At 57.7% G+C, this 57,671-nt stretch carries 53 protein-coding genes, 1 tRNA gene and 2 pseudogenes (2 of these 56 cut by a window edge); 16 read left to right on the forward strand and 40 right to left on the reverse strand.

Annotated elements, in window-relative coordinates; translation table 11 throughout:
• The 4 genes in view from BMZ01_RS06085 to BMZ01_RS06100 are tightly spaced (at most 10 nt apart) and all read right to left on the reverse strand, a layout consistent with a single transcriptional unit that may run on beyond the window.
• Positions 1–403 carry the 5' portion of a polyprenol monophosphomannose synthase gene (locus BMZ01_RS06085; protein WP_092285509.1) on the reverse strand. Its footprint begins 395 nt before the window's first position, so only the first 403 of its 798 coding nucleotides appear in the window; its start codon is at positions 401–403; its stop codon lies off the left edge, out of view.
• 9 nt (positions 404–412) lie between these two features.
• On the reverse strand, positions 413–1,930 hold the full coding sequence (gene lnt / locus BMZ01_RS06090) for an apolipoprotein N-acyltransferase (RefSeq protein WP_223845801.1): 1,518 nt from the start codon (positions 1,928–1,930) through the stop codon (positions 413–415).
• Positions 1,931–1,935: 5 nt separating this feature from the next.
• The gene (locus BMZ01_RS06095; protein WP_092285511.1) at positions 1,936–2,421 is read right to left on the reverse strand and encodes an FxsA family protein; all 486 of its coding nucleotides are present in this window, start codon (positions 2,419–2,421) and stop codon (positions 1,936–1,938) included.
• A gap of 10 nt (positions 2,422–2,431) precedes the next feature.
• A complete protein-coding gene (locus tag BMZ01_RS06100) occupies positions 2,432–3,592 on the reverse strand; it encodes a lipase family protein (RefSeq protein ID WP_092285513.1) in 1,161 nt (386 codons plus the stop codon).
• Between the two features lie 39 nt (positions 3,593–3,631).
• Between BMZ01_RS06100 and BMZ01_RS06105 the strand changes: the two genes are divergently transcribed.
• A complete protein-coding gene (locus BMZ01_RS06105) occupies positions 3,632–4,114 on the forward strand; it encodes a hypothetical protein (protein ID WP_092285515.1) in 483 nt (160 codons plus the stop codon).
• A gap of 3 nt (positions 4,115–4,117) precedes the next feature.
• On the opposite strand, the gene BMZ01_RS06110 is transcribed toward BMZ01_RS06105, so the two are convergent.
• From BMZ01_RS06110 to BMZ01_RS06120, 3 genes are read right to left on the reverse strand one after another with little or no spacing between them, the layout of a single operon-like run.
• On the reverse strand, positions 4,118–4,909 hold the full coding sequence (locus BMZ01_RS06110; protein ID WP_092285517.1) for a precorrin-6A/cobalt-precorrin-6A reductase: 792 nt from the start codon (positions 4,907–4,909) through the stop codon (positions 4,118–4,120).
• A gap of 12 nt (positions 4,910–4,921) precedes the next feature.
• Complete coding sequence (locus BMZ01_RS06115) at positions 4,922–5,668, reverse strand: SDR family oxidoreductase (RefSeq protein ID WP_092285519.1); 747 nt, start codon at positions 5,666–5,668, stop codon at positions 4,922–4,924.
• On the reverse strand, positions 5,661–6,785 hold the full coding sequence (locus BMZ01_RS06120) for a M24 family metallopeptidase (RefSeq protein ID WP_395890412.1): 1,125 nt from the start codon (positions 6,783–6,785) through the stop codon (positions 5,661–5,663). The genes BMZ01_RS06115 and BMZ01_RS06120 overlap by 8 nt, the downstream gene beginning before the upstream one ends.
• Positions 6,786–6,826: 41 nt before the next feature.
• Here BMZ01_RS06120 and BMZ01_RS06125 point away from each other — a divergent pair, with 41 nt between their 5' ends.
• Entirely contained in the window at positions 6,827–7,459 is a 633-nt protein-coding gene (locus BMZ01_RS06125; RefSeq protein WP_143067454.1) for a trypsin-like peptidase domain-containing protein, read from the forward strand.
• 7 nt (positions 7,460–7,466) lie between these two features.
• Here BMZ01_RS06125 and BMZ01_RS06130 read toward each other — a convergent pair whose 3' ends face one another.
• From BMZ01_RS06130 to BMZ01_RS06180, 11 genes are all read right to left on the reverse strand, one after another.
• Positions 7,467–10,310 carry a DEAD/DEAH box helicase gene (locus BMZ01_RS06130; RefSeq protein WP_177180088.1) on the reverse strand — a complete coding sequence of 948 codons (2,844 nt, stop codon included), beginning with the start codon at positions 10,308–10,310 and terminating at the stop codon, positions 7,467–7,469.
• A 27-nt stretch (positions 10,311–10,337) separates the two neighbouring features.
• Positions 10,338–11,378, reverse strand: a complete 1,041-nt coding sequence (gene tatC / locus BMZ01_RS06135) for a twin-arginine translocase subunit TatC (protein ID WP_092285622.1) — start codon at positions 11,376–11,378, stop codon at positions 10,338–10,340.
• 200 nt (positions 11,379–11,578) lie between these two features.
• On the reverse strand, positions 11,579–12,004 hold the full coding sequence (gene tatA, locus BMZ01_RS06140) for a Sec-independent protein translocase subunit TatA (protein ID WP_092285525.1): 426 nt from the start codon (positions 12,002–12,004) through the stop codon (positions 11,579–11,581).
• Positions 12,005–12,083: 79 nt separating this feature from the next.
• Positions 12,084–13,124 carry a helix-turn-helix transcriptional regulator gene (locus BMZ01_RS06145; RefSeq protein ID WP_092285527.1) on the reverse strand — a complete coding sequence of 347 codons (1,041 nt, stop codon included), beginning with the start codon at positions 13,122–13,124 and terminating at the stop codon, positions 12,084–12,086.
• A complete protein-coding gene (locus tag BMZ01_RS06150) occupies positions 13,124–14,098 on the reverse strand; it encodes a helix-turn-helix transcriptional regulator (protein WP_092285529.1) in 975 nt (324 codons plus the stop codon). Before BMZ01_RS06150 ends, BMZ01_RS06145 begins: the two co-directional genes overlap by 1 nt.
• A 36-nt stretch (positions 14,099–14,134) precedes the next feature.
• Positions 14,135–15,610 carry a Pup--protein ligase gene (gene pafA / locus BMZ01_RS06155; RefSeq protein ID WP_092285531.1) on the reverse strand — a complete coding sequence of 492 codons (1,476 nt, stop codon included), beginning with the start codon at positions 15,608–15,610 and terminating at the stop codon, positions 14,135–14,137.
• 5 nt (positions 15,611–15,615) lie between these two features.
• Positions 15,616–15,810, reverse strand: a complete 195-nt coding sequence (locus BMZ01_RS06160; RefSeq protein WP_092285533.1) for a ubiquitin-like protein Pup — start codon at positions 15,808–15,810, stop codon at positions 15,616–15,618.
• 82 nt (positions 15,811–15,892) lie between these two features.
• Positions 15,893–17,401: a depupylase/deamidase Dop gene (gene dop, locus BMZ01_RS06165; RefSeq protein ID WP_092285624.1), complete on the reverse strand. Its 1,509-nt coding sequence runs from the start codon at positions 17,399–17,401 to the stop codon at positions 15,893–15,895.
• Positions 17,402–17,442: 41 nt separating this feature from the next.
• On the reverse strand, positions 17,443–18,975 hold the full coding sequence (gene arc / locus BMZ01_RS06170) for a proteasome ATPase (RefSeq protein ID WP_092285535.1): 1,533 nt from the start codon (positions 18,973–18,975) through the stop codon (positions 17,443–17,445).
• Positions 18,976–19,106: 131 nt separating this feature from the next.
• Positions 19,107–19,943 (reverse strand): tRNA (adenine-N1)-methyltransferase, encoded by an 837-nt coding sequence (locus BMZ01_RS06175; protein ID WP_092285537.1) that lies wholly within the window; start codon positions 19,941–19,943, stop codon positions 19,107–19,109.
• Between the two features lie 79 nt (positions 19,944–20,022).
• Entirely contained in the window at positions 20,023–21,285 is a 1,263-nt protein-coding gene (locus BMZ01_RS06180; protein ID WP_092285626.1) for a M18 family aminopeptidase, read from the reverse strand.
• Positions 21,286–21,531: 246 nt separating this feature from the next.
• Between BMZ01_RS06180 and BMZ01_RS06185 the strand changes: the two genes are divergently transcribed.
• The 4 genes from BMZ01_RS06185 (at position 21,532) to BMZ01_RS06200 (ending at position 23,916) form a co-directional block, all read left to right on the forward strand.
• Positions 21,532–22,344 carry a RecB family exonuclease gene (locus BMZ01_RS06185; RefSeq protein WP_092285628.1) on the forward strand — a complete coding sequence of 271 codons (813 nt, stop codon included), beginning with the start codon at positions 21,532–21,534 and terminating at the stop codon, positions 22,342–22,344.
• Between the two features lie 173 nt (positions 22,345–22,517).
• Entirely contained in the window at positions 22,518–22,862 is a 345-nt protein-coding gene (locus BMZ01_RS06190) for a HigA family addiction module antitoxin (protein WP_092285539.1), read from the forward strand.
• A 456-nt stretch (positions 22,863–23,318) separates the two neighbouring features.
• A complete protein-coding gene (locus tag BMZ01_RS06195) occupies positions 23,319–23,681 on the forward strand; it encodes a hypothetical protein (RefSeq protein ID WP_092285541.1) in 363 nt (120 codons plus the stop codon).
• A gap of 28 nt (positions 23,682–23,709) precedes the next feature.
• Positions 23,710–23,916 (forward strand): hypothetical protein, encoded by a 207-nt coding sequence (locus BMZ01_RS06200; protein WP_092285543.1) that lies wholly within the window; start codon positions 23,710–23,712, stop codon positions 23,914–23,916.
• A gap of 128 nt (positions 23,917–24,044) precedes the next feature.
• On the opposite strand, the gene BMZ01_RS06205 is transcribed toward BMZ01_RS06200, so the two are convergent.
• The 9 genes from BMZ01_RS06205 to BMZ01_RS06245 form a co-directional block, all read right to left on the reverse strand.
• A complete protein-coding gene (locus BMZ01_RS06205) occupies positions 24,045–25,733 on the reverse strand; it encodes a formate--tetrahydrofolate ligase (protein ID WP_092285545.1) in 1,689 nt (562 codons plus the stop codon).
• Positions 25,734–25,754: 21 nt separating this feature from the next.
• The gene (locus BMZ01_RS06210; protein ID WP_092285547.1) at positions 25,755–27,065 is read right to left on the reverse strand and encodes an anaerobic C4-dicarboxylate transporter; all 1,311 of its coding nucleotides are present in this window, start codon (positions 27,063–27,065) and stop codon (positions 25,755–25,757) included.
• A 136-nt stretch (positions 27,066–27,201) separates the two neighbouring features.
• The gene (aspA, locus tag BMZ01_RS06215) at positions 27,202–28,692 is read right to left on the reverse strand and encodes an aspartate ammonia-lyase (RefSeq protein ID WP_092285549.1); all 1,491 of its coding nucleotides are present in this window, start codon (positions 28,690–28,692) and stop codon (positions 27,202–27,204) included.
• A gap of 206 nt (positions 28,693–28,898) precedes the next feature.
• Positions 28,899–29,747 (reverse strand): ATP phosphoribosyltransferase, encoded by an 849-nt coding sequence (gene hisG, locus BMZ01_RS06220; RefSeq protein WP_092285551.1) that lies wholly within the window; start codon positions 29,745–29,747, stop codon positions 28,899–28,901.
• A gap of 13 nt (positions 29,748–29,760) precedes the next feature.
• A complete protein-coding gene (locus BMZ01_RS06225; protein ID WP_177180092.1) occupies positions 29,761–30,036 on the reverse strand; it encodes a phosphoribosyl-ATP diphosphatase in 276 nt (91 codons plus the stop codon).
• A 34-nt stretch (positions 30,037–30,070) separates the two neighbouring features.
• Positions 30,071–30,769 (reverse strand): HAD family hydrolase, encoded by a 699-nt coding sequence (locus tag BMZ01_RS06230; protein ID WP_223845802.1) that lies wholly within the window; start codon positions 30,767–30,769, stop codon positions 30,071–30,073.
• Positions 30,770–30,799: 30 nt separating this feature from the next.
• On the reverse strand, positions 30,800–31,222 hold the full coding sequence (locus tag BMZ01_RS06235; RefSeq protein ID WP_092285553.1) for a hypothetical protein: 423 nt from the start codon (positions 31,220–31,222) through the stop codon (positions 30,800–30,802).
• Entirely contained in the window at positions 31,219–32,466 is a 1,248-nt protein-coding gene (gene mshC, locus BMZ01_RS06240; protein ID WP_092285554.1) for a cysteine--1-D-myo-inosityl 2-amino-2-deoxy-alpha-D-glucopyranoside ligase, read from the reverse strand. Before mshC ends, BMZ01_RS06235 begins: the two co-directional genes overlap by 4 nt.
• Before the next feature lie 162 nt (positions 32,467–32,628).
• On the reverse strand, positions 32,629–33,456 hold the full coding sequence (locus BMZ01_RS06245; RefSeq protein ID WP_092285634.1) for an undecaprenyl-diphosphate phosphatase: 828 nt from the start codon (positions 33,454–33,456) through the stop codon (positions 32,629–32,631).
• Positions 33,457–33,673: 217 nt separating this feature from the next.
• Here BMZ01_RS06245 and BMZ01_RS06250 point away from each other — a divergent pair, with 217 nt between their 5' ends.
• The 4 genes from BMZ01_RS06250 (at position 33,674) to BMZ01_RS06265 (ending at position 37,631) form a co-directional block, all read left to right on the forward strand.
• On the forward strand, positions 33,674–34,591 hold the full coding sequence (locus BMZ01_RS06250) for an aldo/keto reductase (protein ID WP_092285556.1): 918 nt from the start codon (positions 33,674–33,676) through the stop codon (positions 34,589–34,591).
• 97 nt (positions 34,592–34,688) lie between these two features.
• A complete protein-coding gene (locus tag BMZ01_RS06255; RefSeq protein ID WP_177180089.1) occupies positions 34,689–35,720 on the forward strand; it encodes a hypothetical protein in 1,032 nt (343 codons plus the stop codon).
• A gap of 48 nt (positions 35,721–35,768) precedes the next feature.
• Positions 35,769–36,872, forward strand: coding sequence for a quinone-dependent dihydroorotate dehydrogenase (locus BMZ01_RS06260; protein WP_092285560.1), 1,104 nt, complete (start codon positions 35,769–35,771; stop codon positions 36,870–36,872).
• A 195-nt stretch (positions 36,873–37,067) separates the two neighbouring features.
• Complete coding sequence (locus tag BMZ01_RS06265; protein WP_092285562.1) at positions 37,068–37,631, forward strand: TetR/AcrR family transcriptional regulator; 564 nt, start codon at positions 37,068–37,070, stop codon at positions 37,629–37,631.
• On the opposite strand, the gene BMZ01_RS06270 is transcribed toward BMZ01_RS06265, so the two are convergent.
• From BMZ01_RS06270 to BMZ01_RS06285, 5 genes and pseudogenes are all read right to left on the reverse strand, one after another.
• Complete coding sequence (locus BMZ01_RS06270) at positions 37,628–38,035, reverse strand: hypothetical protein (protein ID WP_092285564.1); 408 nt, start codon at positions 38,033–38,035, stop codon at positions 37,628–37,630. The genes BMZ01_RS06265 and BMZ01_RS06270 overlap by 4 nt on opposite strands.
• A gap of 21 nt (positions 38,036–38,056) precedes the next feature.
• Positions 38,057–38,596 carry a YbhB/YbcL family Raf kinase inhibitor-like protein gene (locus BMZ01_RS06275; RefSeq protein WP_092285566.1) on the reverse strand — a complete coding sequence of 180 codons (540 nt, stop codon included), beginning with the start codon at positions 38,594–38,596 and terminating at the stop codon, positions 38,057–38,059.
• Positions 38,597–38,638: 42 nt separating this feature from the next.
• A pseudogene (locus BMZ01_RS11585) lies at positions 38,639–39,412 on the reverse strand (ATP-binding cassette domain-containing protein); the annotation flags it as partial.
• 129 nt (positions 39,413–39,541) lie between these two features.
• A pseudogene (locus tag BMZ01_RS11590) lies at positions 39,542–40,420 on the reverse strand (ABC transporter transmembrane domain-containing protein); the annotation flags it as partial.
• Entirely contained in the window at positions 40,417–42,039 is a 1,623-nt protein-coding gene (locus BMZ01_RS06285) for an ABC transporter transmembrane domain-containing protein (RefSeq protein ID WP_092285570.1), read from the reverse strand. The pseudogene BMZ01_RS11590 and the gene BMZ01_RS06285, both read right to left, overlap by 4 nt.
• 149 nt (positions 42,040–42,188) lie before the next feature.
• On the opposite strand from BMZ01_RS06285, the gene BMZ01_RS06290 reads away from it, so the two are divergent.
• The 3 genes from BMZ01_RS06290 to BMZ01_RS06300 all read left to right on the forward strand — a co-directional run bounded on the left by BMZ01_RS06290 (position 42,189) and on the right by BMZ01_RS06300 (position 43,804).
• A tRNA-Leu gene (locus BMZ01_RS06290) sits at positions 42,189–42,274 on the forward strand.
• Positions 42,275–42,433: 159 nt separating this feature from the next.
• On the forward strand, positions 42,434–43,108 hold the full coding sequence (locus BMZ01_RS06295; RefSeq protein ID WP_223845803.1) for a TVP38/TMEM64 family protein: 675 nt from the start codon (positions 42,434–42,436) through the stop codon (positions 43,106–43,108).
• A 132-nt stretch (positions 43,109–43,240) separates the two neighbouring features.
• Positions 43,241–43,804: a MarR family transcriptional regulator gene (locus tag BMZ01_RS06300; RefSeq protein WP_092285572.1), complete on the forward strand. Its 564-nt coding sequence runs from the start codon at positions 43,241–43,243 to the stop codon at positions 43,802–43,804.
• 42 nt (positions 43,805–43,846) lie between these two features.
• On the opposite strand, the gene BMZ01_RS06305 is transcribed toward BMZ01_RS06300, so the two are convergent.
• The 5 genes from BMZ01_RS06305 to BMZ01_RS06325 form a co-directional block, all read right to left on the reverse strand.
• Complete coding sequence (locus tag BMZ01_RS06305; protein ID WP_395890468.1) at positions 43,847–44,947, reverse strand: SPFH domain-containing protein; 1,101 nt, start codon at positions 44,945–44,947, stop codon at positions 43,847–43,849.
• Between the two features lie 69 nt (positions 44,948–45,016).
• On the reverse strand, positions 45,017–45,451 hold the full coding sequence (locus tag BMZ01_RS06310) for an NfeD family protein (RefSeq protein WP_092285576.1): 435 nt from the start codon (positions 45,449–45,451) through the stop codon (positions 45,017–45,019).
• A 136-nt stretch (positions 45,452–45,587) separates the two neighbouring features.
• The gene (locus BMZ01_RS11540; RefSeq protein ID WP_177180090.1) at positions 45,588–45,740 is read right to left on the reverse strand and encodes an LPXTG cell wall anchor domain-containing protein; all 153 of its coding nucleotides are present in this window, start codon (positions 45,738–45,740) and stop codon (positions 45,588–45,590) included.
• A complete protein-coding gene (locus BMZ01_RS06320) occupies positions 45,724–48,417 on the reverse strand; it encodes a Cna B-type domain-containing protein (RefSeq protein WP_092285580.1) in 2,694 nt (897 codons plus the stop codon). Before BMZ01_RS06320 ends, BMZ01_RS11540 begins: the two co-directional genes overlap by 17 nt.
• 297 nt (positions 48,418–48,714) lie before the next feature.
• The gene (locus tag BMZ01_RS06325; RefSeq protein WP_092285581.1) at positions 48,715–49,557 is read right to left on the reverse strand and encodes a DUF3097 domain-containing protein; all 843 of its coding nucleotides are present in this window, start codon (positions 49,555–49,557) and stop codon (positions 48,715–48,717) included.
• A 41-nt stretch (positions 49,558–49,598) separates the two neighbouring features.
• Between BMZ01_RS06325 and BMZ01_RS06330 the strand changes: the two genes are divergently transcribed.
• Positions 49,599–50,264 carry a hypothetical protein gene (locus BMZ01_RS06330; RefSeq protein ID WP_342341893.1) on the forward strand — a complete coding sequence of 222 codons (666 nt, stop codon included), beginning with the start codon at positions 49,599–49,601 and terminating at the stop codon, positions 50,262–50,264.
• Here BMZ01_RS06330 and BMZ01_RS06335 read toward each other — a convergent pair.
• The 3 genes from BMZ01_RS06335 to BMZ01_RS06345 form a co-directional block, all read right to left on the reverse strand.
• Positions 50,261–51,391, reverse strand: a complete 1,131-nt coding sequence (locus BMZ01_RS06335; RefSeq protein WP_092285585.1) for a ferrochelatase — start codon at positions 51,389–51,391, stop codon at positions 50,261–50,263. The two genes, BMZ01_RS06330 and BMZ01_RS06335, sit on opposite strands and share 4 nt — an antisense overlap.
• An 18-nt stretch (positions 51,392–51,409) precedes the next feature.
• Entirely contained in the window at positions 51,410–53,011 is a 1,602-nt protein-coding gene (locus BMZ01_RS06340; protein WP_092285638.1) for a DIP1281 family NlpC/P60 protein, read from the reverse strand.
• Between the two features lie 378 nt (positions 53,012–53,389).
• Positions 53,390–53,857 (reverse strand): Rv1476 family membrane protein, encoded by a 468-nt coding sequence (locus tag BMZ01_RS06345; RefSeq protein ID WP_092285587.1) that lies wholly within the window; start codon positions 53,855–53,857, stop codon positions 53,390–53,392.
• Positions 53,858–54,320: 463 nt separating this feature from the next.
• Between BMZ01_RS06345 and can the strand changes: the two genes are divergently transcribed.
• Entirely contained in the window at positions 54,321–57,134 is a 2,814-nt protein-coding gene (can, locus tag BMZ01_RS06350) for an aconitate hydratase (protein WP_092285589.1), read from the forward strand.
• Positions 57,135–57,217: 83 nt separating this feature from the next.
• A protein-coding gene (locus BMZ01_RS06355; RefSeq protein ID WP_092285591.1) for a TetR/AcrR family transcriptional regulator crosses the window boundary here: on the forward strand, positions 57,218–57,671 show its 5' portion. The gene runs 113 nt beyond the window's last position; 454 of the gene's 567 nt are visible here — the first part of the coding sequence; it begins with the start codon at positions 57,218–57,220; the stop codon falls past the right edge of the window.

The raw sequence follows: 57,671 nt of genomic DNA on the forward strand, positions 1-57,671 counted from the left end.
GCCAATTCTTGACCTTGCCGCCCGGGATATAACGCGAACCGATAACCAGGTCAGCACCATCATCAATGGCAGCTAAAAGCAGGTGCAGTTGCTCCGGGGCATGCGAGCCATCGGCATCCATTTCGCAGAGCACGGTGTAGTCGCGCTCTAATCCCCATTGGAAACCCGCCACATAGGCGCCGCACAAACCGCCTTTTCCTTCGCGGTGCAGCACATGGACTTGGGGGTGTTCTGCGGCGAGCTTATCGGCGCGATCACCGGTGCCGTCGGGGGAATTATCGTCCACCACCAGCACATCCACCTGCGGTTGGGCTTTGATCACTCGGCCCACGATCAGCGGAAGGTTTTCCAGCTCATTGTAGGTGGGGATAATAACCAGGGTCTTGTCACTAGGTGCACTCATGGTTGAGGCTTACTCCTTGGGTGAGGTAGAGGCAGCGTTAGACCGCCGGGAAACAAGGATGCTTCCTAGAAGGCATAACGCGCCCATAATAACGAAGGCTAATTCAAGGTAGAAACCCCACCGTGCTGCTGGGGTGAGATTCTTATGCAATGGCAAGTCTTCTATCAGCGTGGCAGCTTCAAAAATCCCGGATGATTGGCTGACTTTTCCATCAGGATGCACCATCGCTGACACCCCACTGGTGGCCGCCACCACAACGGCGCGATCAAGTTCAATCGCTCGCATCCGGCTCATCGCCAGCTGCTGATAGCTCATATTCGTGAAACCAAAGGTGGCGTTATTAGTGGGTGTCGCCAATATTTCTGCGCCATTGAGTACCGCATCCCGATAAGCCGCATCCTCAATCACCTCATAACAGGTGGCCACCCCCACCGGGATCTCCGCTAACTGCACTACCCCATTGTCATCACCTGGCTGGAAATTACCGGCCTGATCCACCCAATGCGAAAAGTGGCGCAAGAAATCCCGCATGGGCATATATTCCCCAAAGGGCTGCAAATACTTCTTATCGTGCTGGGAGCTAATCCGGCCAGGATCATCCGGGGACACCACCACCATGGAGTTTCGTGGCCCCTCGTCAGTATGGGTAATGGTGCCCACCAGAATGGGGGCTTGGACATCTGCTAAGGCACCTGCCAACATCGCCCCGGCGCGCAGATCCTCAAAGGGATTCACATCGGCGGCATTCTCGGGCCAAATAATCGCATCTACTGGTTGGTCCAGCTGCTGGGTTTGACGCACATGGTTCGCTAAGACCGCGCGACGTTGGGCATTGAAATCCAAACCCAAGCGCGGCACGTTGCCTTGGATCGCCGCAAAGCGAGCGTGTGCCACATTCTCATCATCATGACGATGCTCAGCCACCAAACCGGTGCCGATCCCGGTGAGCATGGTTGCGGCAACAATCAGCACTGCCGGAACCATGGATTTATTGTTCACCAAGGCATGCGCCACGCTGCTGGCTACCAATACTACCGCCAGGGTGACCAGTGCTGGCCCACCTAGCTGCGCTAAGAAAGCTAAGGGGTTATTGATCTGGCCCCAGGCCAGCCGTACCCAAGCAAAGCCACCAAAAGGCCAATGGCTGCGTGCATACTCCATGGTGATCCAGATGAAGGGAAACATCAGCCAGCCATAGCGCTGGCGCGCCACCCACACCCCAGCAATGCCAAGCGGGATGCCATAAAGCGCCAGTACGGTAGCTAACGCAATAAAAGGTGGTTTACCCACAAACTCCCCCACCCACGGCAGCATGAGGTAGAACCAGGAGAATGCTTGGAGGAAACCTAAGAGTGCCCCGAATCTTAAGGAAGGCTGCTGCGTGTTCTCGGGGCCCCTCCAGGGGCTGAGTATCGCATAGAAGAGTGCCATCCCCACAATGGCGGCTGCACCCCACCCAAGTGGTTCAAAGGAGGCATAGACCAACAGCCCGGAGACTAAGGCCCCGAGGATGCGCAGAAGGTTCACTGCGCTTAACCCTGAAAATCTTTGGGGTCGAGATTGTCACGCCACTTCTTGATCTCTTCTTCATCCACCACATTGGGGTCATCGAAACGCCCATAGGTGAATTTCCGGGTCTCGGTGATGTGATAGGAACGCATCCCCACCATCTCGAGCTTCTCCCGGAACTTACGAGCCAAGAAACGGCGAATCAGGGAACGAGTCGGCGGCAGAATAAAGAGCAAACCTAGGAAGGTGGTGACCACCCCTGGTAGCGCCAATAAGAGCGCACCGGTGCCCACCAGACCGTAGTTACCGGCGGCCCGCCCAGCATTCATATTGGGGTTGGTGCGCATAGCTCGACCAATGGAGCGCATCTCATAGGCGGCTAAGGCGAGCCCACCGAAGAAAGCGATGATGAGTACCAGGATGGCCCACCCCACCCCCAGCCAGCTGGCTAGCAGGTAGAAGGCGAGTAATTCCACCAAGATATAGGGCAAAAGAATAGCTAAAGGCACATGGCCTACCCTACCGCGTGGCTGGCGTGCTCTTCAGTTGCCCGAGCATCCACGCAATATCGCGCCGGGCATGGCGATAATAAGGCAGCATGTGATTTAAGGTGGTTCGCCCCGGAATGCGGTGTCGCCCGCGCACCTCAAAGAGCAGATCCACCCCAGCGTTTTTCCAGATTCTGCCTAGGTGCTCGATGCTGCCAAAGGGCATGAGGTCATCAAAACGAGTAGCCCATAGCTTGATCGGCACCCCGGTTGGCGGGGTGGGGCGCGCCGGGTCATCAAGGCGGAGGCGAGCAAACTCAGCGCGTAACGCTGGTGGGCCAACAAAAAGCATTTCTAGGCGTTGGCGGTTAATGGTCCAATGCGAGGTATCGAAGGTGCCATAGCGGATCACGGTGGCGGTGGCGCATTGGTGCACGCAGGCATCCACAATCTTTTTTCCTCGCCGATTCAACCCACCTAGGGCTTCGCGGCTTAAGTCTTTGGTGCGCACCGCTAGCCCTGCAATGGCGTAGGCGATTAAGCCGGTGGCGCTGGTGCCATCAATACGGTGCAGGACTTCCCTTAGATGCACTGGTGGCGCACCTACCACCCCAACCCGCACCTTCGGTGGGGCGGACATAAGTGCTGCTGCAGCTGCTCCCCCACCTTGGGAGAATCCCCAGATGCCCACTGGCGCGTTAGGATTTACCAGGTGCTGCTTAGCGGCTTCGCTGTAGGCGGCATGCAGGGCGGCCGCGGCAGCATCATGGTCGCAATAAAGCTGTACTCCGCTATCCACATCGCGTGGGTGATCCACCATGATCACATCTGCCCCGCCGCGCAGCATCATTAAAGCCACGGGATGCTCATAGGCTAAAACGGCATCAAAATGCGGCCAGAATTTTAGGTGCACCCCCACCCGGGAGCTGGAAGAAGGATCACTATCTTTAGCCATGCCTTGGGTGCAGGGGGAAAATAGCACCACCGGCCGTTGCTGCTTCGAGGGGACGCGCAGCACCAGGGCCTTGCCTTGGGCTGCGAATTCGGGGATGTGGTAGGCCACGGTGGTGGCTTCTTCGCCTTTGATCAGCCCCACAACGCTGTGATGATCGCGGCGGAACAATTTTCTTAGCATAGAGCTGCCCACCGTCCAGCCGATGCAATACCAGCTAGGAAGGGGCAACTCAGACATGTCTTGTAAGTGTAGCGGGCTCTTGTAGAATCCTCAGCCATGAACCCTCGTTTCCCCACCCACGAGCATGCCCTTGGCCTGGTGTTTTATGGTCGGGAGAAAACTTGCGCTGAGCTTTTAGAAGAGATCGCACAGCGCGCTGAAGAACGCTCCACCACCGTCATCTGCTTAGCCACCGGGGATTTCATGCTGCCCACCGTGGACGAGTGGTTGCCGGAACACCAGCAGCAAGTGGCAAAAGAGGTGCGTTTCGCTGAGGAAACTCCCGCCACCCACACCCCAGTTGGTTGGTTAGATAACGGCGAGACCGTGGATCTGGCCTTTGGGTTCCGGGAAGGCAGCGTGGAACCGCAGCTGCTGAGGTTATTAGCGGCGATCCCCTACCCAATGAGCGTTCACTGTGGGGCGCGGATGAGGTTTTATGGTTTAGCCCCACTACATGCCGAGATCGTGGTCAAAGAGCTCGCCCCCAGGAACTTCATTTTTGATGAGAACTCGCCCTTCTTATTGCCCTTAACCTAAAAACTACTGCTGGCTCGACCAGCGATAAATCTGGCCCAAGGCTTCTTCCACACTGCTGGCGTGGTGGCGTGCCACCGAGGTCAACCAGCGGCGCTTGGGCCGGGCAACCAAGATCACCGGGATCCTTAACTCCTCGGCGGCAGCTAAGGTAATCGCCCCATCGGGGCTACCATCTTCGCGCAGCACAATGCCATCGATTTGGTAGTCGCGAATAAGCTGCTTTTCGCTTTCCCTACTGCGCTTTAACTCCGTTGTTTGGTGTAAATAATCCCCGGCAATATTGTGGATTTTCTCCCTCATCACCTGGTGCCTTGGCGGTAGAACACCTTCAAACTCTAGGCCTTCTACCAGGCGAAACACATACATATTATGCTCATCAGCGGCGAACTCCCCCACCTTCGGCCCCACATCTACTAACACGTGGTGATACTTCCGGGCGGCCTCAGCTGCCGCGGCATGCAAGGTTGGCAGCACTGTGGCGGGTGTCTGAAAAGACGCGGGGCTGAGCATAAAAAGCGGCACCCCGGTAGAAAGCGCGACTTCTGCGGCATCCACGGAGAGATCCTCTTCAAAAGGATGGCTGGCATCGACAATTAATTCCACGCCGTGGTCCCTAGCCCAGGCCACTAACTCCGCTGGGCCACCTAAACCACCCGGTAGAACCTCGGTGGCTAGTGGGTAAAGTCGCGGGCTGAGATCCGCATCCACAATGCTGGTGATCTGCCAGCCGCGCATGCTGAGTTCCTCGCCCAGATCACGGGCCAGGTAGGTGCCACCTACCAACAGGGTTCGCATCTGTTCCAACTCCTAACGCGGCATATGCCGCCAGATAGCGCGCGGCACCAGGCGCATAATCCACGCCAAGATCCGCAAACGCCCAGGAATCCATAGCGTAGCCGACCCACGCTTTTTCGACATGGCCTGCACAATCGCCTCAGCCACATCACCTGGATACACCGACATCGGAGCAGGCTTCATCCCCTGGGTCATCGAGCCAATCACAAACCCCGGGCGCGCAATAATAACCCGCAGCTTCGACCCATGCAGGCGATCCGCCAACCCCTGGGCAAAAGCATCCAACCCGGCTTTGGTGGAACCATACACATAATTCGCTCGGCGCGCCCGCCACCCAGCGATGGAACTAAAACACACCAAGGTCCCAGTTTCCATAACATCCGCCAATACGGTGAGCATGCTGATCTGTGCGGTGTAATCCACGGTTGCGATCTCCGCGACATGCGCCTCATCACTTTCACTACGCGCCGTATCCCCGAGGATCCCAAACGCCACCACCGCAACCTCGATGGGAGCAAGCGTATTCGCGTGTTCCACTAGCTCGCGATGCCCAGCTAAGTCCGTGGCTTCGAAGGATAATGTGTGCACCGCGCTCGCCCCGATCTCGAGAAGCTCATTCGCTAAACCCGCGCAGGCCTGAGGCCGCCGCGCCGCGAGAATCACGGGACGACCGGCGCCGAGTTTTAAGGCGAGTTCACGCCCAATATCGCTGGTTGCGCCGATAATCAGGAGCGCTTGTCGAGATCGTGGGCTAGGCATGGTGGTTTAGTTCCCGTGGGCAGTGGTTCAGGCGACGCACCCCATCTGCAGTAACTGAGACAATGTCTTCAATCCGGGCTCCGAAACGGCCCGGGAGGTAGATGCCGGGCTCGACGGAAAAACACATGCCTTCTTGGAGTTTGAGGGAGTTACCGGCCATTATGAAGGGCTCTTCGTGCAGCGATAGACCAATGCCGTGGCCGGTGCGGTGGATGAAATAATCGCCGTAGCCGGCGGCACTAATATGATCGCGGGCAACCTGGTCGATAAACGCCGCGCTGACGCCGGGGCGGATGGCCTGAACCGCGGCCTCCTGGGCGGCGTAGAGCACCTCGTAGAGGGCGAGGAAATCCGGGTGCGGGGCGGCGCCTTCAACCAGGTAGGTGCGGGTGCAATCGGAGTGATAGCCGGGGCCGAGACTACCACCCAGATCCACCACCACCGGGTCACCGGGGCTTAAGCGGCGATCGGAAAAACTATGGTGCGGAAGCGCGCCGTTGGGGCCGGAACCGACGATGATGAAGTCCACGCCGCCGTCGTGTTCTTCGCGGATGAGGGCGTCGATATCACTGGCGACCTCAGCTTCGGTGCGGCCGGGTTGTAGGAGCGCTGGGACCTGCTGGTGTACGCGGTCGATGGCAGCGCCGGCGGCAGAAAGCTGCTCAATTTCGGCGGCATCTTTGCTCATGAATACCTCCGCTAAGGTGCGGGCGGCTAGCACCGTTGTGCGCGGCGCCAGAAGCTCCTGGAGGCGCAGCACGTGGGTAGCGGACAGATCCGAACCCAAGCCGATGGGGGTGTTGCCTATCAGCGCATCGGCGGCGAGTTGGTGTGGGTCTTCCCCATCGACCCAGCCGCGCACTTGGATATCCAACTGCGGGACCGCAGAGTGCTGCAGCTCCCCTGCATCCACCCCGGGGAGTAAGAACACCATCTGCCCGTGGGCGGGGATGATTAAGGCGGTGAGCCGCTCATGGGTGCTGGCCCAACTGCCGCATAGATACGCCAGCTCCGGGCCGGTGCCGATAATCACACCGCCTAAGCCATGGTGGGTACACAGTTCACGTACTTTCTCAAGGCGTTCGCGGTACACCGCGGTGGGGAATAAAGAAGGCATGTCCCCCATCCTATTCCGGGGCTCTATTAGGGTGGTGAGCCATGACCACGACGGTGAGAATCAGCGAACCTGGGGGCACCTTTTGTAGTGGCGTGCTTATTGCCCCGGACCTGAACGCCTACCCCAAGGCCCGCACCCGCCTGGTTTTAAGCTGCGCACATTTCCTGCGCAAACACCCCTGCCCCTTTGAGGTGCAGGCACCGGGGATGCCTAAGAACCAACTTATTGATGTGCGCTGCCAAAAATTTGGGGACCTAGCCGTAGGGCTACTAGCAACCCCTGCCCCACCGCGGAAGCTGATGGCGCTTTCGAGTCGCCGCGGCCAGTTGTGGCGCACCCGCACCTGTACCTCTGGTTATGGCGGCGGTGAAACCCAGGAGCTCAAGCATCGCTTCGGCCGCATCCTCTGGCCGATCCCCTGGGCCTTTGCGCGGGATTTTTCCACCCATGTGCGTGGTGGGGCGACCTTGTGGAATAACCCCAAGGTGGTGCGCGGGGATTCCGGGGGGCCGGTATGCCAAGGCGAGGAGATCATTGGGGTGCAATCGCTGATTATGGATCCCCTCGGGGTGGACCTGGGGTTAGCAACCACCTCCCAGGTGGCTCCTTTTAAGCAGTGGATGCACCACGCTATTAAGGAGCTCTACCTGGCCAATGAGGTGCAGGACAGCTAGCGAATGCTTAGCGACCGATGGCGACGACGCTGCGGCGGATCGCATTAATCGCCCGCCGCGCAGTCTTAGCAAGCTGCTGGGCATGCTCTTCTTCTTGTTCCCCAGCCACCGCATTGATCTGTTGAAGCACATCCACCAATTGCCGGCAGGTGCGCACAAAATCACCGGGGCTTAACTCCGCCCCACAAGCTGCGGCCGCACCAAGGCAATAATCCAACGGTGCACCAGCAGTCCACTGGTGTGCCGCCAAAGCGAAATGCGGTTGCGGTTCCGGGGTGAAAGGCAAACGAAGCTTTTCTTCCTCCCGCGCAATGCTGGCCCATAATGCGGTGGTTTCATTCATCGCCTCAGCCATCGCCTCGGTGGGTGCATTGTCATTAAAGAAACCACGATCACGGCGGTTTTCGAAGGTACAAAGGCTCACTACCCCCGCTAGCTCTGCTGGGTCCAGGCCCTCCCACACGCGATGTTCTAAGCATTCTGCGATCAGCAGATCCGCACCGGCATGGATCCGGGCGAGGGTGTGCCCAGCTTCGGTGAGCTCCACGCGCCGGGTGGGTTGGCTCTCTTCATCAACCGGTGGATCGATATGGGAGCTGACATAACCGAAGTTTTCCAACAACTCCAAAATGGCGTGGAAGCTACGGATCAGCGAACCTGAATCGCTTTCCACCTCGCGGGCGAGCTTGCGTGCCACTGCCCGGGAGCGGCTGACACTATGCGCCAAGCTGGCGAGGTGTTCGCGTACATCCTTAGGTAGGCGGTGGGCGGGATGCTGGCGCATCTCTTCTCTTAACGCGGTGACCTTCTTATTGGGTCGGAACCGCGGGGTGAGCCGCATCTTCTTGGGGCTTTGCAGGCGGGTGCGCCTAAGGATCGCCAGGGCGTGCTTGGCATCTGATTTAGGTACCAAGCGACCCTTGCCGCGGCCCAGCACGATGGGGGCTACCCCGAAGTCTTCTACCCCAAGGCGTTTAACGCTGCCATCTTTGAACACAAAAAGCGGGCGCGGATCCTGGTGATCGCGGGCCGGCTGCAAAATGATTGCCTGCATTGGGCGTTTTTGTTTCTTGGTAGGCAACGCCAGGATCTCGCCTTTTTCCAGCCGCCTTAACGTGGTGAGGATTTCCTTGCGATGAGATTCCAAGGACGCCGAGCGTGCCTCACGTTCGGCCTCGCTGATTTTCCGGCGAAGATCCACATAGCTGAGGATTTCTTCCGGGGAGATCTCAATATCCTCATGCTCATCCACAATTGCCGCGGCGGTGGCCTCGAAGGCCTCTTGGGATTCGCTGGCTTCATTGCGGGCGCGTTCGAGTTTGGCGGCCACATCAACTACGGCCGCATCGGTTTGGAATTGGGCGAAGGAGCGACTGATCAGCCTGGTTGCTGCTGTTAAGCCAATGGTGTTCACCAGGTTCACGGACATGTTGTAGCCCGGCGCGAAAGTAGAGATCAACGGGTAGGTGCGGGTACTTGCCAGGCCGGCGACTTCGCGGGGATCCATCCCTGGTGCCCATTGGACGACAGCATTGCCGATGGTGTCGATACCGCGGCGCCCGGCGCGCCCGGTGAGCTGGGTGTATTGGCCTGGGGTGAGATCCACGTGGGCTTCGCCATTGAATTTCACCAGTTTTTCTAGCAGCACGGTGCGCGCCGGCATATTAATACCCAAGGCCAGGGTTTCGGTGGCGAAGACTACTTTGAGCAGGCCTTTGACGAAGAGTTTTTCGACGATATGGCGGAAGGCAGGCAGCATGCCGGCGTGGTGTGCGGCAAAGCCGCGCATAAGTGCGCCGCGCCAACGGTGGAAGTCGAGGACCTCGAGTTCTTCTTGGGGGATGTCGGCCACGCCTTTATCAATGATGGCGGCGATCTCGGAGGCTTCTTCGTGGGTGGATAATTCCAGGCGAGCACCTAGGCATTGCATGACTGCCCCATCGCAGCCAGCGCGGGAGAAGATAAACACAATGGCCGGCAGCATGCCTTGGCCATAGAGCAGCCGGATGGCTTCGGGGCGCCCCAGTGGGCGGGGGCTGCGGCTAGGTGCGGCAGAGATTTCTAGGGGTTTGCGGCCACGGCGGCTCCGGGAGCGAAACCCTGGACGGTCGACGTATTCGAAGGGGGCATCATCATTGGGGTCGAAGCTTCGCCCATCGCGGAAGGCGGGATGGGTTTTTTCGATTCTTTCCACCAGGTTGGGGTTCACCGGGGTGGCGGAATCCCCTGCTTTAAAGAGCGGGTGGAGTTCTTTTCCGAAGAGCATCCACTGATCTAGTGGCACGGGGCGGTGCTCAGAAACAATGACTTTGGTGTCGCCGCGTACGGAGCTTAACCAGCGGCCGAATTCTTCGGAGTTAGAAACAGTGGCGGATAACCCAATGATGCTGATGTAATCAGGCAGGTTGAGGATCACTTCTTCCCACACCGCACCGCGAGAGGCATCAGCGAGGAAGTGGATTTCATCCATGACGACGTGGCTGAGTCGCTCGAGGGTACTGGAGCCGGCGTAGATCATATTGCGCAGCACTTCGGTGGTCATGACCACCACATCAGCGCTGCCGTTAATGGATACATCGCCGGTGAGTAGGCCGACGCGTTCTTCCCCGTAGGTGTCTACGAGGTCGTGGTATTTCTGGTTGCTGAGTGCCTTAATGGGTGTGGTGTAGAAGCATTTGGTGCCGCGGCTTAGAGCGAGTGAGACTGCGAATTCACCGACTACGGTTTTTCCGGCACCGGTGGGTGCGCAGACTAAAACCCCATGGCCTTCCTCAACGGCTTGGCAGCCTTCTTCTTGGAAAGGATCCATGGGGAATCCGAGGTGTGTAGCGAATTCCTCAAGGTGACTCATGCTCACCACGCTACGTGAGGTTAAGAGCTAGAGCACGTCGGAAAAGTCTGGGCCTTGTGGCCCACCGAAAGCACCTGGTGCCGGCGGGGTCTGTGGGTTCACCGGTTGGTTCCTCGGAGCTGGGCTTGGCGATGGAGGCGCCGTTGGTATCGGGCGGGTGGGCATCACCGGAGCGGCACTGGGGTTAATAGGTTCCGGGCGCGGAATCGGCGCGCTTGCTGCAGCTACCTCATCGGGACCAAGGGTGGAGGCCTGATCATCATCAAGATCCAGCCAGTCCGGGCGTTGACGTTTACGGCGCTTATCGTTGAGGCGGCAGAACTGCATGGCGATCTCCACCAAAGCGGTGAGCGCGCAGGCCAGCACCGTCATACTGAAGGGGTCACCGCCGGGGGTCATAAAGGCGGCGAAGATGAAAAGCACCACGATGATCATGCGGCGTTTTTCTTTAATGTTCTCGTATTCGATGATGCCCACAATATTGAGCATCGCGATGATCAACGGCACTTCGAAGCTCACGCCGAAAATCACCAACAGGGCAAGCAGGAAGCCGAAGTAGGCGTGACCAGTCAGCGCGGTGGTTTGAACCTGGTCACCGATGGTGAGTAGGAAGGCCAGACCGAAGTGCACCACGGTGTAGGCCAAGGCAGCACCGATGAGGAAGAGGATCACCGCAATGGTGACGAAAGAGAACGTCCACTTGCGTTCATTCTTGTGCAAGCCCGGGGTAATAAACGCCCAGATTTGGTAAAGCCACACAGGTGAGGAAATAACGCTACCGGCGAGCGCGCCAACCTTTAGGCGCAGCATGAACATTTCAAAAGGTCCGGTGGCCAGCAGGCGGCACTCCCCATCGAAGGAGAAATCCGCGCGGCTTGCCGGTGGCAGCGCGCAATAGGGTTCGCGCAGAATATCGCCGAGTGAAGGGATGGACCTAAACCCCAGGGCGGGGATTCCCGGCAGGGTGGTTTGGTACCAGATGAATCCCAGAATGGTGCCGCCGATAAAAGCGAGCAGGGAGATAATCACGCGGCGGCGTAATTCGCGCAGGTGCTCCACCAAAGACATGGAACCGTCAGTATTTTTCCGACGTTTCGCGGCCCGCCAGCGGGATGCATTGCTGGCTTTCTTGGGCGCAGGCTGGGAAGTCACGGGGGTTATCTCACCTTCTAACCTATCGGTGATAGCGCATAAATAAGGGAGTCATTAACGCCTGCGGGCAAGTGTCAACGCTCCCTTAAATACTGTGTGGGTAAGCAGTCAGAGCTTTATTGTGGCTGCTGCGGCGGATACCCAGGGTTCTGGTTGGGGTGCGGTTGCTGCGGATACTCCGGCTGCGGATACGCCTGCTGTTGCGGCTGATAACCCGGGGCGGGTTGTTGGGGTTGCTGCTGTTGCGGGTAAGCCTGCGGCGGCACCGGCTCATGTGGCTGCTGATAATGCGGCTGCGGGGCCGCATAATTTTGAGCATCAACCTGCGGCTGCTGCACCTGCGGATAGGTGGGCTGCGGCTGCTGGGTTAGTTGAGGTGTTTGTTGCTGAGCATCATCATTGCTCATTTCCTTCACCTCGGATTTGAAGATGCGCATGGAGCGACCCAAGGAACGGGCTGCTTCCGGAAGCTTCTTCGCACCAAAGAGCAGGATAATAACGCCTGCGATGATGATGATCTCGAGTGGACCTAAATTAGGCATGGTCACCTTTTCTACATTTCGTGAGTACAACTCTGCGGAAAAGAGGGCTGGTTATAAGTGAAGGTGGCGCCATGCACCCTTAGGGTGCGGGTTTTTCCGCTGCTGTGGGTTGATCATACGCCCCGAGCCCAGTGAGTGCTCGTTCCCGCACCTGCGCGCGTAGATTCGCCGATAATTTCGTGGCCTTCGATACCTCAAAACGATCAGCGTTGCCCAAAGCGAAGCGAATAAACCACGCTTCGGAACCAATCGGCATCCGCGCGGCAATCCGCCCATCTTCTTCAGCCTCACCCAAGGTCAGCGGATAGTAGTCCGCTAACCACACCGCATCCGGGTGAATGAGGATATCCACGATCTGCTCAATATCCCCGAAGTTGAAGGGATCATCCGCATCGAATTTCAGGCGCTGTTTATCCTTATCCGCCGGCTCATCCAGGATCTCAATATCTTCAATGCGATCCGTGCGGAAATGTCGATAACCTTCACGAAGATGGTCATAGGCGGTGATATAGGAGTGTCCATCATGAGTGAAAAGATGCACCGGGCTGAGGATCCTTTCACTTAGGGACTGCGCTGAGGCCCCGTAGTACTGGATCCGTAGCTTCCGTGACTCATCTACTGCTTGGCGTACCACCGAGAGGGTTTTTTCTACCTGCCGTTGGGCGAGGTCTTCTTCTTGAAGGGAACTCAGCCCATCAACGATGGCATCTAAGGATTTCCCGGTCAGCGCCCGAAGCTTCGCCGCCGCGGAGCTCACGGCTTGGTAGTCAATAAGCCCGGGGCTTTGCTCTAACACTTCCAGGGTCAACAATAAGGTTGCTGCCTCGGTTCGGGTGAGCCGAAGGGGGCGATCCATCCCCTGATTATTACTAATCCGCACCTCGGTGTAGCTGGGCTGTAAGTCCACCAAGTTATCCGGCATAAGCCCCGGTAAACCACAGCACCATAGGCGGTTGAGGTCCGCCATGATTTCTGCGGGCTTGCGGCCTAAATCTTGGGCGGCTTCCATCACGGAGCGTTCCGGGTGCGACTCGAAGTAGGGAATCAGGTTGAGCATCCGCACCAAAGATTCGATGCTTTCTGGGCTGCTTCCAGCTAAGGAACGAGTTTCTTTGCTCATCACTTATCCCCTTGAGCTGCGGCTAGCTTTAATAAGGCAATAATGTCATCCACCACGGCCTGAGGTTCAAGCGCCCTCACCTGCGGGGCTAGGCCGGCGAGAGTGCGCACTATTTCTTCATGCTCCACATCTTTCATCCGCCAAGTATCGCGATCGAGTTCCTCACAGCGGGGATCACGCACTAACTCCATGGCCGCTAAACGAGGCCCGGTGAAAACTACGGTGGTGCGGCGATAGCGCTGCGCTAAGGACTCCTCCACCGCATCATTAAGGTCAAGGTCTGCCGGTTTATGGTGCGTGGCGTCCTCCCCCACCACTACGTTGTGGATGCGGCGGATACGGAAGGTGCGCACAGCTTCTTTATCTAAGTCAAAGCCCACTAAGTAAATGCGGGAGCGTAGACTCACCAGCCCCCAGGGGTCCATGCGGCGTTCCACTGCCTCAGCGGTAGCACTCGGCAAGTATTGGAAGCTAATGGATTTTTGGTAGCGCACCGCTTTCAGACAATTATCCAGCACCGCCGGTTCAAGCAGGGCTAGATCATCCCCACCTCTGGCGAGCTTCGATGGTGCTAGATCACGGTTTAACCCAGTGGCAGCAAGCTTGGTCCACCCGGAGCGATTAAAAGCAGCTAAGGCACCTTTTCCGCCTAGATCCCCAGCTAATCCCAGTACGGCGGCTTCCGCTTCAGTGAAGGTGATTTCTGGGAGCGCATAGTGCTCATTTTGGATGCGATAAGCAGAGCGCCCACCGGGGTCAGAGATATGTTCCAGCGGCACCCCGGCGCGGCGAAGGGCTTGACGGTCCCGCCGGAAGGTGGTGCGGAAACCGTCATAGGTCATGTCCTTATAGGCATCAATGCGTTCATGCAGCTCCTCTAAGGTCAACCCCTCATGGTTGGGGTCATGTGCTGCATCGAGGAACGCGAAGGTGAGGTTCACCAGGCGTTCTACATGTGGGTCTGGACTTGTCATCTGCCTTGCCCCTTCCTAAACCATCACCGGATGCTGCTATGAGGATGTCGCCCAGCGCTGCGCGTGCGCATCCATAAGTGCCAAGAGCTCTTCCACCTCGGTGCTGTGGGCACTAAGCGGATCACCCAATTCCACCATCCGGGGTTCTGGGTCATTGAGTTTAAGACGCAACCAATCCACCGTCACTGGTGCGTGGAGTTCTTCAGCGCAGCGGAGGAATCGACCACGCAGATGCGCGCGGGTGGTTTCTGGGGCCAGGTCACGGGCCTGGGCGATAGCGGCATCGCTACTCCACCGCTCCACCGCTCCACGGGCTTCTAGCACCAGGAATAACCCACGGCCGGGGCGGATATCGTGGTAGGTCAAATCAATCTGGGCAAGCCGTGGATCATCCAAAGCGCAATCAAATTTTTCCTGGTAGCGCTTCAAAAGATTCCACTTAATCACCCAGTCGATCTCCCGATCCACCGCGGAAAGATCCCCGCTTTCTAGGGCGCCTAAGGCGCGCTCCCATAAATCCACCACCTTGACCATCTGGGCGTTAGTCGTGCCGGTGCCTTCTTCTTGGCGATAATCCAACCAGCGCTTGGCGGCAGCGCAATAGCCTTGTTGGATCTCCAGGGCGCTGATGTTCTTCTCCCCCACGCACTCCAAGGGCGGGCGGGCACTAAGATCGCGGCTGACTTGGCGGATCTGGGTGATGGGGTCGCGAAGTTCCACTTCTGGAAGCTCAAAACCAGCTTCGATCATTTCGAGCATGAGCAACATGGAGCCCACTTTGAGGGCGAAGGAAGGTTCCGACATATTGGAATCCCCCACAATCACATGCATCCTGCGGAAGCGAGAAGAATCCGCGTGCGGTTCATCGCGGGTATTGATCATGGGCCGCGAACGCGTGGTTGCTGAAGACACGCCCTCCCACACGTGGTCAGCGCGTTGAGAGATACTCCACTGTGCTGGTTGATCACCCTGGGCGGGAATAATGCAGCCCGCCCCGCAGATTAACTGCCTGGTCACTAGGAAAGGCACCAGCCTGGAACCAAGCTTCTTCAGCGAGGTTTCGCGACTGATCAAATAGTTTTCATGGCAGCCATAGGAGTTGCCGACGGAGTCAATATTGTTCTTAAAAAGATAGACGCGCCCCTCCCCTTTGCGTGGTGGGGTGCTGCTGCTGGGGAGTTCTTCGCGTAAAATCTGCTCGGCTTTTTGGGCGAGTTCATCGACAATGAGGTCCCCGGCGCGCTCGTGGTTCATTGCCTGGATTAAGCTATCGCATTCCCCGGTGGCGATTTCTGGGTGTGCCCCCACATCTAGGTAGAGGCGGGCAGCATTAGGCATGAAGATATTAGAGCTGGAGTATTTCGCCACAATGGGGCGGAAAAGGTAGCGCGCAATATCATCCGGGGCGAGCTCGCGGCTGCCAGCCGGATGGCGATAGCTAATGCCATATTCGGTTTCAATGCCAATGACGCGGCGGGTCAGGGCGCGTCCTGCTGCTTCCGGGGATCCCATGGGGCCTACTGGCCGCCCTTCTGGACATAGGAGCGCACGAATTCTTCGGCGTCTTCTTCTAAAAGTTCGTCGATCTCATCGAGGAGGTCATCCACCCCGGTGGTGTTGATCTGTACGGCGGCGCTTTCCGGGGATACGTTCTCGGCGTCATCCTCGCCGGGGCCGCCACCGTGGGTGGTGTGGAGATGTTCGGTGGACACTGTGCGTTCACTGTCCTTTCAAGACCAAAATGAGGTTTGGGGGTATGTGTTTATTGATTACCACGTCTAGCGCAGGCCTGCCTTAGTCAATCACTTCGGCGCGTCGCAGATTGTGGATAAAATCCTCAACTGTCTCAGCTGAATCAATGAGCTCAGCGCTATGTTCCTCGGTCCACCCATCTACCTCAACAATGGGGATACGAATGCTGTGTTCCCCTAATGCGAGGGAGATATTCTGCCAACTCGCGGCGGTGACATGGTCGCCGAATTTTTCCAACACTCTCCCTCGGAAATACGCCCGTGAATTCTTCGGTGGGGTGCACGCTGCCGCCTCAATCTCAGCATGGCTAAATAGAGTGCGCATCCGGCCTTTCTTAACCAACGCATGATAAAGCGAGCGGGCTGGATCAATATCGGAATATTGCAAATCTATGAGCTTGAGTTTCGCAGAACTCCAAGGCACCCCGCGTTGCACATAGCTAGACACGAGGGCGTATTTCGCTGTCCAATCCAGAATCCCGGCTGTTAGTAACGGATCCGCGCCAAGCAAAGAAGTCACCTCGTCCCAGCGTTCCAGCACCTCCCTTTCGCTGTCTGTGGTGGCCCGCACCCGATCTCGATAAGCGCCCAAGATCTCTAAAGCAGTGAGCTTTCGTCCATCTTTGAGCTGAACCTGATGGGTGCAGGTGGGGTCATGGGAGATGCGCTGGAACTCCGCAACCGCATCCGTGAGCGCAAGGTCACTAAAGTCCACGCCCGCCTCGATGGCGTCGATGACCAGGGCGGTCATGCCCAGCTTCAAGAACGTGGAGGTATGCGACATGGTGGCATCACCATTGATCACATGCAGGCGGCCGAAGCGATTGGGATCCGCGTGCGGTTCATCGCGGGTATTAATGATGCCGCGGTTAAGAGTGGTTTCCAGCGAGATTTCCTGTTGGAAATAGTCGGCACGCTGGGAGATTTGGAAACCATCGCGCTCCCCGGTTTCCCCAATGCCCACGCGGCCAGCACCTACGACAACCTGGCGGCACACAAAATAGGGGATGAGGGCTTGGGCGAGGGTATCGAAGTCAATATCGCGGGAATATTGGTAGTTTTCGTGGAACCCATAGGCAGCGCCTTTGCCATCAACATTGTTCTTATAAATCTTGATCTCTGGGCAAGGATCATGGGCTTCTAGCACGCTGACCTGCTGGGAGGTATAGAAGGCTACGTCTTCGACCGCGAGGTTTAAGATGATATCCCCAGCGGCATCATAAAGTGCTGCTTCGCGGGCACAATTAACCTCCGGGGAGGAATACTCCGGGTGCGCGTGGTCAACATAAAAGCGTGCCCCATTGCGCAGCACCACATTAGCTACCCCCAAAGCATCCGGGGCGATCACCGGCACGGTGTGGTAGCGGCGTAAATCAAAACCGCGGGAATCACGCAGCGGGTATTCCTCTTGGAAATCCCAATGCGTGCGGGCATAGGTGCGTCGTGCCGCATAAGCCACCACCACATGTGTGGAGCTGACAATGGGGCTAAGCTCCGGGCGGGAGGGAGTTGCAATGCCATATTCGGTTTCGGTGCCCATGAATCGTGCCATGAGCACCAGCCTAACCTGTGCGCTGCTTTGTGGCCCGAGGTTTAGTTCACCACCCGCGCGTGGCACACGCGCATCCCCTGGCGCCCAGTAATGCGCGCCCACTCATCCGGGTTGGAGGTATCCGGAAGATCCTCTGATTCGCGTTGCTCCTCCAACACCGCCGCAATCAGGTGCTTGCGGGCCACACCACAATGTCCCGCGGTACCGGGAGTGGTAGAACAGGCCGCCAAATGTTCCTTAATGGCCAGCTTCTTGGCGCGGTCCACAATATTGGCGATCATCGCGCCGGATACAAAGTCATGGTAGAAGAGCATCCGCGTGGTGCCATCAGTAAGCGTTAACTCCACATAAGGCCGCGGGGTATACAGCGCTTCTACTGCGGCATCAATCAAATCCGCGGCGGGTTCTGCCACCGGCACCGAATCATCCAAATAGCGGGTAAAGATATCGCGGGCACCAGCCTTATCCGGGCGGGAAACCCGAATTTTCACGTCCAACCGCCCGGGGCGAAGCAAGGCCGGATCAATTAATTCCTCACGGTTAGTGGCGCCAATAATAATGACATTGCTCAGCCCCTCTACCCCATCCATTTCGGTAAGCAGCTGCGGAACCACCGTGGTTTCCATATCTGAAGACACCCCAGAACCGCGGGTGCGGAAGAGAGACTCCATCTCATCAAAGAAAATCACCACCGGGCGGCCCTCGCTGGCCAGCTCACGGGCATTTTCAAAGATCATGCGAATGCGGCGTTCGGTTTCACCCACATACTTATTCAAAAGCTCCGGGCCCTTCACGCTTAAGAAATAAGAGCGCTGCCCGCTACCCACCCGCTTAGCTAGAGAATTCGCCACCGCCTTAGCGATTAAGGTTTTACCGCAGCCAGGGGGCCCATAAAGCAACACCCCGCGCGGCGGGTCGAGCTTATAGGTCTTATAGAGCTCCGGCTGGGTAAAGGGCAGCTCCACCGCGTCATGGATGATCTCAATTTGTTCATCCAAGCCGCCAATATCCTCATAGGAGACATCCGGGACTTCCTCCAAGCATAAGCTGGTGGCCTCGGTCTTGGGGATACGCTCCACCGCAATCTCCGCGCGATCATTCACCAAGAGGTGATCGCCTGCGCGGGTCACCCCCTTAAGCGGATGCGCCAGCATCACCACTTTTTCTTCCCCGGTATGCCCCGCCACCAGCGCACGATCTGCCCCAATATGTTCAATCAGCACCGCTAAGGAGCCGGTCTCCGGGTAGCCGCACACCTCAACAATAATCGCGCCCTCCCCTAGGCGAACCCGCGCGCCGGGACGCAATTGTGCGCGGGAAAGATCCGGGGAGATCTTCACCCGCATGCGACGCCCCGCGGTAAACACCTCGGCATCACGCCCGCGCGCATCCAAGGTGAGGAACACCCCGAAGGTGCTGGCCGGTTCAGCTAATTCAGCGACCTGCGCGTTGAGCTCGTCGAGGCGCTCGCGGGCAGCTTTAAGTAGCTGCGCGAGCTTCGCGTTGCGCACCCCAAGGGTTTGGAGTTCACGCTTTAAAGTACGGACATCATCGACGGTCTCTGCTAAGGACATGCTTACTAGGTTAGCGCGGAGGTCTAGCTCACAGTTGCGACAGGGCTGACCAACCCGCAGCCTAGTCCTACTATCTACCCCTAAACCGCAGCTAGGGGCATATATTCACCAAGGGGGAAGAAAAGTAATATTTAGCGGCGGGCACGGCGTTGCGGGCGTGGCGGGGTGACGCCATCCGCTAAGCGCCTAGCCCAAATCAAAAAGGCGGTATGCGCATTCATGCGGTGCTCCGGCCGGGTGGCAAGACCTTCCACCTTCCACTCGCGCACTAAAGACTCCCAGGCCCGCGGTTCGGTAAAAGATTGGGTTTCCCTAATCCCTTCCATCACCTTCATGAGCTGCGGCACGGTAGCCACATAGGTCATGAATACCCCACCGGGGATCAGCACATCGCGCACCACATTAAGGCACTCCCAGGGCTCCAACATGTCTAGGATCACGCGATCAACTGGGCCACCTAAATCTTCCTGGGTGACCTTTTTTAAATCCCCGAGCCGCGGCGACCAATTCTTCGGCATCCCGGAGAAATACTCTTCAACATTGTCCTTGGCGAAAGCCAAATGATCCTCCCGGATCTCATAGGAGATCACCTGTCCATGCTCCCCCACCGCACGCAATAAGCTCATGGACAACGCACCGGAACCAGCCCCTGCTTCCAGCACCTTCGCGCCGGGGAAGATATCGCCTTCCACCAGGATCTGGGCGGAGTCTTTGGGGTAGATCACCGCTGCTCCGCGCGGCATGGAGAGCACGTGGTCAACCATGAGGTGCCTAAAGCAGAGATAATCCGCACCGTGGGTGGATTGCACCACGGAGCCTTCATCTTTGCCGATGATCTCATCATGGTTGATGGCGCCTTTGTGGGTGAAGTATTGGCCACCTGCTTCCAAAATGATGGTGAAGTGGCGGCGTTTGGCGTCCGTTAATTGGACGCGGTCACCAGGTTGGAAGGGGCCCGAATAAGCCATGGGGGTGAGTTCTTCAGCTTTCTATTAAGAAACGGAAAAAGAAATGGAGGCGGCAAGCCGCAAGGGGCGCGCCAGGTTTTTAAGAAACTAAGTATGCCTCAAGCGCTTGGCTAAACCACAGCTGATCACTGACCCCCACCAACTCGCGGGCAGAGTGCATAGAAAGCAAAGGCACACCCACATCCACCGTGGAAATCCCCCAGCGCGTGGCACTAATCGGCCCAATGGTGGAACCACAGGGCACATTATTATTATTCACCGTCAATTGGCCTGGCACCCCGGCGATCTGCAGGACGCGTTGCCACATGCCCAAACTATCGGCATCGGTGGCATAGCGATGGTTCGCATTTACCTTCGCTACCGGGCCGGCATTAATCATCGGGTGATGCCCTGGATCGGATTTGGCCACAAAATTCGGGTGCACCGCATGCGCTGCATCCGCTGAGACACAAGAAGAACGCGCCAACATCTGATCAAAGGCTTCATCATCAGCCCCCAAAGAACGCGCGGTGCGCCTAAGCACCTCCCCTAAGAGCGGCCCGCCGGCACCTTGCGGGGTGGAGGAACCAATTTCTTCATGGTCAAAACAAGCAATAACCGCAATATCATCCCCAAGATCCCCGGATTCCACGGCGCGCAAAAGCGCAGTCACCGCAGCATGAACCGAGGTCAAGTTATCGCAGCGACCAGCAGCAATCAGGTCCCCTTCGGAACCAAACACAGTGGGGGCTTGGGTATCGCAGGTAATCAGATCAGTGCCGACAATATCCTTCGGTGCCACATCCGGCCCGGCGGCTTCGGCAATGATCTCCAGGATCGGCCGCCCATTCTCACTGAGCGCATGAATCGGCTGGGTATGCTCTTGACGCGCAATTTTACGGTCATCGCTGCGATCTAAGTGGATCGCCAAATTCGGGATCCTTAATACCGCACCGGTATTCACCAGCCGCGTGGAACCATCGGTTAAATGCACCTGGCCAGCCAAGGTGAGCTCACGGTCAAACCAGGAACCTAAAATCGGGCCACCATATACCTCCACCGCTGCCTGTTGCCACCCCGCTGATTGGATATCGGCATGCGGTTTGAGCTTAAAACCAGGGGAATCCGTGTGCGCCCCAATAATCCGGAAGGCACTATCTGGTCCCGCATTTTCCGGGATATACCAGGCCAGCACTGCCCCACCGTCGACCAACACATGCCCACCGAGGGTTCCGCGCCACGCATGCGTGCGCAGCTGCTCGCTAAACCCCGCATCCTCTAGCCGCTGCGCAACATTGCGGGCGGCATGAAAAGAACTCGGGGAGGCGCCAATAAATTCCAGGAAATCGGTGGTGTGATTCATGGGTTTAAGCCTAACCTGCTTCACCCACGAAAGTTCCCAACCACCAGCCCGCACCTGTGGATAACCTCCACTGCCGCCAGAGTTATCCACAATGCACCGCACACTAAGGTTGTCCTGACCTCTGTTTTTAGCGGGGTGGGGTTAGGCTACTAGGTGATGAGCGAAGCAAATTCTTCTACCCCAGGGGCTTTATTCGAGACCCGCGGCGCGGGTGCGCAGGCAGCTGCACCAAGCACAGCTAAAGCTATGCCGCGCCCCTTAGCTCTTTCGGCCTCCCGGATCAATGACTATAAGCGTTGTCCTTTGCAATACCGCCTGCGGGCAATTGATCGCATCCCGGAGCCGGCAACCTGGGCGCAGGTTAAAGGCACCTTGGTGCACGCCGTCTTAGAAGAAATGTTTAGCTGGCCACGTGAACAGCGGCTCTTTCCAGCTGCAGTGAAACAACTCAAACCCAGCTGGGCGCAATTATGCGAAAAGCACCCGGAGTATGAAGAGGTAGTAGCCGAAGAAGTCTTCCTCAACTTCCTGGTGGAGTGCCGGGACCTTCTGCGCAACTACTTTTTAATGGAAAACCCCATGGGGTTTGACCCGGCGGCCTGCGAAGAATATGTCAATAGCGTGCTGGATAATGGTGTGCCGGTGCGTGGCTTTATTGACCGCGTGGATATTAATGACACCGGCATGGTTCGGGTGGTGGACTATAAGACCGGGAAGATGCCGAAACCCTGGTATTCCCAGGACGCGGATTTCCAGATGCTCTTTTATGGGTTGCTCTATTGGCGTACCCGCGGGGTGATTCCCGCGCAATTGCGCCTCATCTACCTCAAAGACCAAGGCAATAAGGTGGTAAGCCCCAATGCCACGCAGCTGGAGTATCTGGAGAAGGATCTAGCGGAGCTGTGGGGGAAAATTAAGTCCGATGGCTTAAGTGGGGATTTTCGGCCGAAGGAAAATAAGTTGTGTCGCTGGTGTCCCTTCCATGAGTATTGCCCGGTTCAAGGCGGTACCCCGCCGGAGTATCCGGGCTGGCCGGGTGCCTTGGGAGAAAAGTCTTAGTCACGCGCACCTCGTTGAAAGTACTTAATTTGTAGCGTGCTTCACACCGCAGCAGGCACTTTAGTGAGGAAAATATGTATAGGCACGCCTTATTGAGGCCTAGCTAGCTTGAAGGGTTCCAAAAGGACGTTTATGTTCAATGGGTAGTTAATGGCAGAGAAAAGAAAGGGGCGATGGCCGGAATGCATGGCGGCAAATACGGCAGGGGGGTTATCGACCCCACCGACGGCGCGCCCCACCCCGGCCACGTGCTGCGCGATTCAGTACTCCGGCGCCGCAAGCTACGCGCCTATGACCTGGCGAAGGCCATGCATGTTACCGAGGCTGATCTGCAAAAATTTCTCGAGGGCAAGACCCCGGTAACCCCCTGGTGGGCGGAGCAATTAGGGCGCGCTTTAGGTGATGGCGCGGAGCTCTGGCTTTCCCGTCAAGCTCGCTATGATGAATTTCTCGCCCGTGAAGCCAAAGAAGCCAAAGCGGAAGAAAACGCCCCCGCCGCCGCAGCGCCAGAGAATTAATTCTTCTGCTGCCCATAGGCGCAAGGTGTCCTATCCCTCACTTCAGCCCAAATGAGAGCCACCGCTCCTTGGTATCGCACTGATTCTAGTCTGCTCCCTTGGCGCCCAAAAGCGTGTGCCAACAGCAAGAACCTACCCTCCGGCAAGCCTTCCGATACACCTTCGCACCGGATCTCGGGAAAGCCACCTCCCCTACTTTCTTGCCGCGCACCTCAACTCCCTGGGCGCTGAATTGCCTGCATAGGCGCGCATGGGGGCTAGGGTTAGTGAAATTAGCTTGTGCGTCTTCGTCCTTTGAGCTCGTAGTCTCTAAGCTCTAGGTGCTTTGCCTCTTAGTTTTTGGCGCACCGTATCTACTCCCTGCACGTTTTTCTCAACAGCAAAATCTGCTGCTCAAACGTTCAACGCACGCTAGATCACCCCCGGGGGCATTTCTCCAGGCACTTCAGGAATTGCGTGATTGCGAGGCTAAATAAATTCGCGGAAGAACACTCCAACACTTTGTTATTTTTTCTCCAGAACCACGCTCCAGCCCTCCTGATTGCGGCAGGCGTGATGCTCGCCGGCGCCCTCATGGCACTCCTTTCGCACTGCCACGACTGGCTGCGCCGGACCCTCAGGGTTGCCTATTTAGTAGCCGCCGTGATCTACCTGGCGTGGCGCCCGCTCTATTCCATCCCCTGGCATGCCGAGAATCTCTGGGCCACCATAGTCGGTGTTGCTTTCTGTGCGGTAGAGATCTGGGGATTCACCCAAATCTTCAACTTCATCATGATGTTTTGGACCCGCCCGGCTAGCCACCAAGCCCGCCCACGATGAGGTCTACGTTTTCGCCCCCTTTAGCACCGTGACCCGCAATAACTTCCAGCACCTGTGCATGATGCTCAATGATCTCAACACTGAGTGTTTCACGCAGCGCTCCTCGCGCAAGTGCCTGGTCGCCTACGACGCCACCCTGGGCATGATGATGCGCCGCCGCCCGCACCGCCGCGAGGCCTACCTCACCGGCGGCAGCCCCAAGTACAAGGAGTTGAGCGTCTCGGTGGTGGAATAAAGCTTCCCCCGAGATCGAAGATTTCAGCTCCGGCAAGGCTCTGCAGGTGTGCTTCCGCGAAGCTATGCCACACGCAGCAGCAAGGCCCTACCTGAGTAGTTCACGGTAGGGCCTTGGTGTTGTATTAGCTAGAACACGCCGCTGATCTTGCCAGCATCATCAATATCAATGCGTTCAGCAGCGGGGCGTTTGGGTAGCCCGGGCATGGTCATCACAGCCCCGGTGAGCACCACAATAAAGCCCGCACCGGTACGCGGCAGCAATTCGCGCACATGCAGCGTGTGTCCTTCTGGGGCACCTAGCTGGGTGGCATCATCGCTAAAGGAATATTGGTTCTTCGAGATGCATACCGGCAGCTGATCCCACCCATTGGCCTTAATCACCGCCAAGTCTTTGAGCGCCTTGGGTGCATATTCCACATCCTTAGCGCGATAAATCCTGGTAGCGATCTTTTCAATAGAGGCCTCTACCCCATCTGCAGGATCATAAAGCTGCTGTTCATCCTCAGCATTCTTCGTTCCAAGGATGTCCAGTACCTCTTCGGCCAACTGCGCGGCTCCAGCACCACCTTCTGCCCACACGCGGGTTTCTGCAATGCGCACCCCCTTGGTGCTTGCCCACTGCGCCAACACCTCACGTTCGGCATCGGTGTCACTAATAAACATATTCAGCGCCACCACCGGCTCCACCCCAAAGCTGCGGATATTATCCACATGGCGATCCAGGTTCACCAGCCCTTGTTGCAGTGCTGCGGTATCTTCCTTGGTCAGCTCATCGCGAGCCACCCCGCCGTTGTACTTCAAGGATCGGATGGTCGCCACAATCACCACCGCATCCACCTGTAAGCCACCAGCGCGGGCCTTAATATCAAAGAACTTTTCTGCACCTAGATCCGAACCAAACCCCGCTTCGGTCACCACCACATCTGCGCTTCGCAGCGCCGCCCTGGTGGCGGCCAAGGTATTACAGCCATGGGCAATATTGGCAAAGGGCCCACCATGTACAAACGCGGGGGTGCCACCAAGGGTTTGCACCAGGTTCGGGTTCATGGCGTCTTTCATCAGCGCCGTTAAGGCACCTTCGGCCTTCAAATCCTTAGCGGTGATAGGCGTGCCCTCATAGCTAAACCCAATGGTGATATTGCCTAGGCGTTCTTTCAGATCATGCAGGTCCGTAGCCAACCCCAAGATCGCCATAATTTCACTAGCCGCCGTAATGGTGAAACCAGATTCCCGCGGCATCCCATGGGCTGGGCCACCAAGACCCAACACCACATTGCGCAGCGCACGATCATTGACATCCAAGCAGCGCTGCCAGGTAATCCGCCGCGGATCAATAGTGAGCTCATTGCCTTGTTGGATGTGATTATCCACCATCGCTGCCAGCGTATTATTCGCCGCGGTAATGGCATGGAAGTCACCGGTGAAGTGCAGGTTAATATCCTCCATGGGCACTACCTGCGCATAGCCGCCACCAGCAGCCCCACCTTTAATACCCATCACAGGGCCCTGGGAGGGTTCCCGCAAGGCCACCGCGGTGCGCTTACCCGCGGCATTCAGGGCATCAGCTAGCCCAATAAGGACCGTGGATTTGCCCTCTCCTGCTGGGGTGGGTGACATGCCGGTGACCAGCACCAGCTGAGAGTTTTCCTCCTGCTTGGGATCAAGCTTGTCGAGTTCTACCTTGGCTTTGGTGTTGCCAAAAGGAATGATTGCTTCGGCTGGGATGCCAGCGCGCTTAGCAATCTCGGTGATCGGCTCAAGGGTGTGTGCTTGGGCGATCTCCACATCCGAAGGTTGTGTGTGAGTTTGGGTCATGCCCACCACACTAACCCCTATTTAGAGAATCAGCCCACCAATAAAGAAGCCCAATCCGACCGAGATCGCAATGCACACCACACCCGGAATTAAGAAGGGGTGATTAAACACCGCTTTACCAATCCGGGTAGAGCCGGTGTCATCCATTTCCACCGCCGCCAACAAGGTCGGATAGGTGGGCAACACAAAGAGCGCAGAGACAGCCGGGAAGGCCGCAATCGCACTTAAGGGGCTCACCCCCAATGCCAGGGCCGCAGGCATCAGGGCCTTCGTGGTAGCAGCTTGGGAGTAAAGCAAGGCGGCAGCTAAGAAGAGCACAATCGCCAGCATCCACGGATGCGCGCGCACAATATGCCCGGAGAATTCCTGGATCTCATCAATATGGGCATTAATGATGGTGGTGCCTAACCAGGCCACACCTAAAACACAGACGCACGCCGACATCCCGGAGCGAAATACCTGGGTTTTGAGCACCTCATCCGCGGGGATTTTCGCCGCCATCACAATCACGGTGGCGGCCGCCAACATAATGGACATAATTGCCTCATTACGCGGCAAGGTGGGGTTGGCGATTAACCCAACCTGCTCAGAAATGGCGGTGGCATAGACCATCACCGCAACAATCGCGACCAGGAAGATCCCTACCGAGAGCTTCGCAGCTTTCGGGGGTTGGTAGTCGCTATGCCCTGCTGGTGCTTTGACCAAGCCCTTGGCCATGCGCTCTTGGTAGATGGGATCATCTTCTAGATTCTTGCCCAAGTAGTTGCATAAAAACGCGGTGGGGAAAATAGCTAAGAAGGTAGCGGGGATCACCACTGCAAGGAGCTGCAAGTACCCCACCCCCAAGGGTTCGAGGATGGAGGCCATAAATACCACTGCCGCGGAAATTGGGGAGGCAGTAATCGCCATTTGGGAGGCCACCACCGCTACCGATAGTGGCCGGGAGGGCCGTACTTTGCCTTCTTTGGCGACTTCTACAATCACCGGCATGGTGGAAAAGGCGGTGTGCCCGGTGCCGGCGAAAAGCGTCATCAGATAGGTGATGATAGGGGCTAGGAAGGTCACCCGCTTGGGGTGTTGCCTCAGAATCTTTTCCGCTAGATACACCAGGTAATCCAGGCCACCGGCGCGCTGCATGGCAGCGATGGCGGCAATGACCGCCATGATGATGCCGATGACATCAAAAGGAATATCGGCGCGGTTAACCGGCAGGCCACTTAAGCCTAAAAGCAGTACGCCGAAACCACCGGCGAAACCAATGGCAATGGAGCCTAGCCGGGCACCTAGAACAATGGCGCCAAGGACGATGATGATTTGAATAATGCTGAGCATGAAACCTTCAACACAGTGTGTGGGTGTTGCCATCATTATCGATAAGCCGGTGGCCGCTATGCAAGATAGTTTTCACTTAGTTGGCGCAAGAAAACAGGGCACCTCCCTAAGGAAGTGCCCTGCAAAGTTCCTGGACCTAGTTCTCTAGGTAGAGCTTGCCCCTAAACATTGGGTGCATCAGGTTCTCGGTGGATAAAACCTCATCCAAGGTCTTTTCATCCATCAAGCCTTTTTCCAATACCAGCTCACGCACCGACTTCCCCGTCGCGGCAGCCTCACGGCCAATCACATCACCCATGTGGTGACCAATAAAGGGGTTCAAGTAGGTGACAATGCCAATGGAGTTATCCACATAGGCTCGGCAGACCTCGGCATTAGCGGTAATACCCACAACGCACTTCTCGCGCAGGGTATCAGCAGCATTACCAAGGATGCGGATGGATTGGAAGAGTGCTTCACCTAGGACTGGTTCCATTACATTGAGCTGCAGCTGCCCGGCTTCGGCGGCCATGGTGACAGTCAGGTCATTACCGAAGACCTTGAAGCACACCTGGTTGCAGACCTCCGGGATAACGGGGTTGACCTTGGCGGGCATGATCGAGGAACCAGCGGCACGCGCCGGCAGGTTGATTTCATTAAGACCAGCGCGCGGACCGGAGCTTAAAAGACGCAGATCATTGCAGATCTTAGAAAGCTTCATGGCGGCACGCTTGACTGCGGAGTGTGCCAACACATAGGCACCGGTATCGCTGGTGGCTTCGATGAGGTCCTTGGCGCCGCGGACTTCCAGGCCGGTGACCTCGGCGAGTGCGGCAATGACCTGGTGACGGTAGCCGGCTGGGGTGTTCACGCCGGTACCGATGGCGGTGGCGCCGAGGTTGACCTCGAGGAGGCGTTCGGCGGCCATGCGCAAAATATTTTGTTCTTCGGCCAGGTTATGGGCGAAGCCGCGGAATTCTTCACCCAAGGTCATGGGCACTGCATCTTGGAGTTGGGTGCGGCCCATTTTGAGGATGTCGACGAATTCTTCGCTCTTGGCTTGGAAGGCGGATTGGAGCGCATCGAATTGTTCGATGAGTTTGAGCATCGCCGCATGCACACCCAGGCGGAAGCCGGTGGGGTACGCATCATTGGTGGATTGGCTCATATTGACATCATCATTGGGGTTGATGGCCTCATAGTCGCCTTTTTCTTTGCCGAGGTACTCCAACGCCAGGTTCGCAACCACCTCATTGGCGTTCATATTGGTGGAGGTACCTGCCCCACCTTGGAAGACATCGATGGGGAATTGGTCGCGGCAGCGGCCCTCCGAGATGATCTGGTCACACGCCCAGGCAATGGCTTCAGCTTTTTCTGCCGGCAGAGTATGCAGGCGGCGATTAGCCATAGCTGCGGCTTTTTTGACTTGGGCCATACCCACAATCAATTCGGGCACATCATTGATGGTGGTGCGCGAAATATTGTAGTTATCGATAGCGCGCATGGTGTGGATCCCGTAGTAGGCGGAATTGGGGATCTCCATGGTGCCTAGGAGGTCTTCTTCTAGGCGATAGCCTTTACGCGCAGTGGGCTTGGCCGGTTCTTTTTTCTCTGGTTTCTTTTCCTGAGGGCCAGTGGATTTCGACATGAAATGCCTCTTCCTTAAAGCATGGTTGACCTGAAGCAATTGCGTTCAAGTGTAGCCACGCCGATTAGTTTGTGAGACCAATAGGTAGGATGAAGGGCTATCCGCGTAGATAAAATATTTTTGGCGCGGCATAGCTGAACCCCGTGGAGTACGGTGAGAAATATTTCTCAACCGCAACCCACGGGGCTCGGGTGAAGCAAAAATCTTTAGATGCGGGCGATGCGTAGCTCGGAGGCCAAGATGGCTTCGGCGCCGAGGTCAGCGAGGGCATCCATGATGTTATTTGCTTGCTTGCGGGGCACCATGGCGCGTACGGCAACCCAGTCTTCGCGAGCCAGCGGGGAGACCGTGGGACCGGAAAGCCCGGGGGTGATCTCGCTGGCTTGATCAAGCAGGTCGCGGCGGACGTTGTAGTCCAACATGAGGTAATTGTGGGCGTGCAAAATACCCTGGATGCGGCGGATGAGCACCCGCTGGGCGTGATCGACCTCGCGGCCCTTGCGGCCCACGATCACCGCCTCGGAGGTGCAGATCGGCGCACCGAAGGGCGCGAGCCCCTGTTGGCGCAGGGTGCGGCCGGTGGAGACAACATCGGCGATCGCATCGGCAACGCCTAGGCGAATGGAAATCTCCACTGCCCCATCCAGCCGGATGACCTCGGCTTCTAAACCGCGGGTAGCAAGATCATCGCGCACCAGGTTGGGATAGGAGGTGGCGATGCGTTTGCCGGCTAAGTCTTCGACCTTCCATTCTTGGTCCGCGGGGGCGGCGTAGCGGAAGGTGGAGGCCCCGAAACCCAGCGGGAGGACTTCGCTTACCTCGGCGCGGGAATCGCGGGCGAGGTCGCGGCCGGTGATACCTAGATCGAGTTGGCCATTGGCGACATAGATGGCGATGTCTTTGGGGCGGAGGAAGAAGAACTCCACATCATTGGCGGTATCGCAGACATTGAGTGCTTTGGTGTCATCGCCGCGGCTGGCATAGCCGGCTTCCTTGAGGATGTGGACGGCGCGTTCGGATAAGGAGCCTTTATTCGGGACGGCTACTTTAAGCAAGATCTCTCCAGAGTTAGAGGTAGCGGTAGATATCTTCGGGCTTGAGGCCGCGGGCGACCATGATGGTTTGGGCCCAATAGATGAGTTGGGAGATTTCTTCGGCGAGCTCTTCATCTGATTGGTACTCGGCTGCCATCCACACTTCGCCGGCTTCCTCGATGACCTTCTTGCCTAGATGGTGGATACCGGCCTGAAGAGCGGCGGCGGTACCAGATTCGGCGGGGTCGGCAGAAGCCTTGGTGGTGAGTTCGGCATAAAGCGAGTCAAAGTTCTTCACGCGCGCCATTATTCCACGTAGCAGTTCGGCCTAGCGTTTTGGGGGCTTAAGCCTGCCGAAACCAGGTGTAGACATCTGCGGCACTAACCCCTTCAAACTCGATGGAACCATCACCGCGAAGATCACCTAAATAGGTGGTGCCGGGCACCTGGTCGCGGGCTTGGTTTTCGGGCAAGGAAATCACCCGGCAACCTGCCTTAACCGCGGCGGTTTGTCCGGCAACGGAATCCTCAAAGACCAGGCAGTCCCCAGGCTTTGCGCCGGCAAGTTCGGCGGCTTTGAGGTACATCTCTGGGTTGGGCTTAGAGCAGGTGACATCATCGCCGGTGACAGAGCCACAGAAGAAGTGCTCCCCTACTGCCTCAATGGCGGGATCCGCCAAGCTGCGAATGGTGTTGGTGGTAACAAACATGGGGATCTGGTCAGCAGCAAGTTCAGTTAATAGCTGCCGAACCCCAGGGCGTGGGTGTAGGTTGCCGTGGAAAATTTCGGCCACCCGAGCAAAGAACTCTTCGGCAATGGCATCGGCATCTAAGGTGGCGGGATCAATGCCGGCGTGGCGCGCGCAGATCTCCAAGGTGTTGGGGAAACTGCCGCCCACGGTTTTATCGCGTTCTTTTTCGCTCAGGCGGCGGCCGAGTTTTTCGCTGAGCTCATAGGTGGCGATCCCCCACAGTGGTTCGGAATCAACCATGGTTCCATCCATATCCCAAAAGATGGCGGCGGGTTGATAAGGAGTGCTCATGGCTACTGTGCGGGAACCTTTCACTTGGGGTTAGGTGTCTTCTGGGTCTTCGGGCAGATAGATCATCGGTGCTGCTGGGGGAATATTATTTTCTTCATCTTCTTCCATGAGCAGCGGGATCTGGGAGTTATCTAACCCATGCAGGTGACCTAGTTGTTGGAAGAATTCCTGCAGGTCACCATATTCTTCTTCCTCTAAAACCGCATCTTGGTGCTGCGCATTGAACTCTTGGAGCTTCGTGCGGGCATCGATGAGGGTTTCCGCCACCGGCACGGTGGCCATATCAGCAATTAAGGTGCGCAGGATCTGCTCTAACTCCGCTAGGCAGGCGGGATCATAGAAGCCTTCCCAATGCTCAGTTTCGCCTTCACCGAGGTAGCTGCCGGTGGCGAAGGTGCGCAGATCAGCGATGAATTCCTCAACCCAGGCGCCCGGGTGAAAAGAACTACTCATAGCTGCACCCCTAAGAGTGCATCAATGGCGGTGCGCGCAAGATCTGCGGCTTCCTTCGTGCCTTCCCCGGTTTGGGTTGTAGCCCAAGAATCTACTGCCGCTAAGGCAGCTGGGGTATCAAGATCATTGGCCAGGTGCTTGCGCAGTTCCTGCACCATGGTGATGGTTTCTTCTCGTTGCGCATGCTCGAGGGCGCCGCGCCAGGAGGCTAGGCGCTTTTCGGCGGTGGCCAGCACCTCATCTGACCAATTGCGGGGCTTGCGATAATGCCCGGCGAAGGCGCCTAGGCGAATAGCGGAAGGCTCATGTCCGGCCTCTGTGAGCTTATGGACAAACACTAGGTTGCCTAAGGACTTCGACATCTTCACCCCATCAAGGGCGATCATGCCGGTGTGCACATAGTGCTGCGCCATCCGCGGTTGGGCTTCGGCGGCTTCTGCATGCGCTGCGGAGAACTCATGGTGCGGGAAGATGAGGTCACTTCCGCCACCTTGGATAGCAAAGGGGGTGCCGAGGCGATTATTAGCAATCGCGGAACACTCAATATGCCACCCTGGGCGCCCCGCTCCAAAGGGTGCCTCCCAGGAGGGTTCGCCTTTACGGTGAGCGCGCCACAAGAGCGCATCGAGGGGATCTTTCTTTCCAGGGCGGGTGGGGTCGCCGCCGCGTTCGGCGAAGAATTCTTCCATCTCCTGCCGCGAATAATTCGACTCATAACCAAAGTGTGAGGTGGCCCTAATGGAGGCATAAATATCCGGGTATTCCGGATCATCCACCACATAGGCTGCCCCATTATCCAGCAGCGTTTGGACCATCTCAATGACCTCTTCGATGGCTTCCATGGCGCCAATATAGTGCTGTGGGGGCAGCACCTTTAAGGTCTCCATATCGGAGCGGAAAAGATCGATTTGGCTGGTACCTAATTCGCGCCAATCCACGCCATCGCGTTCTGCGCGTTCAAAGAGGGGGTCATCAACATCCGTAATATTTTGGACATAATGAACTTTGTGCCCATTATCTAGGAGCTGGCGGTACACCAGATCGAAAGCTAAATAGGTGGCAGCGTGCCCTAAATGCGTGGAATCATAAGGGGTAATTCCACACACATACATTCCTACTTCCGCATTCGGATCATCCGGAATTGCGACGGGTTTGATGCGCTGATCAGCAGTGTCATAAAGATTGAGGGGAATCGGGGATTCCAGGTTAAGGGTGGGTACTTGTGGAATTGGCCAACTATGCATGCGCTCTACCTTAATGCCCGCCGTTTAAGGCCCCGCTTTTCAGGCCGGCCTCAGTAATAAGGTGATGCCACACCCCAGCCGAAGTACCCCTAGCCCAGTGATGACTAACCCCGCGCCACCAGCCGATCTCGACGACAGCCCAGGTGCGCGGGGAAGAAGTTTTTAATAAGCGGCGAGCACTCCGCTGGCGAGCAAAATGGCCACCAGGATGCCAACCGGGATGCGGTAGGCAGCGAACCAGCTAAAGGAGTGGTGCGAGACGAACTTCAGCAACCACGCAATCGAGGCATAGCCCACTACGAAGGCAATGAGTGTGCCGACTGCCAGCTGGGAGGCGCTGGCAGCCTGGCCGGCTTGGGGGTCGAAAGCATCGGGTAGGGAGAATAACCCGGAAGCCAAGACGGCGGGGATGGCTAGAAGGAAACTAAAACGCGCGGCGACTTCGCGTTCCAGGCCAACAAAAAGGCCTGCGGAAATGGTGCCGCCGGAGCGTGACACACCGGGGATCAGCGCCAAGCATTGGGCGCAGCCCATAATGATGGCGTCTTTCATGGTGAGGGATTCATAGCTGCGGCGCTTGGAACCCATTTTCTCCGCCAGGATAAAGACGAAGGAGAAAGCCACCAACACAAATGCGGTGATCCAGAGGTTGCGGAGGGATTCGCGGATAATGTCTTTGCCGAGGAACCCGAGGATGCCCACCGGCAGGGTGCCGACAATAACCATCCAGCCCATCCGATAATTGAAGCCGCGCTCGGCTTTATTAAAGAGGCCTTTAAACCAGCCCGTGAGAATATCCCAAATATCGCGGGCGAAATACACCAGCACGGCAGCTTCGGTACCTAATTGCACCACCGCGGTGAAAGAGGCGCCGGCGTCTTGGCCGAAGAATAATTCGGAAACGATCCTTAAATGCCCGGAGGAACTCACGGGCAGGAATTCGGTTAAGCCTTGCACCAAGGACAGCACAATGGTTTGTGCCCAGGAGATGGGTTCAGGGTGTGCGCCGGAGGCGAGGGTCTGGGCGGTATCAAGATCCGCTGCCCCGCTGTCTATCCAGGAGCGCAGGTGTGCGCCGAGCTCATGTAATCCAATCACGTCGGACACCGTACTCGATTGATCGCGGCGGTGTGCGGGTTGGGAGGTACATTCTCAGGTTCTTGACAGCTTCGAAGATTTTCAGGATAGGTGCTCTAGGCTGGGTTGGGTGGAAGAAAGAGCACTCGGCAAATCGGGCCTGAAGGTATCCCCCCTGGGCTTAGGCACCGCCACCTGGGGTGAGAGCGTGGATATTGCTGCCGCCTGTGAACTACTAGGGCTTTTTGTTGATGCCGGCGGCAACCTGGTGGATACCTCCCCCGCGCTTAATGGTGGTGGCGCTGAGGAAGTCCTGGGTGCTGTATTAGCCACCGGCATCCCACGTGATGAAGTGGTGCTTTCCACCGCGGCTGGGGTGGATCCCTTACGCCCGGTTGGTTCACGGGTGGATTGTTCCCGCCGCGGACTACTACGCCAATTAGACCGCAGCTTGAAGACCTTGAGCGTGGACCATATTGACCTTTGGAATGTGGAGTATTGGGATGACTCCACCCCAGTAGAAGAAGTAGCCGACACCTTGGATTATGCGATCCAAGTAGGCAAGGTGCGCTATGTGGGGGTGCGAGGTTATCGCGGCTGGCAACTAGCACTAAGCAGCACATATCTTCCCCGCGGGCGGGCTTTGGTGGCCGCGCAGGAGGAATATCACCTGCTGCGCCGCGAAGCAGAAGATGAGCTTATTCCTGCCGCCGCACATGTGGGCGTGGGCTTTATTGCTGCTGCACCACTGGCCTATGGGGCGCTATGTGGGGTGGAACGCCATGGGGTGCGCTCACCTTTTATGAACTATGTGGGTACTAAACGCGACACCATTGTGGAAGCTTTAGCTACGGCCGGCAAAGGTTTGGGGCTTTCCCCCGCGGCGGTGGCATTGTCCTGGGTATTAGGGCTTAATCGCGCGCCGGGGAAGGTGGCGGCCGCGGTGGTGGGTGCTAGGACTACTAGCCAGCTTTCGGATGCGCTGATGGCGGTGCGCCACCCCCTACCGGAGCAAATCATTCGCGCTTTGGATGAGGTTTCCGGCTAAGTGCCACCCGGATGCGCTAGGCTTCGTACCTGTGAAAACGCGTGCACCTTGGTCCCCTGTTCATAGTGGTCGTTCTTTAGGTCCCATCAGCTCATCGGTGCTGTTGGCAGCGGTTTTAAGCGCCGGGCTGGGATTAAGTGCTTGTTCTCAGAGCACAGATCAAGAAGGCGACGAAGCCACCGTCGGCATGGGTAATGCCACCCCGGCGGTCTCCCCGGCATTAAGCGGCACCCCCGCTGGAGACGCCCTAGCAGTACCTAGTGCGATCACCAGGATTGATGACGTGGTCGGACTTGGGGAGATCATTGCGGTACGCGGGGAAAAGACCCTAGCAATGGGTACGCTGGCGGACTTCCAAGGCGATAGCGCCAAAGTAGTGGAGCTACCTTCAGCTGAATGCGGAGACATCACGATCACCGAGGACACCGTGGTGATTCCCTGTGGCACGCAGGTGCTGCTGATCAACGATGGTGAGATCACCCGCAGCATTGATACCGAGATGCAGGTACGTGCCGCAGCATTAACCTCCACCGGTGAAGTGGTGGTGGCCAACCACGAAGACAATAAGGTGTGGGTGCATCACCCCGAGGCTGATGCCAAGGTTGATGAAATTATTGCCGATCGCCCTTCCACGCAGATCCTGGCACTGCCCCAACCTGAAGGCCCCGATGCGGTGGTGCGCACCTGGAATGAAACCACCACCATCCAAGATATTCAGTGGACCAAGGGCAAACCCGGCGGCACCCTGCGCGTGGGTCTAGGCATTGGGCGAATGAGCCCCGGTGAAGATGGCACCCTGGTGGTCTCAGATACCACCGGTGATCAAATCGCCATCTATACCGCGGATCGCATTATCCGCCTGCACCAAACCGCCCCCATTGATGATTCCCCCTGGGCGGTTGCCTGGGATAAACACAACCACTTGGCGTGGGCGGCCTCCACTGGCACGAACTCTTTGGTGGGCTATGACATCTCCCAAGGTGTGCCTGAAGAACGCCAGCGGCTGAGCATCCCGGAAAACACCATCTTCTTATCTGTTCTCGATGATGGCAGCTTGATTACGGCCACCAAGGATGCCACGGAGTTGCGCCTGATCCCCAACCCCGGTGCTGGCTCCTCCGCAAAATAATCACTCCCCTGTCTCACACCTTTAGCTGAAAGGCTGACTTCTAGCCCTATGGTTCCGATCCGCGAAGAACTCTATTCCCTTGCCCTTAAAGGCATGTTCAAGCTCCGCCCGGAGCGCATCCACGGGATCATTAACGACGGGCTTTCCCTCGTCCAGCACACTGCGCCGCTACACCGCGGCCTAGCGAAGATCCTGCCAGTTAAAGACGAAGTATTAGCCCAAGAAGTTTTTGGTGTCACCTTCCCCCGCCCACTGGGGCTGGCTGCAGGATTTGATAAGAACGCGAACTCCCCGGATGCCTGGGCACCCCTAGGGTTTGGCTACGCGGAACTTGGTACCGTGACCGCCTCCCCGCAGCCTGGTAACCCCACTCCGCGGCTTTTCCGCCTGCCGGAAGATAAAGCCATCCTCAACCGCATGGGCTTTAATAATGTGGGTGCCGCTGAGGTGGCGCGCAACCTTAAAAAGCGTGCCTCTGATGATGTGATCGGCATTAATATCGGCAAAACCAAGGTGGTGCCCGCCGAAGAAGCCGTAGATGACTACCGGCGCTCCGCCAAACTACTTGGCAACCTCGCCGATTATTTAGTGGTTAATGTCAGCTCCCCCAACACCCCAGGGTTGCGGGACCTACAGGCAGTGGAATCTCTCCGCCCCATCTTGGCGGCTGTTATGGAAGAAACCAGCTCCCCAGTACTGGTGAAAATCGCGCCGGATCTTTCCGATGAGGACGTCGATGCGGTAGCGGACTTGGCCGTGGAATTAGGCCTTGCCGGCATTGTGGCCACCAACACCACCATTTCCCGCGAGGGGCTATGCACCCCAGCTTCAGAAGTAGAAGCCATGGGAGCCGGCGGGATCTCTGGCCCGCCGGTAGCTGATCGCGCCCTGGAGGTACTTACCCGCCTCTACCAGCGCGTGGGTAAGCAACTGGTGCTTATTGGGGTAGGTGGCATCTCCACCCCGCAACAAGCCTGGGAGCGCATTGCTGCTGGGGCGAGCTTATTGCAGGGCTATACCGGGTTGATTTATGGCGGCCCGGATTGGATCCGCAATATTCACCTAGGTATCGCGCAGCAGATCCGCTTGCATGGGATGAAGAATATTTCTGAAGCAGTAGGCTGCGGCCTGCCCTGGATCGAAGAGAACTAAGAGACACCAACTCCCTCGCTTACATCGAGGGGGTTTTCTGCTGCCTACTCGCGCCGGGAAGCATCCAGCGCCGTCTACCTCAGCCCCCGAGCTCCCCGGCAGCTCAGCACCGCTTCACCACGATCTCGAACACAGCCCCTCTACAAAAATAGAGCCACGCCCAGTAACCCTCTATTGATGTAGAGTTTTAGGGATATGAGCGAACTTTCTGACCGCCGCAGCCGCATCGCTGACGCGGGCATCTACCTAATTGCGCACCGCGGAGTGCGCGCGCTGACGCACCGCAGCGTTGATGAGCTGTTGGGACTCCCGGCTGGATCGACCTCGTATTATGCGCGTTCGCGGCGGGATTTATTGGGCCTGATCGCCCAGCGCCTAGCCGAACAGGTAGATACCGACTTCGCTGCGGTCACAGTGCCCGCGACACTTAGCCCAGCGGGGGCCGCCGAGTTTTGCTGCGGGCTTTTGGACCGCATACTCGCTTCCCCGGAGCGTTATCGCACGCGCTTGGCGCTACTTTTGGAATGCCGGGAGGACCCCGAGTTAAGCGCTGCGCTATGTCAACGCCCGGAGCCGCGCCGCAGCCTAGAAACTTTGGCTACGGAGGTACTCCGGGCGTTGGATGCGCCGGCGGCCGACACGCATGCGGCGGACCTGGTGGCGCTGATGGATAGTTTTATGATGCAGCGAGTGATTCGTGGGGCGCAGTTAGATGAACGCCGCGTGCTGCGTGGATATTTAGCGGGGTTATGTGTCTAGGCTTTGGCTGCTGAGCGCCGCAATACCAGCGCGCAGAGACCACAGACAATGGCATAAAGCACCAACCACCATTGCGGCATCACCATGAGCACCGTGTGCGCAATGGCCTTCGAGGCGAAAGCGAGGAGCACCACCGCTAGGACCACCAGGTAAATCCTTTTCGCCACCGGATCGATCCGTGGGTTCGGGAAAGCCCCGAAGATTGCCGCGGCAACCAGGATGAGCAGGTGCTTGGCGGTGAACTCGATGCTGCCGCCTAGCCCATTGGTGATCACTGAGATGGTCTCGAAGATCAAGAAAGCCAGGGCCAGGATGAGGAAGGCACCGCCGAGGCGGATCGCCAGGGGTACCTTCGGCAGCTCCTGTGGCGTAGTCGGTTGGTTGGTGCGTCGTTTTTTGCTCACTGTTGAAGTTTCAGGCCTGTCCTAGTGGTTTTCGTACCAGCCCCAGAGGATCGCACGTCCTAGGGAATGGAAGTAGAGATTGAAGCCTAGCACCGTGGGGGTGGCATCTGGGTCAATATCGAGCTTTTCCACATCCACCGCGTGTACCGCGAAGAGATAGCGGTGCGGGGCATGCCCGGCCGGAGGTTGGGCGCCATAGAAGCCGCGCTTGCCGGAGTCACCCTTCAAGGTGATCACACCATCGATGCCGAGGTCCTCCTTGGAACCGGCGCCGGTGGGCAGTTCTGTGACATCAGCGGGGATATTGAAGGCAGCCCAGTGCCAAAAACCGGAGGCGGTGGGGGCATCCGGGTCGAAGCAGGTGATGGCCAAGGACTTAGTGCCTTCGGGCAGATCAGACCAAGAAAGCTGCGGGGAGATATCTACCCCACCGGTTTGGTCTTCGCTGAGCTTCGCACCATTTTCTAGGTCCGTGGAGCTCAGCGGGAAGCTGGGGAGATCTTTGAGCGGGGCGTAGGGGTCGGGGCCAGGGAAACGAGAATCTTGTGCGTAGTCACTCATGTGCTCAGTTTTACCGGAAAATCCGTAAGAGTGTCGTGGCTCTCATACCAGGGGTTGATTCCACTTGGCCCACAGCTGCGCATAGCGCCCACCTTCAATGGCAATGAGCTCTTCATGCGGGCCATCTTCAATAATCTGCCCATCTTCCATTAAGAGCACGCGATCTGCGGCCACGGCTTGATCTAAGCGGTGCGCCACCACCAAAGAGGTGCGCCCCTTAGCCGCGGCGGTGGCTGCTTGTTCGAGTAGGCGGGCATAGTCAGAGCCGGCCTCACTAGTAGCTTCATCCATCACCAAAACCGGTGGGTCGCGCAGGATCACCCGGGCAAGGGAAATAATTTGCATGACCTCTGGGGAGAGCTCCTGGGCCTGTGCTCCTACTAAGGTATCTAAACCTTGGGGTAACCAGCGCTGCCATAACACCCCGCCGGTTGCTAGGCCGGCTGCCGCTAGTGCCGCTAAGAGTTCTTCATCGCTGGCTTCCGGGGCGGCCATGGTGAGGTCTTCTCTTAAGGTGCCGGCAAAAAGGTGCACCTCTTGGTTGAGCAAGGTCACCTGCCGGGCGGTCCACACATCGGAGACGGTGGCGGTATCGTGGCCGGCCACCAGCACCTGCCCGGCGGTGGGGTGTTGGAGCCCCGCAATAAGTGCTGCGAGGGTGGATTTACCTGCCCCGGAGGTCCCCACCAACGCGGTGGTGGTCCCGGCTGCGAGGGTGAGGTTCAACCCATCAAGCACGCTCACCCCATTGGGATAATGGAAGCTCAAGTTACGCACCTCCACTTCCGGCGGGCCACTGACATCAGCGGGGATGGGCAGACTCTGGGCCTTATCCCCCATCCTCACCAGCGCTACCGCACGGGATAATGCCACCGCACCGGTTTGAATATTGTAGGCAAAATGCAGGGCATCGAAGAGGAAGAATTGCAGCTTGGCAATCAACCCCAAGGCGGCGGTAATCTGCCCCAAACTCACCTGCCCATTAACCAGCATCCACGCGGAAATAAGCATGGTTCCGGCAATGAGCAAGAAGTGCATAATCCGGGATTCGCCATAGATCAGCCCCAGCAAGGTCACCTTATCGCCGGTGCGCTGCAGCGCCTGCCAGGATGATTCGCGGGTGCGCCCCAAAGACCACTTCTCTAAGCCATAGGCGCGTACCGTGTTAATCCCGCGAATAGAATCCAATAAGCGCGCATTACGCCGCGCATCAGCCTCAGATTCGCGGTCTGCCACATAATTCGATAGCGGTACTAGGCGTTTAATCCAGGGCACCAGCAAGAAGCTGACCAACAACCCCGGGATCAAATACATGGGGTGAATAAACGCCAGTGACACCAAGGTCGCCGGGATCATAAAGATCAGCAACATAATGCGGCTACCGAAGATCCCAAATACATCACTAGCGCGGGTGACATCGCGGGTAAGCCGCGTAATCATCGCCCCAGTACCTAGCCGCAAAAGTTCTGGCACCGGTGCCTGCAAGGCGCTTTTTAATCCGGCTTCGCGCAGGTCCACCGCATAGCGTTGGGAAATATCGCGCATCACCCAAGGCACAATCACCCCGCGGAAGAAGGCCTCGCACAATAAGAAGCCAATAAAGATCCACAGCAGCCGCATAAACGCCGAGTGATCCCCCAGAGCATCAATGAGCCTGCCCAATAACAGCGGGCTGCCGGCGGTGGCGGCCACCATAATGCCCATGTTGCCTAGGGCCATTACCCACCACAGTGGTGTGGGGTTGGCCGGTAGTGCCTTTAAGGTGGCCATGACCTCCCGGAAGCTCGCTAATTGCAGGGCGGGTTTGTCCGCGTGGGGACTCATGCGAACTCCTTCACGCGATCGGCACTATTAATCCACGCCCGCGATGAGCTAATCACAATGGTGCTGCGTCCGCGGCGTAGTTCTTTAATGCGCCCGACCACCTGATCCAAGGTGATCGCATCCAACCCGGTGGTGGGATCTTCTAAAACCAAGAGCTCGCTATTAGGTGCCAAGGCCCTAGCTAAGGCCACGCGTTGGCGCTGCCCACCGGATAAATTAAACCCAGCTTCGCGCAGCGCAATCGCGGTGGGATCCCCACCTAATCGCGCAATAATATCCCCACAGGCTGCGGCCTCGAGGGCCTCATCCACCATGGATTCCTTCCCTGTGGGTGCGACATTTTCCGCCAGGGTGCCTTCAAAAATATGGGCACCGTGCGGGGCATATAAGGCTTTGCGGATATCCCTGCGCCCAGCACCTTCTACCAGCGCAGCAGCCTCCACCAGCGCAGTGGCGGCAGCCACCGCATCAGCATGCCCTTGGGGGCTACGCGGATGCCACACTTCCAGGCCCACCTGCGGCTGTTCCACCTGCTTCACCGCAGTAGGTTCCTCCGGGTGGAAAGACGCCTTCAGCGCATTAATGCGATTGGCTGAGGCCACCGAGCGCGTCCACACCTGCGTTAAATAAGAAAAGGAATAGCCCGTAACCACCAGCGTGGAAGGCGCAATCAAATAGATGGACATAAACTCACCGGGGCTGAGCTGCCCATTAACCGTAAGCCGCGCCGCCCACAGCATGATCCACACACTAAACCCAGCCGGCACTGCCTGCTGAATAAACGCACACCAGGTAGAGACCCATACCTCGCGCATCGCCAGCACCCGAGATTTCTCCAAGGCCACTTCCGCACGCGCATAGGCTCTTTCCACCGCGCCGAGGCCCTTCACCACGCGCACCCCTTGGGCAATATCGGTAATCAAAGCCACCGCCGATGATTGACTTACTCGCTTATTTTCAATCGCCGTGCCCATGGGTTTAGCCACCACCAGCGCCGCCACCCCGGTTGCCACTGCCCCACCCAAGGTCGCCCAGCTAATCCCAGCATGAATTGGGAAAAGCGCAATCGCCGCGCCAATAAGCGAACCCATCATATAAACAGGGAAGCCAAAACCTTCCTTGATCACGCAGGCGCCTTGACCATCCTCATCCGCGATATTCAGCACCTCACCGGGCGACATCTCCATCACTGGGTGCGTTAACACATCGTGGGCAATATTCAGCCGCAACGCATGCACTGAGCGCGGTGTGCCCACAAAAATCATGGCATCGGCGGCGGTCTCAAAAATCCAGCTGATAAAGAGCATCAGCGCGATGACCCCCAGGACGCTCCAGAGCGCCACTGCAGAAAAATCCGCGAAGACCGCATCCGCGGAGTGCCCTACCAGGCGTTCCACCAGGATCGTTAACACCGACCCCACGAGCGAGGCGATGACGGCGAAGAAGATGACTTTGGGGAAGTTCCAGGCCAGCTTCCAGCTCGCTTTAAAACCACTGATGGGCTGATGCTTCACCCATTCCTCGGGCACTTGCTTGAGGTCATCATCAGCTGGGTAGTGCTTCGGGGCAACCCATGACCAGGTGCGGTGCCGCGGCGGCAGCTTAATGGGCGAATCCATAGAGCAAAGATTAGCAGTCTGACGGAGATGAATGTCACTAATGCAATTTCACTGTCTTAAAAACCACCCGTGTGCTGCGGATTTGTTCACCTCGGGAGCGTCGGATACAGTATTGCAGGTGCCCAGCCGCAAGGCTGACTCGCAACCTTGCCCGGGTGGCGGAATGGCAGACGCGCTAGCTTGAGGTGCTAGTGTCCTATTAACGGACGTGGGGGTTCAAGTCCCCCTCCGGGCACAAGTAGGCGGTTATCTGAAAAAGATAGCCGCCTTTTGCTTTTGCTTTCCCCGAGCCCCGCCTCCCGCAAGGGGCTCAGGAATCGCACCTCCGCCCGGCACGCAGGAACGCTTGCCACGCCTTGCTCCCCTCATACGCGAAGTGCCAAGATCATCAACCGTGACTGTTTTCAACAACACTCTCCGCATCTTCACCTGGCGGCGGGCCTTCCTGGCGCTGCTGTGCCTATGCGGCATCATCGCAGTCACCTACTTCGATCTTCCGAGCCTGGCGACCCTACGGCAATGGTCCGAACACCTCGGCCCCACTTTCCCCTGGGTGTTTTGGGTGTTCTATGTGCTCATTACCCAATTCCCCATCCCCAGAACCATTTTCACCTTAAGTTCTGGAGTTTTGTTCGGCCCATGGTTGGGCATTTTTATTGCTCTTAGCGCCACCGCGGTATCCGCAGCCATTTCTCTTTCGGTCGTCCGAGAACTCCTAGGCGACTGGATTCGCCCACGACTCACCCACCCCGCAATCACCAAAATCAATCAGCGTTTGGCGCAACGCGGCTGGCTCGCGGTATTAAGCCTGCGCATGATCGCCGGGGTGCCCTTTTCCATCCTCAATTACGCCGCCGCTTTTACCGCCGTGCCGCTCCTCCCCTTCGTCTTCGCCACTTTCTTAGGTTCCGCCCCCGGCACCATCGCCACCGTGGTTTTCGGCGATACCCTTGCTGGTTCCATGAACCCGAAGGTGATGCTGGTCAGCGGCATCTTATTGGTGCTCGGTATTTTTGGGTTGTGGTTAGATACCCGGCTACCACTTCCTGAGAAAAACGAATCAGAGTAATAGTTTTCAACCCAATATTGTGGGTAGTGCCACCAGCGCCTTTAGAAAAACTGCACAAAGATGGCACGATGGTAAGTATTAGTACCTAACCTGGTTAATAGCTACTGATCACCAATAGAAGGTGCGCTGACATTGTTTTCCCTTCAGGCCCGCTACCGCGGACGCGCTGTACGCCGGGCAGAATTAGTCCGCCGTAGTGCTGAAGCCTTGGCCACCTTGCCCGGCGTCGGCGAGTTTGAGCTGCTCGGCGTCGAAGATATCCGCGCCATCGTCGACACCCCAGAAGCCCTCTGCGATACCGTCATGGCGTTGCTCTCTGATGGCGAATGGGCGGTGGGCATCGTTGTTGCACCCACCATTAGCGAGGCCTGTGATGTACCACTGGTGCGCTCCACCAGGGCCGGTAGTGTTCAAGCCACCGTACTTCCCCTCGGCGGCACCTTCGCCCAAGATATTTCTGCTGCCTTTGCACTCATCGCCCACGTATTAGCTAAGCGCACCTTCGAAGGCCGCGAAGCCACCTCCCTAATGCGAAGCGGGTTGAATCAAAATGAGGCTGCCGCGGAGCTGGGTATCTCCAAGCAAGCGATGTCGCAGCGCCTCCAAGCCGCTGGATGGCAAGCAGAAACGGCGGGCTGGCGATTAGCAGTCAATCTTTTAATCCAAGCTAACCAGCACGCGCATAACTCCATCTAAACCAAAAAACTTGCCCCTAGTTCAACACTAGGGGCAAAATTGTTAGACCTCGGGGGATTCTGCAATTTCTTTCTTGCGGGCCGGTACCGGTTCTTTATCCACCGGCTTATTCGCCACCGCAGTGGCAGCAGCCAACGCCGCGGCGATCTCCGGGTTGGATTCGGTAGAGAACCAATCCTCAGTGTTCTCCGGTTCCGCCATTTCCTTCGTCTCTTCATCAACTGTGGCCGGCTCATAGCGGAAGACACCATCGTCATCGCGCTTGCCGAGCGCACGAGCAAATTGCTCCAAGGAATCCCCGAATTGGCTGGGGATCATCCACAGCGTGGAGGCCTTACCTTCTGCCATCTTCGGCAGCTTCTCCAGGTACTGGTACGCCAACACTTCGGGTGTGAGCTTGGAAGAACGGATCGCAGCATTGACCTTCTGGATGGAGCGTGCTTCACCCTGGGCCTTCAGATACTGTGCGGCGCGTTCACCTTCAGCCCGCAGAATCATGGCCTGGCGTTCTGCTTCCGCAGCCAAAATTGCGGCGTGCTTCTCACCTTCAGCCGACAAGATGCGTGCCTGCTTCTCACCTTCAGCGGTCTTAATATCGGCTTCGCGTTGACCTTCAGCAGCCAAGATGGTGGCGCGCTTTTCGCGGTCCGCCTTCATCTGCTTTTCCATGGACTGCTGAATAGAAGGCGGCGGATCAATAGCCTTCAGCTCAACGCGGCTAATGCGCAGACCCCACTTGGTGGTAGCCGCATCCAGCTCGCCACGCAGGCGTCGGTTGATCACCTCACGGGAGGTAAGGGTTTCTTCCAAGGTCATGCCGCCGACCACGTCACGCAAGGTGGCCACCGAGATTTGTTCCACGCCGACGATATAGTCATCGACACCATAGATGGCCTTGGCGGGGTCATTAATTTGGAAGGTCACCACAATATCGATGGCGACGGTGAGGTTGTCTTGGGTAATAACCGCTTGTGGTGGGAAGGAGACCACGCGTTCACGCACGTCAACCTTGGCGCGTACGCGGTCAATAAAGGGCACCAGCAGGGTAATTCCACCGGAGACGGTGCGGGTGTATCGGCCCAGACGCTCAATCACAGCGGCTTCGCCTTGGGGGATCAGCGCAATCGCTTTGAGAACCACCATGGCGATGAGGGCGACAATGAGCACGAGGGCCAGGAATCCACCTGACCCAAAAATGGCATCGATCATCTCTTAACTTTCTTTCCAGACGACGGCCGTGGTGCCATCCGCGATGCGAACAACGGTTACACGATCGCCGGGGCGGAAATCCGTGGATGGGTCCATGGATTCTGCGGTCCAGATTTCGCCATTGACGCGAATCTGACCGGTATGCGAACCAGGTTCAATAGCTTCTAAAACCGTGGCTGAGCGCCCCACCAGTGCGGTGGGGGTGGTGTCTAGAAGATCTGGGTGAGTTAGCCGCTTCCTTAAGAATGGCCTGAGGAAAAGCAGCAAACCGATGGAGGCAATGGCGAAGGCAGCAACGCTGGCGGCCGGTGGTGCAAATAACGCCACCCCAGAGGCGGCGAGCGCGCCGCCGGCCAACATGAGCAGGGTGAATTCGCCAGCTGCTAATTCCAACCCTGCTAAGACCAGGGCGATAATGAACCAAACAAGTGCGGACACGCCCTCGATCCTACCTACTGTGCGACAGGTTCGCTGTGGCCGTTGTTCAGGGATTTTTATGCCTAACTAATGCATCAACACAAAGACGGGAGAGCACTAGGCTCTCCCGTCTTAGGGCGTTGGGGTTCGCGTGTTTTTAGCGGGTCCTACGTAGTACTAGGAATCCGCCTGCGACCAGGGCTAGCAGTCCCAGTCCCGCGAGCCATCCCACATTCGCACCAGTCAGCGCGAGCGGACCAGTAGGCCGCGGCGGCGTGGTGGTTGCCGGGGGATCACTCGGAGGCGTCACCGGAATAGTCGTTACCGGAGTGATCGTCGTTCTCCGGAGTGGTCACCGGGGTGCTGGTTTCCGGAGTGGTCACCGGCGTACTCGTTTCCGGCGTGGTCACGGGCGTGGTGACCGGCGTACTCGTTTCCGGCGTGGTCACGGGCGTACTCGTTTCCGGCGTGGTCACGGGCGTGGTGACCGGCGTACTCGTTTCTGGAGTAGTGACCGGGGTGCTGGTTTCCGGAGTAGTGACCGGGGTACTCGTTTCCGGCGTGGTCACGGGCGTACTCGTTTCCGGCGTACTCGTAGGAGAGTTGGTGATGGTTAGGCCATCATCCGAGGTGGTTTTCTCATAACCTTCTGGAGTCGCCACTTCCTCTACGAAGTAGGTGTAGAGATTGCCCTCTGCGTCTCCCACGGGAAGATTCGACCAGGTGTAGGTGGTGGCACCATTGTCCAGGAGTTGCGGCTCCCCTACTGGTTCAGCTTCGCCATCGTCGATTTTGCGGAAGAGCTGAAGTTGGATGTCCGGATGTTCAGCTTGCTCATCTGCCCACACCTTGGTGCCGGTCACCTCGGTGAGGTCGATATTAACCAGGGTGAGATGGCGTTCAACTACTGTTGGATCTTTGTCATCGGCGGTTCTCTCGAATGTGATGGGGTCGAGAATATTTCCGGACCAGCCAGCGGGAACATCCTTTTCATCAATGGTGTACTCAATGAGCTTGCCATTGCTGTAGGTCGGGAGGCCTTCAAAGGTGTGTTCCCAGTTGTTCTCTGCCGTCAGCTCAACTTCATCAATCGGTGTTTCATTAGCTAGCAGGCGGATGGTCAACCCTCCGGGAATGGGACGTTTATTCACCCACTCCTTCTTGACCTTCAAATTCCCCGGGTTGTCGCCGGTACCGATTTCAACATTGGTATTGGATCCAACACCGCCGCCGAAACCACCAGTGGCCTTGTTGTTCCTGATGATCAGCCGCGCGAACTCTCGAGCGGGCGCTCCCTCAGCCGCACCGACAGCTGCTAGACCCACATAACGCGGGTTAGCGTTCAAGTCATCGATGTCGACCGGCTCACCTGGGTTCTCCGGATCGAATTGGTCCACGAAGAAGGGCGAATCGAAGCCATCCACGTACCACTTAACGCCCTCGCCGCCAAGCATTCGATTAGCTAAGCGGAGGTACACTGGCGGCTTTTCGGCTTCATGCCCGAAGGGGAAGATCTCGAAATCGCGCCCATCGCCGCCTTCGATGGTGGTATTGCCGATGAAGGTGGCACCATCTTCCAGGTGGATGGTGGTTTGACCAGTCGGGCAATTCCACAACCCGCCACCGTGGGGAGCGTAGTTATTCTCAAAGAGCACGTTCTGCATCCGCAGCGTATAGGGCTGAACGGTGGCATAGACGCCGCCGCCCATGCCGATTGGGTTATCGGGCACGGTATTGTCCGAAATTTCACCGGCTTTAAGCAGCACGCCATCGGAGTTCGCATTGATGCCGCCACCAGCGAAACCGGCTGTGTTGTTGCTGATTTTTCCGCCGTTCATCTCGAAGGAAGCATGAACGATCTCACGCCACTCTTCGATGCTATAGCCGAGGCTTTGGCCGAGACCTGGTGAAGTTTTACCAGGTACCGGAACACCATTGCTATCGGAGGCGCCATCGACAAAATAGTCATCCACGAGTACGCCGCCACCATAAAAGCGGGCCTCATTGTCATGGATGCTTCCATCATTCATCTCAATGGCGAATTTTCCGAAGCCGCCGATGCCGCCCCCATACATATTGCCGTAGTTCTCGCTGATCTCTCCGCCATTGATCTGCAGATTAACCAGGGGAAGAGCATTCCAATAGGCACGGTCTTCTTCCCGATCGGCTCCGTTGATCTCTCCATCGCGATAAATATCCCCGTTGTTAATCATGATGCCGCCGCTGGCGCCACCGCGGTTATTGGTGATGCGGCCGCCATTCATGGTGAAGGTGGCGCCTTCGAAAAGCCCCACCCCGCCGGTTGAGAAGGGAGTCCAGTCCATCGGAGCCTTTCCATCGCGGATATCGCCGCCGTTGAGAATGAAGGTTCCTCCCTCAGCCACAGCGAGGTTCGCGGGGAAGGCTTCGGTACTAGATTTCCCGTTGATATCGTTCTCAGTAATCGCGCCACCATTCATGGTCATGATGCCCTTGCCGTACACGGTTACAGCACCGGTTCCATGAACACTGCGGTTTTCTTCCGGAAGGCGGATAGCACTGGGGCTCCATCCACTGGCCTTCAGCCCAGTGAGCAGGCCATCATTCATGGTGACCTCGCCGGCAACATCGAGTACGCGGGTAGCGGATTGATGAGCGCTGATGATTACTTTCCCGCCATCCGTAGAGGGATCAAGGCTAAGGGCTGCGCCCTCCTCAACCCGGACCACCACACCCGAAGAATTAGCGCCTGATTGCAAGGTTGCATCACCTGGCCCCGCGGGGATGAAGGTGATATCCGCCCCTGCGGGGATGGTGATGGCCTCGGTGATCTCGAGGGTTCCCTCAAGCTCGATGGTGGTGGGTTCGGTACCTGCCGCGGCGATTAATTCGCGAAGATTTTCTTCAGAATTAACGGGTGTGGCCTGTGCGGTTACTCCCATTAATGGGCTGAAAATTAAAAGAAGGGCCATGATCAAGTAGGTGGCTCTTCGGCGAGTGGTGGTCACGGTATTCCTTTGTGTTAGTGGCCTATCTGGGCTGACTGCGTATTGTCGCGATACTTGCTGGACAAAGCTCCCGGCAAGTTAGCTTGCCACCTATTGACAATAACAGATGCCTTAGAAAAATATAAGCGAACTTCAGCGCTTATTAGATAGTTTCACAAAAGTAATATGGCGGCGCGGTTATACGTCCGAATTCCCCCGTTAATTAAGCAGCCAGCGTCGTAAGCCTTAACCAAAAGTTAAGGGCTGCATACCTACCCCAGCCCCAGCCCCAGGGTCTCGGGTTAGCGCAGCCCAGATTTAGCGGAAATCTTCTTTAGAAAGCTCCGGTGTGGTGACAAAATCCACGAGCTTTTCCACCGCGTTAATCAGCGAGGTATCCACATCGCGGAAGCTATGCACGGCGTTATAGACGCGGTTCCAGCCTTCTTTGGGGTCCGTCCAGCCGACGCGGCGGCAGATGCCGGTCTTCCAATCCTCCCCATAGGGCACCTCAGGCCAGGCGCGCAGGCCCACTTTCTGCGGCTTCACCGCCGCCCAAATATCGATATAGGGGTGCCCGGTGACCATCACATCGGGGCCCACATTCTCCGTCAAGCGCATTTCCTTGGTGCCCTTGACCAGGTGATCCGTCAACACCCCCACGCGGCGGCCCGGACCAGGACGAAACTCGCGCAGGCGCTCCTCGAGGTTATCCAGGCCCTCGAGGTACTCCACCACTACCCCTTCGACGCGCAGATCATGGCCCCAAATTTTTTCCACAATCGCGGCATCATGAATACCTTCGACCCAAATGCGAGAAGGCAAAGCCACCTTGGCCTGAAGGTTCTCCACGCGGCGTGAACCAGAGTTAGAGACCTTGGGCGCGCTCGGGGCCACATAGCGGGTAAGCGTGCAGCGCTTGCCTTCCACCAAGAAGGCCCCGGGGCGCATCTTGAAGATGCGTTCGCGGCCATAGCGATCCTCAAGGCGTACAAATTCGCCATCGTAGGTGCGCTCATAGCCAATAATGGCGCCGACGAAATCATCGGCGAGGACCTCCACCACCATGCCGGGTTCGGCGGGGATGGTTGGGTAGGTGGGTTTCTTGGTGCGCGGGTGGCCGGCGAAGATATCACCGGCATAAGGGTCATGGACACTCATGAGGATCCACCTTAACTGTTAGACTGCCCTGCGCTATGGATATGAGAACTCAGGTGTGGTCACCGCTGCAAAATATTGCGGTGTGGGTGGGCGCGTGGCTGTATGGGCATGTGCCCAGTGATGATCTCCTCGACGCTGCCGAGGAGCTGGGCTATGGCTTTGATTTAGCTACCCTGCAGGCCATGCGCGAGGCCCCGAATCGTCCGCCGCGGGTGCGCCTGCTAATTGGTGGCCCCGGGCAACCCACCGGTGTGGGTGGCGATGGTTTGGTGCTGCCGCATGATGAGCCACACCTGCACAATGTGTTCATCGCGCACACCGATGGTTCTTGGCAGCACCGCGTGGCGCAGGTTCCCTCAGAAGATTTTCTTTCCCCCGGCGATGCTGATCGCCTCTTACGCGAGGCCACCAATCGTGCCGCCGCGCAGATCGAGGCCCTGATTGGCCATGAGCCCCCGCGGGCCCGCAACCCCCGCCTGATGGTGGGCAGTTTGCGGGACTTCTATGAAACCCCTGGGCTTCCGCCGGGTACCTCCCCCCGCGCAGAAAAGCTTTTTGCTCGCGCCGATGCCGTGGCCGCCACCATTGAGGCGGTGACCGGGCTTGGCGACCATAGCTTGGATCACCTGATCTTGGGGTTAAGCCGCGATATCAGGCGGGCGCGGATGGCCGGGGTGGCCTATGCGGTGGTGGAGTTTTCGCGCTAGGCCTGCTTGCGCTGCGCCATATTGCCATGCCCGCCGCCGGGGTGTGCACCCAGGTGCTGCGGGGCGCGGTTATGCACCATTTTCGGCAGCGGATTTTCACAACAATCAGCGGCACAGAGTTGACCGTTAATGGTGCAGCCGGCGGGTTCAAGTTCCCCAATGAACTTCGGTTCTTCGCCCTTGACCAGCTCATTAATCAGATCAACAACCAGGTCAGTGAAGATATCCATATGCCCGATGGTGTCTGCGCGCAACATCCGCACGCCCATCTCATCGCAGGCTTGTTGAAGCTCCGTATCTAGATCCCACACCACTTCCATGTGGTCAGAAATAAAGCCGACTGGGCAGACCACCACTTCGGTCACGCCTTCTTCTTCGTGCAGCTCCGTCACACGATCCACCACATCCGGTTCCAACCAGGGGGTGCGCGGGTTACCAGAACGCGATTGCCACACATTCTCATAGGACTCAATCCCGAGTTTCTGGGCAATCAGCTTGGAGGATTCAAAGACCTGACGGGAATAAAGGTAAGGGCGCTCATCGCCACCGGCGTGCGCATCGGCCGCGGTGGGAATGGAGTGCGCGGTAAAGAGCACCCGCGAGTTCGGGCCGCCTTCAGCAATATCGAGCTTTTCTTGGAGCGCTTCGGCGAAGGCCTCAATAAAGAGCGGGTGGTTGTGGAAGTGCCGCAGTTTGGTGAACTCAATCCCCGGCAGGTTCTTATCCTGCAAGTACTGAATGATGTTTCGGATATCTTCGTCATATTGGCGGCAGGCGGAATAGCCTCCCCACGCAGAGGTGGCGAAGACGAGGGTGCGGCGCACCCCATCGGCGGCCATTTTCTCGGCGGTTTCAGTGGCGAAGGGGTGCCAATTGCGGTTGCCGAAGTAGATCGGGAGGTCGATCTTTTCTTCTAGGTGCGCGATGATTTCGCGGTTGCAATCATTAAGTGGGCTGACGCCACCGAAGTGGCGGTAGTGCTGGCCCACGACCTCTAAGCGATCCTTGGGGATGCCGCGGCCGCGGGTTACGTTCTCCAAAAAGGGGATGACCTCATCCTGGCCTTCGGGGCCACCAAAGGACAGGACCAGGAGTGCATCGTACTGTTGTGGGGCGGAGTCGTTCATGATCCGTACACTAGCAACTTAAATCAGTCGGACTGCATAAGGACTCATGCCGGAGTAGCGAACTGGGGAGATTTTCACAGTTGAACCAGACTGTGGCGCCTCTAGCATTTGGCCGTTTCCGAGATAAATAGCAACGTGGTATTCCGCGTTCGGGCCCCAGAAGAGCAGGTCCCCGCGTTGGATATTGGAGATATCGACCTTGGTGCCGCGTTGGTATTGATAACCGGTGTAGTGCGGCAAGGAAATGCCGACACCCGCGAAGGCGTAGAGCACCAAACCGGAGCAGTCGAAGCCCACCTTGTTGTAGTCCCCATAAGAGTCGGCGACACCATAGTCACGGATACCCAGGGTCGGACCATTGGCATTACCGCCACCCCAGGCATAGGGGGTTCCGATCACAGCCTTAGCGCGCGCGATCACGGTCTCGATCTTTTCTTCCCGCGTACCACCCACGGTGGCGGTAGTTTCCTTGGTGACCGACTCAGAGGTCTCCAACTTCGGCGCGGTCTTCGCAGCGGTGGTGCCGGTGGCATTTTCTACTGCGGCGATCGGCGCATTGGAATCGGAGTAGGGATCCTCGGTGGTGGTGTGATCCGGCTGCGTGGCGCCCACGAGCTTTGCAGTAGCTTCCCCGGCTACTACATTGGCGGCGTTTTCGGCGTCTTGCTTTGCTTTTTCCTCCGCAGCCGCGCGCTCGGCAGCTTCCTTGGCTTCCCGAGCCGCCTTCGCAGCAGCTTCCGCCTTCTTACGAGCTTCTTCCTTTTGACGAGCCTCCTCAGCGGCCTTACGCGCAGCTTCTTCAGCTTCGGCCTTCTTCCGGGCCTCTTCCTCAGCCTTGCGGCGTGCCTCTTCGGCCTTGCGGGCTTCTTCCTCAGCCTTCTTACGAGCTTCTTCGGCCTTGACCCACTCCTGGTATTCCTTGCGCTGTTCGCCTAGCGCATGGCGCTGATTACGCGCTTCATCCAAACGGATCTGCGCGGCATCACGCTCAGCCACCAGGCGTTCGCGTTCGCGGTTACGGGATTCCAGCTGTGAGCTGGTGGCCTGGATCTGCTGCTGGGCTTGGGCTTCTGCGGCTACGGCCTCAGCTTCGCGATCCTCCGCAATGCTACGGGCTACACGCAATTCAGATTCGCGGTTGGCATTTTCGGCGCGGGCGCGATCCAATTCTTCGATGGCACGCTTTTGCTTATCGATGGATTGGCGCAAATAGGTTTGGCGTTCCAGCGCATCATCAGCGGCCTTCTCCCCCGCCAGCGCAGCCGGGGTGGGGTTGGCATGACGATAAGCCGTGCGGGAGATCTCATCGAGACGTTCCTGCGCGGCTTCAATTTCATTTTGGGACTCATCGAGGGAATCCCGCGCATTCTTCACGCCTTGGCGGGCTTGCTCCGCTTTGGCTTGGGCATCATGCAGATCCACCAAGGCCTTATTCACGGCTTCTCGCAGGCGCCCCATTTCCAATTCGATGGCGGCGATTTCATCTTGGGTGCTGGCAATGGATCCCGCGAGCCCGGCGACAGCGGTGGAACCGGTGGCGATCGCAGCCTCGGCTTCCTGGATCTCTTGATCAGAGGGGTTAGCTGGCTGCGCGATGGCTGGGGTAACACTCGTCAGCATCGCAGAGCCAAGCAAGGTCGCCAAGCTGATCTTGACACGATTCGCCACGAAGTTCTCCTAAATCGCCAGCACGCTAGATGATCTAGCCTGCGGCCTTGTCTAAGTCACAAGGTTCTTTCCATGGCGTGCTTCCCCACATGCCCGGAAAGGTCAAGCTTTAAAACCTGACCTTGTGATTGAAGTTGTACAGATCAGCCCGTGAGCTGACATGTGAACCATAGGTCACAAAAGGGTCTCAAAGCACAACTAACCCCTAGAGTCACAGCAATAACATTGGTAGACAGCTCTCCCTACACCCCCACTGAGCTGCACAAACCCCCGTTACTGTTAATTATGTCACAATCCCCCCATTGGTAGGGCGTGTCTACCGGGAAACCCCTAAGGGTTGTTGTAAGGCCTCATCCCTTGACAGACAAAGCTCACAACCCCCGCGATCAGCACGCCCACCACTGCAGCCACGCCCGCCGCACCCCAGGGAAAGTCCAGGCCAGGGTCAGTGATAATGCCTTGAACCTGCTCCAACGGCGGCTGCGGCCCCAGGCGATACTCCAAAGACTCAATCTCCGCGCGACTTAGCGAACCGCTGACAATCGCAACCCCCTCATAAGGTGCATTGACCAACACCGTGTCCACCCCTGACTCACGATGCAGATCCTCCGCCATATCGCGCAGGTCCGGCAGCAAACGCGGCTGCACATCCACTACGGCCACCCCCATGTCATGCCCGCGCACCGCATCAATGAGCAATTGCTCATAATCGCCATCAATAAATTGGCTGTTGACCGCGACCCCATCCTCGGCCAGATCGGCACTTAAGGCCGGAATATCTACCGAATCGGGAACCATGGCAACCTCCTAAAATTCACGCCCCTGATCCTAGTTCATGGCTAGCTTTATCGAGCTCGGGTGCTCCGGCATGTCCCGCGCGGCATGCGGAGGTCACAGGCGGGGGTATGCCGCACCTTTAAACCCTGGAAATCCGAGCTCAAAAAAGCAAAACGCGAAGCATCTAAGGCTAGCCAAACCTACAGCGTATGGCCCTATTTTGGGGATAATCATATGCCCTATACCCCTGTTTCGGGGGACTAACCCCGTCGATTGGTGAACAGAACGCTCGTACTGTTAGAATTGCCGGTGGTCGAAGGCCTTTAACCTCTACCCTGGAGGCTATAAGGGCCATCGCGTTTTGGTGGTCAGCTCGCAGAGTGAACGCGCACAGCCCGCACTGCGTTCCGCCTGCGCGCGCGGCCAGCCTCAACCCCGCCCTTATGCGGACTCACACATAGAAGAAAGAGGAAACGGAGCTCACGTGATTGAGAGCAAGAACTCCTTTAATGCCAAGCGGACCCTTCAGGTCGGCGATAAGTCCTATGACTACTACGCTCTCGATGCCGTACCCGGCATGGAGAAGCTGCCGTACTCCCTGAAGGTCCTCGGCGAGAACCTGCTGCGTACCGAAGACGGCAAGAACGTCACCACCGAGCACATCGAAGCCATCGCCAACTGGGATGCCAAGGCTGAGCCGAGCGTGGAAATCCAGTTCACCCCGGCCCGTGTGCTGATGCAGGACTTCACCGGCGTGCCCTGCGTGGTCGACCTGGCCACCATGCGCGAGGCCGTGAAGACCCTCGGTGGCGACCCGGATCAGGTGAACCCCCTGAACCCCGCTGAGATGGTCATTGACCACTCCGTGATTATTGAAGCCTTCGGCCGCTCTGATGCTCTGGCAAAGAACGTCGAAATTGAATACCAGCGCAATGAAGAGCGCTATCAATTCCTGCGTTGGGGTGCTGAGAACTTCTCCAACTTCCGCGTTGTGCCCCCAGGAACCGGCATTGTTCACCAGGTGAACATCGAGTATCTCTCCCGCGTTGTCTTCGACAATGAAGGCGTTGCCTATCCGGACACCTGCATTGGTACCGACTCGCACACCACCATGGAAAACGGCCTGGGCATCCTCGGCTGGGGCGTCGGCGGTATTGAGGCCGAGGCTGCCATGCTAGGGCAGCCGGTTTCCATGCTGATCCCCAAGGTGGTTGGATTCAAGCTCTCCGGTGAAATCCCGGTGGGTGTGACCGCTACCGACGTGGTGCTGACCATCACCGACATGCTGCGTCAGCACGGTGTGGTTCAGAAATTCGTTGAGTTCTACGGCAATGGCGTTAAGTCCGTGCCGCTGGCCAACCGCGCCACCATCGGCAATATGTCTCCGGAATTCGGTTCCACCTGTGCGATCTTCCCGATCGACGAAGAGACTATCAAGTACCTGGAGCTGACTGGCCGCCCGAAGGAGCAGATCGCTCGCGTCGAGGCTTATGCCAAGGCTCAGGGCCTGTGGCTGGAGCAGGACGCTCCGGAAGCCGAGTACTCCGAGTACCTTGAGCTGGACCTGTCCACCGTGAAGCCCTCCATCGCTGGCCCGAAGCGCCCGCAGGACCGCATCCTGCTCTCCGAGGCTAAGGAGACTTTCCGCAAGGACCTGCTCACCTTCACCAACGACCCGGTCTGCGAAGACGACAGCCAGGCTGGCACCAAGATGGGCTACGAAGGCGAAGTTCAGGAGCCGGAGACCGAAGGCAACGAAAACTACAACGCCTCCTGGCCGGGCCGCGGTGAATCCGCTGCTCGTGGAGCCAAGGGACGTCCCTCCAAGCCGGTGGTGGTTAAGTCTCCGCAGGGCGGCGAGTACACCGTTGACCACGGCATGATCGCCATTGCCTCGATCACCTCCTGCACCAACACCTCTAACCCCTCGGTTATGGTTGGCGCCGGCCTGATCGCCCGCAAGGCCAATGAAAAGGGCCTGCGCGCTAAGCCTTGGGTCAAAACCATTTGTGCCCCCGGCTCCCAGGTTGTGGATGGCTACTACAAGCGTGCTGATCTCTGGAAGGACCTGGAAGCCCTCGGCTTCTACCTCTCCGGCTTCGGCTGCGCCTCCTGTATTGGTAACTCCGGCCCGCTGCCGCAGGAAGTTTCCGATGCCATCAACGACAACGACCTGACCGCCACCGCGGTGCTCTCCGGTAACCGTAACTTCGAAGGCCGCATCTCTCCTGATGTGAAGATGAACTACCTGGCCTCCCCGATCATGGTTATCGCCTACGCCATCGCCGGCACCCTGGACTTCGACTTCGAAACCGACTCCCTGGGCAAGGACCAAGATGGCAATGATGTCTACCTGAAGGACATTTGGCCCTCTCAGGAAGAGATCGAAGAGACCATCAACGGTGCGATCTCCCGCGAACTCTACGAAGCCGACTATGCCGACGTCTTCAAGGGCGACGCACAGTGGCAGAACCTGGATGTTCCGACCGGCAAGACCTTCGCCTGGGATGAGAACTCCACCTATATCCGCAAAGCCCCTTACTTCGATGGCATGGAGCTGGAGCCCGCACCGGTTGAGGACATCAAGGGCGCTCGCGTCCTGGCCAAGCTGGGCGACTCGGTCACCACTGACCACATCTCCCCCGCTTCCTCCATTAAGCCCGGCACCCCGGCTGCTCAGTATCTGGACTCCAAGGGTGTTGAGGTGCAGGACTACAACTCCCTGGGTTCCCGTCGTGGCAATCACGAAGTGATGATGCGCGGTACCTTCGCCAATATCCGTCTGCGCAACCAGCTGGTGAATATCGACGGTGGCTACACCCGCGACTTCACCCAGGAAGGCGCCCCGCAGTCCTTTATCTTCGATGCCTGCGAGAACTACCGCGAAGCCGGTATCCCGCTGGTCGTCTTGGGCGGTAAGGAATACGGCACCGGTTCTTCCCGTGACTGGGCCGCCAAGGGCACCATCCTGCTCGGCGTGAAGGCCGTCATCACCGAATCCTTCGAACGTATTCACCGTTCGAACCTGATCGGTATGGGTGTTATCCCGCTGCAGTTCCCCGATGGCGAGTCCCACGAGTCCCTCGGCTTGGACGGCACTGAAACCTTCGATATCGAAGGCATTGAGGAGCTGAACAATGGCGTGACCCCGAAGACGGTTCACGTGACTGCCACTAAGGAAGATGGCTCGGTCACCGAGTTTGACGCAGTGGTCCGCATCGACACTCCCGGTGAGGCTGACTACTACCGTCACGGCGGCATCCTGCAGTACGTGCTGCGCCAAATGGCTCAGTCCTAAGCAGAGTGTGAGCGCACCCCGAGGCCAACAAGGTCTCGGGGTTCGTCCTCACCCCTGGAAACGCTGTCTCAAAAGGAGGCCATATGCCCGTTGTTAGCACGACGGAGCTATCCCGTCGCCGCCAAGACATCCTGGAAGGCGCGCGCCGCTGTTTTGCGGAACATGGCTACGAAGGGGCAACGGTCCGCCGCTTAGAGGAAGCTACCGGTAAATCCCGGGGCGCTATTTTCCACCACTTCCAAGACAAAGAGAATCTCTTCCTCGCCCTCGCCCGCGAAGATGCCGCCACCATGGCGGATGTCGTCGCCCAAGAGGGCTTGGTGGAAGTGATGCGAGAACTCTTATCGCACCCCGAACGTCATGGGTGGTTCGCTACCCGCCTAGAAATCGCTACCCTGCTGCGCACCGATGCGAGCTTCCGCGAACGCTGGCGTCAACACCAAGCAGTGCTGGACCAAGCAGTGCATGATCGTTTGACGCGCAATGCTGAGCAAGGACGCATGCGTACCGATGTGCCTGTAGACGTACTCCAAACCT

Source organism: Corynebacterium spheniscorum (assembly GCF_900113445.1).
Taxonomy (GTDB): Bacteria; Actinomycetota; Actinomycetes; order Mycobacteriales; family Mycobacteriaceae; genus Corynebacterium; species Corynebacterium spheniscorum.

Excerpts from the sequence above, each read along its gene's own strand:
- BMZ01_RS06335 (WP_092285585.1), bottom strand. The coding sequence starts at position 51,391 with ATGAACGACTCCGCCCCACAACAGTACGATGCACTCCTGGTCCTGTCC.
- aspA (WP_092285549.1), bottom strand. The coding sequence starts at position 28,692 with ATGTCGAAATCCACTGGCCCTCAGGAAAAGAAACCAGAGAAAAAAGAA.
- BMZ01_RS06120 (WP_395890412.1), bottom strand. The coding sequence starts at position 6,785 with ATGCCTTCTTTATTCCCCACCGCGGTGTACCGCGAACGCCTTGAGAAA.
- BMZ01_RS06110 (WP_092285517.1), bottom strand. The coding sequence starts at position 4,909 with ATGCGAACCCTGTTGGTAGGTGGCACCTACCTGGCCCGTGATCTGGGC.
- tatA (WP_092285525.1), bottom strand. The coding sequence starts at position 12,004 with ATGCCTAATTTAGGTCCACTCGAGATCATCATCATCGCAGGCGTTATT.
- BMZ01_RS06285 (WP_092285570.1), bottom strand. The coding sequence starts at position 42,039 with ATGGATTCGCCCATTAAGCTGCCGCCGCGGCACCGCACCTGGTCATGG.
- BMZ01_RS06105 (WP_092285515.1), top strand. The coding sequence starts at position 3,632 with ATGAACCCTCGTTTCCCCACCCACGAGCATGCCCTTGGCCTGGTGTTT.
- BMZ01_RS06305 (WP_395890468.1), bottom strand. The coding sequence starts at position 44,947 with ATGGTGGTTCTCAAAGCGATTGCGCTGATCCCCCAAGGCGAAGCCGCT.
- BMZ01_RS06230 (WP_223845802.1), bottom strand. The coding sequence starts at position 30,769 with ATGAGCACTCCTTATCAACCCGCCGCCATCTTTTGGGATATGGATGGA.
- BMZ01_RS06330 (WP_342341893.1), top strand. The coding sequence starts at position 49,599 with ATGAGAACTCAGGTGTGGTCACCGCTGCAAAATATTGCGGTGTGGGTG.
- BMZ01_RS06100 (WP_092285513.1), bottom strand. The coding sequence starts at position 3,592 with ATGTCTGAGTTGCCCCTTCCTAGCTGGTATTGCATCGGCTGGACGGTG.
- BMZ01_RS06260 (WP_092285560.1), top strand. The coding sequence starts at position 35,769 with ATGGTTCCGATCCGCGAAGAACTCTATTCCCTTGCCCTTAAAGGCATG.
- BMZ01_RS06115 (WP_092285519.1), bottom strand. The coding sequence starts at position 5,668 with ATGCCTAGCCCACGATCTCGACAAGCGCTCCTGATTATCGGCGCAACC.
- BMZ01_RS06205 (WP_092285545.1), bottom strand. The coding sequence starts at position 25,733 with ATGACCCAAACTCACACACAACCTTCGGATGTGGAGATCGCCCAAGCA.
- BMZ01_RS06190 (WP_092285539.1), top strand. The coding sequence starts at position 22,518 with ATGGCCGGAATGCATGGCGGCAAATACGGCAGGGGGGTTATCGACCCC.
- BMZ01_RS06130 (WP_177180088.1), bottom strand. The coding sequence starts at position 10,310 with ATGAGTCACCTTGAGGAATTCGCTACACACCTCGGATTCCCCATGGAT.
- BMZ01_RS06340 (WP_092285638.1), bottom strand. The coding sequence starts at position 53,011 with ATGCTGACGAGTGTTACCCCAGCCATCGCGCAGCCAGCTAACCCCTCT.
- BMZ01_RS06235 (WP_092285553.1), bottom strand. The coding sequence starts at position 31,222 with ATGAGTAGTTCTTTTCACCCGGGCGCCTGGGTTGAGGAATTCATCGCT.
- tatC (WP_092285622.1), bottom strand. The coding sequence starts at position 11,378 with ATGTCTTTGGTGGAGCACCTGCGCGAATTACGCCGCCGCGTGATTATC.
- BMZ01_RS06145 (WP_092285527.1), bottom strand. The coding sequence starts at position 13,124 with ATGAGCAAAGAAACTCGTTCCTTAGCTGGAAGCAGCCCAGAAAGCATC.
- BMZ01_RS06275 (WP_092285566.1), bottom strand. The coding sequence starts at position 38,596 with ATGAGTGACTACGCACAAGATTCTCGTTTCCCTGGCCCCGACCCCTAC.
- BMZ01_RS06210 (WP_092285547.1), bottom strand. The coding sequence starts at position 27,065 with ATGCTCAGCATTATTCAAATCATCATCGTCCTTGGCGCCATTGTTCTA.
- BMZ01_RS06325 (WP_092285581.1), bottom strand. The coding sequence starts at position 49,557 with ATGAGTGTCCATGACCCTTATGCCGGTGATATCTTCGCCGGCCACCCG.
- BMZ01_RS06180 (WP_092285626.1), bottom strand. The coding sequence starts at position 21,285 with ATGAATCACACCACCGATTTCCTGGAATTTATTGGCGCCTCCCCGAGT.
- BMZ01_RS06265 (WP_092285562.1), top strand. The coding sequence starts at position 37,068 with ATGAGCGAACTTTCTGACCGCCGCAGCCGCATCGCTGACGCGGGCATC.
- BMZ01_RS06125 (WP_143067454.1), top strand. The coding sequence starts at position 6,827 with ATGACCACGACGGTGAGAATCAGCGAACCTGGGGGCACCTTTTGTAGT.
- arc (WP_092285535.1), bottom strand. The coding sequence starts at position 18,975 with ATGTCCTTAGCAGAGACCGTCGATGATGTCCGTACTTTAAAGCGTGAA.
- BMZ01_RS06175 (WP_092285537.1), bottom strand. The coding sequence starts at position 19,943 with ATGGCTTATTCGGGCCCCTTCCAACCTGGTGACCGCGTCCAATTAACG.
- BMZ01_RS06345 (WP_092285587.1), bottom strand. The coding sequence starts at position 53,857 with ATGGTTCCCGATTCGGTAGATATTCCGGCCTTAAGTGCCGATCTGGCC.
- BMZ01_RS06150 (WP_092285529.1), bottom strand. The coding sequence starts at position 14,098 with ATGACAAGTCCAGACCCACATGTAGAACGCCTGGTGAACCTCACCTTC.
- dop (WP_092285624.1), bottom strand. The coding sequence starts at position 17,401 with ATGGCACGATTCATGGGCACCGAAACCGAATATGGCATTGCAACTCCC.
- pafA (WP_092285531.1), bottom strand. The coding sequence starts at position 15,610 with ATGGGATCCCCGGAAGCAGCAGGACGCGCCCTGACCCGCCGCGTCATT.
- BMZ01_RS06185 (WP_092285628.1), top strand. The coding sequence starts at position 21,532 with ATGCCGCGCCCCTTAGCTCTTTCGGCCTCCCGGATCAATGACTATAAG.
- mshC (WP_092285554.1), bottom strand. The coding sequence starts at position 32,466 with ATGCATAGTTGGCCAATTCCACAAGTACCCACCCTTAACCTGGAATCC.